The organism is Paraburkholderia sp. SSBN10T, assembly GCF_056619545.1.
This window is the reverse complement of record NZ_JBWQQI010000014.1, coordinates 1-55,587: the sequence shown is the minus strand read 5'-3', so window position 1 is coordinate 55,587 and position 55,587 is coordinate 1. Positions and strand designations below refer to the sequence as shown.

Here is a 55,587-nt window from a genome sequence, read left to right as displayed (position 1 = left end):
ACGGCACGATCTTCGCGCTCGATCCCGATATTCCTGCGGCCCGACAGCGCATTTCATTCGAGCGGGCGAGCGGCGCCTCGACGCTCAGCACATGGCGGCTCGACGGCAAGCCCCTCGGCCATGCCCCACGCGTGCCGTGGTTGCCATGGCCCGGCCATCATCTGCTGGAGCTCGTCAATGCCGACGGCAGCGTCGCCGATGCGGTGCATTTCGAGGTGCGCGGTGCTCTCGCGCGCAAGCTTCCGGCACCCGGCGCGTCACAACAGCCTACTCATTAGGCAAAAGGTTTAAATAATGTTCGAGCGATTTACTTGTCACGAAACGATCGGTATAAATCGTCGGCTTTCATAAGAAGGGCGCGCAATTTATCCTATGCTTAAGCGCAGCGCAGCCGGGCATCTGCGATTCGTCAGGCGCAACGGCCTGGCGCAGTTCGCCTGAGCGTGCCACGTCGTATCGCAAACGCCCTGCGTCCCCACCATCCGGTGCCGCGCAACCGCGCGGCGTTTTCACCCGCCGGCGTCTCGACAGAACGCCGGCACTCAAGAGAGACCGTCATGAGCCTACTCGATACCCTCGGATCCATGCTCGGCCAGTCGCCTGAAGGCGGCGGCGGCCAGCAGGCCCTCATCAGCACCGCGCTCGAATTCGTCAACAACCAGCCGGGCGGCCTGAACGGCCTGATCCAGCAGTTCAAGGACAAAGGCGCCGGCGACATCATCAGTTCGTGGGTCGGCAACGGCGAAAACCAACCGATCTCGGCGGACGTGCTGCATAGCGTGCTCGGCTCGGATACCGTCGCCAATCTCGCCGCCAAGGCCGGCGTGCAGCCCGACCAGGTCGCGGGACTGCTGTCGCAGGTCCTGCCGCACGCCGTCAATGCGGCTACGCCCAATGGTGAAGTCCCCGCCGCAGGCCAGGTGGACACGGGCAGCGTGCTCGGCGCGCTCGGTAGCCTGTCGTCGCTGTTCGGCAAGGGCAACGCGTAACTCCGCATGTTTGCCGGGCGGCGCTGGTTGAGTCGCCCCGGCATTACCCAACGCGCCGGTTCAGGCGCGCCGCGGCAAATAAAAAGGGCAACGAATCTCGATTCGTTGCCCTTTTTTCATTCGCCCGGCAGAACAAGGAGGAGCTTGCCGCACGCGCCGCAGATGCAACGCGTGCGACTCGACGCCGCTTAGTGCACGACGCGGTCGAACACCAGCTTGCCGTCGTCCACTTCGACCGGAATCACATCCTTCGGGCCGAACTTGCCCGCCAGAATCAGCTTCGCGACCGGATTCTCGATCTCCTGCTGGATCGCACGCTTCAACGGCCGCGCGCCGAACAGCGGGTCGTAACCGACCTTGCCGATCAATTCCAGCGCCTCATCCGAGACCACCAGTTGCATATCGAGCTTCGCGAGCCGCTCCTGCAGCCGTTGCAACTGGATCCTGGCAATCGACTGGATATTCGATCGATCGAGCGCATGGAACACGACGACGTCGTCGATCCGGTTCAGGAATTCGGGGCGGAAATGCAGCTTAACCTCTTCCCACACCGCATCCTTCACGGCGTCCTGCGGCTCGCCGACCATCGACTGGATCACTTGCGAACCGAGGTTCGAGGTCATCACGATCACGGTGTTCTTGAAGTCGACGGTACGTCCCTGGCCATCGGTCATGCGGCCGTCGTCGAGCACCTGCAGCAGCACGTTGAACACGTCCGGGTGCGCCTTCTCGATCTCGTCGAGCAGGATCACGCTGTACGGCTTGCGACGCACCGCTTCGGTCAGATAACCGCCTTCCTCGTAGCCGACGTAGCCCGGCGGCGCGCCGATCAGCCGCGCGACGCTATGCTTCTCCATGAACTCGCTCATATCGATGCGGATCAGATGATCTTCCGAATCGAACAGGAACGACGCCAGCGCCTTGCACAGTTCGGTCTTGCCCACGCCCGTCGGGCCGAGGAACAGGAACGAGCCGTACGGACGGTTCGGATCGGCGAGACCGGCGCGCGAGCGACGGATCGCGTCGGCCACTGCCGAAATCGCTTCGTCCTGGCCGACCACGCGGTCGTGCAGCTTTGCTTCGATCTGCAGCAGCTTTTCGCGCTCGCCCTGCATCATCCGCGACACGGGAATGCCGGTCGCACGCGACACCACTTCGGCGATTTCTTCAGCCCCCACTTGCGTGCGCAACAGACGCGGACGGGTGGGATTGTTCTGCTCTTTCGCCTCGGCCTGGGTGACTTCCTTCAGTTGCGCTTCGAGCCCCGGCAGCTTGCCGTACTGCAGTTCGGCGACCTTCTCCAGCTTGCCTTCGCGTTGCAGGCGCGTGATTTCCGCGCGGGTCTTCTCGATCTCTTCCTTCAGTTGCGCACTGCCCTGCACCGCGGCCTTTTCGGCGGTCCAGATTTCTTCGAGGTCCGAATATTCGCGGTTCAGCCGCTCGATTTCTTCCTCGATCAATTGCAGGCGCTTCTGCGAGGCTTCGTCCTTTTCCTTCTTGACGGCTTCGCGCTCGATCTTGAGCTGGATCAGACGGCGGTCGAGCCGGTCCATTTCTTCGGGCTTCGAATCGATTTCCATCTTGATCTTCGAAGCGGCCTCGTCGATCAGATCGATCGCCTTGTCCGGCAGGAAACGGTCCGTGATGTAGCGATGCGACAGTTCGGCCGCCGCGACGATCGCCGGGTCGGTGATGTCCACGCCGTGGTGCAGCTCATACTTTTCCTGCAAACCGCGCAGGATGGCGATGGTCGCTTCCACCGACGGCTCGTCGACCAGCACTTTCTGGAAACGCCGCTCGAGTGCCGCGTCCTTCTCGATGTACTTGCGGTACTCGTCGAGCGTGGTGGCGCCGACGCAATGCAGCTCGCCGCGCGACAAGGCCGGCTTGAGCATGTTGCCGGCGTCCATTGCCCCTTCGGCCTTGCCTGCGCCGACCATGGTGTGGATTTCGTCGATAAAGACGATGGTCTGGCCTTCGTCCTTGGCGATGTCGTTCAGCACGGCCTTCAGGCGCTCTTCGAATTCGCCGCGATACTTGGCGCCGGCAAGCAACGCCGCCATATCGAGCGAGAGCACGCGCTTGCCTTTGAGCGTCTCCGGCACCTCGCCGTTGACGATGCGCTGCGCGAGCCCTTCGACGATAGCGGTCTTGCCCACGCCCGGCTCGCCGATCAGCACCGGGTTGTTCTTGGTGCGGCGCTGCAGGATCTGGATCGACCGGCGGATCTCGTCGTCGCGGCCGATCACTGGATCGAGCTTGCCCGCGCGCGCCCGCTCGGTCAGATCGATCGTGTATTTTTTCAGGGCTTCGCGCTGGCTCTCCGCGTCCTGGCTATGCACCTGCGAGCCGCCGCGCACGGCGGCAATGGCCGATTCCAGCGACTTGCGCGACAGGCCATGCTGACGCGCGAGGCGCCCGGCCTCGCCCTTGTCGTCGGCGACCGCGAGCAGGAACATTTCGCTGGCGATGAACGTGTCGTTGAGTTTTTGCGCTTCCTTGTCGGCCTGGTTCAGCAGGCCGGTCAGATCGCGGCCGATCTGGACGTTGCCGTCGGTGCCCTGCACCTGCGGCAGACGCGTGATGGCGTCGTTCAGCGCGGTTTGCAGCGCCTGAACGTGCACGCCGGCGCGCGACAGCAGCGAGCGCGCCGAGCCGTCCTGTTGGGCGACCAGCGCCGCGAGCAGGTGGACCGGCTCAATGTACTGATTGTCACGGCCGACGGCCAGACTCTGCGCATCCGCCAACGCTTCCTGGAATTTAGTGGTGAGCTTGTCGACTCTCATCAAGAGACCTCCAATTTTCGAATATCACCAAAATGAGGCGTTTTTTGCGGGTTTCAAGCGCTTTTTTGCATGCAGTGGCAAGTATTTAACAATTGGGTCGAACAACCGGCCTGGCCTCGTCAATCCGCAGACGAAACCCCGCCGTCGCCGGGGATGGCCAACTCGATCGGAATGATCGGGCGCATGCCGAGCAGCGCCGCCAGGGGTCCCGCAGGCTCGGCCAACTCCCCGATCGTATGCCGATCGAGTTCGGATAGAAACGCATGCCGCGCCATTTCCAGCACCCCCTTCAAGCGGCATTGCGACTGGATCACGCAATCGCGATGGCTGCCGCGCTCGTCGGGAAAACAGCCCACCAGCGCAAAATCGCTTTCGGTGGCCCGCACCACTTCGCCCACCGTCAGCGAGCCCGAGTGCTCGAACAGGCGCAGGCCGCCGTTGCGGCCACGCACGGTTTCGACCCAGCCGAGTTCACCGAGCCGTTGCACGATCTTCATCAGATGGTTTTTCGAAATCCCGTAGGCATCCGAGATATCCTGGATCGTCGACAAGCCTTCGCCGCGCACCGCCAGATACAGCATCACGCGTAGCGAGTAATCCGTGTAGTCGGTCAGTCTCATAATTGGACTTTCATGATGAGCGACGACGACGATCCGCTGGCAGACCGTGTCGGCGCGAGGGTTGTCGGTTTAGCCGGTACGCCATAACATGCAGGGGCCGCGCATGTTATGGCGCGGAGTTTCCGTAATCTGGCTCATTCTGAATGGTATCGTTTGCGCGCAGCGTTGTTTTTCCGATCAATGCGATTGGGGCGCACGATTTCCCATAGCGCCGATCGCCTCCGAGCTTCTCCGTGGTCACCGCATGAACCCAACCTTTACGCCGACGGCGGCCGTGCCGCGACACGCCGCACCCGATGAAGCCAATATCCGAGAACTCGTGTATGCATTTTATGAGCGGGTGCGTGCCGACGCCCTGCTCGGCCCCGTCTTCGAGCAGGCATTGGCAGGACGCTGGGACGAGCATCTGCCGAAGATGTGCACGTTCTGGGCAAGCCTCGTGCTCGGCGCGAAACAGTACCGCGGCAATGTTCAACAGGCGCATCAGCCGTTGCCGGGCATCGAGCCGCGGCATTTCAGCCACTGGCTGTATCTGTTTCTGGATACCGTGGAATCGCGCTATGAACCCGCTGCGGCGATCCGTTTCATGGAACCGGCTTTGCGCATCGCGCAAAGCCTGCAATTGAGCCGGTTCGGGTGGGATTACACGATTCCTGCCGAGCAACAAGCATTGCTCGCGCGGGTTGCGCCGCGCAGGCGCGAGGATTGACGCGCGCTATTGCGGCTTTGCGGAGTTCGCCGGCTTCGTATCGAGCGGATCGATACCCCAGCGCGCGAGTGCGGCTTCGTCGGTGACGCGGGCATCGACCCAACGCTCGCCGTGCTCGGTTTTTTCCTTCTTCCAGAACGGCGCCGCGGTTTTCAGGTAGTCCATCACGAACTCGCACGAGGCAAACGCATCGCCGCGATGCGCCGCGGTGGTCGCCACCAGCACGATCTGATCGAGCGGCATCAGTTTGCCGACCCGATGGACCACCAGCACCTCGATGCCCGGCCAGCGCTCGCGCGCAGCCTCGACGATCGCGCCAAGCGACTTCTCCGTCATGCCCGGATAGTGTTCCAGCTCCATGGTTTGCACGGCGCTGCCGTCGTTCAGATCGCGCACGGTGCCGACAAAGCAGGCCACCGCGCCGACCTTCGGATTTTGCGCGCGCAACACCGCCACCTCGGTGCTGAGGTCGAAATCTTCGGTCTGGACGCGAACCGTCATCGCATGCCCCTTATCCCTTAGCCGCCGGTGACGGGAGGAAAGAACGCGACTTCGCAGCCGTCGGTAATGCGGGTGCTGGCGCCGGTCATCTCATGGTTGCAGGCCATGCGCAGCGCGCGGCCTTCGGCGAGCGTCTCCGCCCAGATGCCGCCGCGCACGCGTAGCCAGCTCCGCACGTCGCCCACGGTGGCGACGCTGTCGGGCACCTGAACCGTCTCTTCAGCCGTACCGAGCGCTTCGCGCACGCTGGCAAAATATTTCAGATCAATCTTCATCGGGCTCGCCGCCGGACAAGGCCGGCGTCAGTTCAACAGTTCGGAAAAGGGAATGAAGCGCACGGTCTCGCCGGCGCTGATCGCGTGATTGGGTGGATTGTCGATCAGGCCGTCGCCCCATACCGTCGAAGTCAGTACAGCCGAACTCTGGTTCGGGAACAGATCGAGACCGCCCGCCGGATTGATGCGAGCGCGCAGAAATTCATTGCGCCGGTCGGCTTTGGACTGTGTGAAGTCGGCGCGCAGCGACAACGCACGCGGCGTAACGGTGCGCACGCCGGACAGGCGCAGCACGAACGGCCGCACGAACAGCAGGAAGGTGACGAAGCTCGACACCGGGTTGCCCGGCAGGCCGATGAAGAAGGTTTCAGCCGGGGTCGCCGCGCCTGGGGTAGCCGCGGCTGGCGCGCCGCCGGCCACTGCCTCGCCCGCCCCGGGTGCCGCAGCACGCCGCACCGCGCCGAACGCGAGCGGCTTGCCCGGCTTCATGGCGATCTGCCACATCGCCAGACGCCCTTGCGCTTCGACGGCCGGCTTCACATGGTCTTCCTCGCCCACCGAAACGCCGCCGCAGGTGATGATCAGGTCGTGCGCCTGTGCGGCTTCACGCAGGGTCTCGCGGGTCGCGTCGAGGCGGTCGGCGACGATGCCGTAATCGGTCACCTCGCAGCCGAGCTTTTCGAGCAGCCCGCGCAGCGTGAAGCGATTCGAGTTGTAAATGGCGCCGGGCTTGAGCGGCTCGCCGGGCATGGTCAGCTCGTCGCCGGTAAAGAACACCGCCACCTTGACGCGCCGCACGACCGGAAGCTCGGCGCAACCGACCGATGCCGCCAGTCCCAGGGCCTGTGGGGTCAGGCGCGTACCCGCCGGCAAGATCACCGAGCCGCTGCGGATATCCGCGCCTTGCGCCGTGATCCACTCGCCCGCCTTCGGCATGTGCAGGATCGTCACCGCGTCGCCGCTGGCTTCGGTCTGCTCCTGCATGACGATCGCATCGGCGCCCGGCGGCACTGTCGCACCGGTGAAAATGCGCGCCGCCGTGCCGGCTGCGAGCGGCTGCGGCGGGTGACCGGCCGGAATGCGCTGCGACACCGGCAAGCGCCGCTCGCCCTGGCTGAGATCGGCAATCCGCACCGCGTATCCGTCCATCGCGCTGGTGTGCATCGGCGGCACGTCGAGCGGCGAAACCACGTCGGCGGCCAGCACGCGGTTCAGCGCAGCGAGCGTAGGCAGCGTTTCTGTGCCGGCCACGGCGCTGGCCGCGCCGAGCAGCGTGGCAAGGGCGTCGGCAGTGGAAAGCAGCGGGGCGCGAGGCGCGGCAGGCGCCGGAGAAATGGGCGTGGACATCGAGGGGAAGGCCCGCAGGACGGAAAAGAATATTGTAGCGGTCCGCGGAGAAGGCTGGGGGCGGCCTGACCTTATGTACGGGTTTTGCGCAGCACCGGGGAGGCGAGCGCCGCGCCAAAAACACAACGGCCATGGCGAGCGTCCCTGTCAGCAGGGCCTGCACCATGGCCGTCGTATCAAGCGTGTCTGAATGAGCTGCCGTATCGCGCGAGACGGCGTTTCGTCCGGGACGACAAGAAGCTGCCGCCACACCGCCGCCGTCCCGCGCGGCCGTCGTCGCGGCCCTTAAGCCTCCGTATGCGCTACAACGAAGTCCTTCACGCGCTGCACGTCCGCCGGCAGCACTTCGAACCGCTGCGGCAGCGACTCGATCCCGGCAAACGCCGCCGGCCGCTCCGGCTCGCGCAGCAGCGCTTCGCGGATCGTCTCGCCGAACTTGATCGGCTGCGCCGTCTCCAGCACGATCATCGGGATGCCCGGCTGCAGATGCTCGCGCGCGACCTTCAGGCCGTCGGCCGTATGGGTGTCGATCATCGTGCCGTAGCGCTCGAACACGTCGCGGATCGCCTCGACACGGTCCGCATGGCTGCTGCGCCCCGACACGAAGCCGAACTCCTGCACCCGCGCGAAATCGCCGCTCGCCGCCAGATCGAAGCCGCCCTTCTCTTCGACGTCGCGGAACAGTTGCAGCACCCGCGCCGGATCGCGCCCCAGCAGATCGAACACAAAGCGCTCGAAGTTCGAGGCCTTCGAAATGTCCATGCTCGGGCTGCTGGTGTGATACGTTTCGGCCGCCTTGCGCACGCGGTAGATGCCGGTGCGGAAGAACTCGTCGAGCACGTCGTTCTCGTTGGTCGCGACGACCAGCTTCTCGACGGGCAGGCCCATCATCCGCGCAATGTGACCGGCGCAGACGTTGCCGAAGTTGCCCGACGGCACCGTGAACGAGACGCGCTCGTCGTTCGATTTCGTCGCGGCGAAATAGCCCTTGAAGTAATAGACGACCTGCGCCACCACGCGCGCCCAGTTGATCGAATTGACCGTGCCGATCTTGTACTTCGCCTTGAACGCGTGATCGTTCGAAACGGCCTTGACGATGTCCTGGCAATCGTCGAACACGCCTTGCACCGCGAGGTTGAAAATGTTCGGATCCTGCAGGCTGTACATCTGCGCCGTCTGGAACGCGCTCATCTTCTGGTGCGGCGACAGCATGAACACGCGAATGCCCTGCTTGCCGCGCATCGCGTATTCGGCTGCGCTGCCGGTGTCGCCCGAGGTGGCGCCGAGAATGTTCAGCGTCTCGCCGTGCCGCGCCAGCGCGTACTCGAACAGGTTGCCGATCAACTGCATCGCCATGTCCTTGAACGCCAAAGTCGGCCCGTTCGACAACTCCAGCAGTGACAGCGGCGCGCCGTTTTCGACGCCGAGCGTCTTCAGCGGCGTGATCTGCGCGGCGCTTTCGTTGTCGCGCACGTTGCAGTAGGTCGCCGCCGTGTAGGTGCGGCGCGTGAGCATGCGCAGGTCTTCAGCGGGAATGTCGTCGCTGAATTTCGACAGGATCTCGAATGCGAGATCCGCATACGACAGCGTGCGCCAGCGCGTCAGTTCGTCGGCCGTGACCCGCGGATATTCCGCCGGCAGGTACAGGCCGCCGTCGCTGGCGAGACCGCCCAGCAGGATGTTGGAAAACGTATGGCGCTCGCCGGCTCCGGCGCCGCGCGTGGAAAGGTAGTTCATATCAGTCTCTGGCCTAGTTCAGCGCTTCCATGCGCAGCTTGGTCACGTGCGAAACAACCGTCTTCAGTGCTTCGATGTTCCTGATGGCCGCGTTCACGTGCTTTTCGACCGTTTCGTGCGTGATCAGGATGATGTCGGTCTCGCCCTTGCCGTTGGCGTCGACCTGCTCCGATTCCTTTTGCAGCAGCGCGTCGATCGAGATGCCCGTGTCCGCGAGGATGCGCGTGATATCGGCGAGCACGCCAGTCACGTCGGCCACGCGCAGGCGCAGGTAGTAGCCGCTCGTCACTTCGTCGATCGGCAGGATCGGCGTATTCGACAGGCTGTCCGGCTGGAACGCCAGGTGCGGCACGCGATGCTCCGGATCGGCGGTATGCAGGCGCGTCACGTCGACCAGATCCGCCACCACGGCCGAAGCCGTCGGCTCTGCGCCGGCGCCCTTGCCGTAGTACAGCGTGGTGCCGACCGCGTCGCCATGCACGACCACGGCGTTCATCGCACCTTCCACGTTCGCCAGCAGGCGCTTTTCCGGAATCAGCGTCGGATGCACGCGCAGTTCGATGCCCTTGTCGGTGCGGCGCGCGATACCCAGCAGCTTGATGCGGTAGCCGAGTTCTTCCGCATATTTGATGTCGATCGCCGCCAGCTTGCTGATGCCTTCGACATACGCGCGGTCGAATTGCACCGGCACGCCGAACGCGATCGCGCTCATGATGGTGGCCTTGTGCGCGGCATCGACGCCTTCGATGTCGAAGGTCGGATCGGCTTCGGCGTAGCCCAGCTCCTGGGCGGCCTTCAGCGCGGTCGCGAAGTCGAGGCCGCGATCGCGCATCTCGGACAGGATGTAATTCGTCGTGCCGTTGATGATGCCGGCAATGTACTGGATCCGGTTGGCCGTCAGGCCTTCGCGCAGTGCCTTGATGATCGGAATGCCGCCGGCCACCGCCGCTTCGAACGACACCATCACGCCGTTGGCGCGCGCCGCTTCGAAGATTTCGGTGCCGTGCACGGCGAGCAGCGCCTTGTTGGCCGTCACCACGTGCTTGCGGTTGGCGATGGCGCGTAGCACCAGCTCGCGCGCAATGCCCGTGCCGCCGATCATTTCCGCGACGATGTCGATCGACGGATCGTCGACCACGGCGTCGAAGTTATCGGTAATCTCCACCGTGCCGGCCGCGCTGCCGAGCGCCGCCGTCGCCTTGGCCGGATTGCGCACGGCAATGCGCGCAATCTCGATACCGCGCCCGGCGCGCCGTTTGATTTCTTCCTGGTTGCGGCGCAGTACCGTGAAGGTGCCGCTGCCCACCGTGCCGAAGCCCAGCAGTCCAACTTTGATCGGTTCCATGCAGCGTGTGTTTTCGAGTAAGGATTAAGGGAAACGGTTGTGAGCGTCTATCGCGCGTTCGAGTCTACTTTAGACTGCGTGACGTTTTCGATAGCCGTCGAGGAAGCGGGCAATCCGGTTGATCGAATCGGCCAGGTCGTCGACATTCGGCAAGAACACGACACGGAAGTGATCCGGCGTCTTCCAGTTGAAGCCGGTGCCTTGCACCAGCAGCACCCGTTCGGCCAGCAGCAGCTCCAGGATGAACTGCTGGTCGTCTTCGATCGGATACATTTTCGGGTCGAGGCGCGGGAACATGTACAGCGCCGCTTCCGGCTTCACACAGGTGACGCCCGGGATTGCCGTCAGCATGTCATACGCGAGCTGGCGCTGTTTGTACAGGCGGCCGCTCGGCACGATCAGGTCGTTGATGCTCTGGTAGCCGCCGAGCGCGGTCTGGATCGCATACTGGCCGGGCACGTTCGGGCACAGGCGCATCGAGGCGAGGATGCCGAGGCCCTCGAAATAATCTTTCGCGCGGCGCCGGTTGTCGCCGGTCAGCCCCGAGATGAACATCCAGCCGGCGCGATAGCCGCACGAGCGGTAGCTCTTCGAGAGACTGTTGAAGGTCACCGTCAACACGTCTTCGGAAAGCGCCGCCAGCGACGTGTGCTGCTTGCCGTCATAGACGATCTTGTCGTAGACCTCGTCGGCGAAGATCACGAGGCCGTGCTGGCGCGCAATCTCGATCAGGCCGAGCAGCAATTCGTCCGAGTACAGCGCGCCGGTCGGGTTGTTCGGGTTGATGACCACGAGCGCGCGCGTGTTCGGCGTAATCCTGGCGCGGATATCGTCCAGATCGGGCATCCAGCCGTTCGCTTCGTCGCAGAGGTAGTGCACCGGCGTGCCGCCCGAGAGGCTCACGCCGGCCGTCCACAGCGGATAGTCCGGCGCGGGCAGCAGCACTTCGTCGCCGTCGTTGAGCAGGCCCTGCAGCGCCATCACGATCAGCTCCGAGGCGCCGTTGCCGATGTAGATATCGTCCAGCTCGACGCCATGCACGCCCTTTTGCTGGGTGTAATGCATGATCGCCTTGCGCGCGGCAAACACCCCTTTCGAGTCGGAATAGCCAGACGAGCCCGGCAGATTCAGGATCATGTCCTGAATGATCTCGTCGGGCGCGTCAAAGCCGAACGGCGCGAGATTGCCGATGTTCAGCTTGATGATGCGATGGCCCTCTTCTTCGAGCCGCTTCGCATGTTCGAGGACAGGCCCGCGGATGTCGTAGCAGACGTTCAACAGCTTGTTGGATTTGAGAATCGGTTTCACGGCGGGCACTTCATCCTGGGTGAGTAAGGGGCCTATGGGGCTGCCCGCGACACGGCGGTTGCGGGCTGAGGGCATCTGGAGGCGGAGCGGCCGTTTCATGCGCGCTCCGGCGGACTTGTCTGATTTGCGCTCGCGGCGGATTGCGCCGGGTGCACAGGGTACTGAAAGGAAACCGTCCGGGGCACCCTCCGGAACCTCAGGAGGAGCCCTCCGGGACACTTCAGCGCCCCTTCAGCGCTCCTTAAGGAGCGCCTGATAAGGTGCTCGACCACGCGCTGACCCGGCACGTCGGCCAGTATCCGGCAGCAACTTCGGGTGCGGCTTATGGCGGCACGCGAAGCGAGGGGCGCGGCTCCCCGGCTAAAAAGTTATAATTTAGCGGATTTTGGCCGACTTCCGCAATGCACCAAGTGCATGCAGAAGCCCTTTCGGCCCCTTCGTATCCATTGCGCGACGCGTTGCCTGCCGGATCGTCCGGCAAGCAACGCATGATGCCTCACAAGAGCCCGCCGGGCCAGCCCGGTTGCTCCTGAGCGCTCTGGGCCTGGCGCGAAGCGACAGGCTTGGGGGCACTCACTCGGCAAGAACGACTTCGGAAAACGAATTTGAAATTACACCAGGATTCGAGCGGCGCCCTCAACACCGTGACCGGCTACGGCGCCGGCTATGTCGAAATCAATCTCCAGCGCCATGCGGGCAGCATCCTCGTGATGCCGGAGGCGACTGTCATCCCCTGGCCGGTGGCTTCGTTCGAAGCCCTGACCCCAGAGCATTTCGCGATGCTGGTCGAACCGGCGCCCGAAGTGGTCATTTTCGGCAGCGGCGAGCGGCTGCGTTTTCCGCATCCGCGGCTCACCGCGGCGCTCGCGGCGCATCGGATCGGGGTCGAGACGATGGACTTCAAGGCTGCCTGCCGCACCTACAACATTCTGATGGCCGAGGGCCGCAAGGTTGCGGCCGCCTTGCTGATCGAAGCGTAATCGGCGCGGTTCACCTGCTGCCCGTTCGCGTCACGTCGCGTCAGTATCGTAAACTGCGCGTCAGCCGCCGGCGGCCGGCCCTGCGCATCCCGCCGTGCGCAACCGGCCGTCCGCTCCTAACAACACCGATACGCCGCGCGAGCGGCGTCGTAAAAAACAGGCTAATCATCCATGAACGATACGCCGTCCCGGCTACCGCTCAACCGCACCGCCCTCCTGCTGCTGGTGCTCGCCCTTGCCCTGATCTGGTTCGTGCCGCTCGGCTGGCGCCATCTGCTGCCAAGCGACGAAGGCCGCTACGCCGAAATGGCGCGCGAGATGTTCCTGACCGGCGACTGGATCACGCCGCGTTACAACGGCTACAAGTACTTCGAGAAACCGCCGCTGCAAACCTGGGCCAACGCGCTGACCTTCGCGTGGTTCGGCATCGGCGAATGGCAGGCGCGGCTTTACACGGCCTTGACCGGCTTCGCGGGCGTCCTGCTGCTCGGTTACACCGGCGCGCGCGTGTTCAACGCCGCCACCGGCGTGTTCGCCGCGATTGTGCTGGCGACCTCGCCGTACTGGAACCTGATGGGCCACTTCAATACGCTGGACATGGGCCTGTCGTTCTGGATGGAGCTGACACTGTGCGCGCTGCTGCTGGCGCAGCGGCCCAACCTGCCCACCGGGCAGGTGCGCCTGTGGATGTGGATCTGCTGGGCGTCGATGGCGCTCGCGGTGCTTTCCAAGGGCCTGATCGGCGTGATCCTGCCGGGCGCGGTACTGGTGCTGTACACGCTGATCGCACGCGACTGGGCGGTCTGGAAGCGCCTGCACCTGATCGGCGGCCTGATCCTGTTCTTCGCGATCGTCACGCCCTGGTTCGTGCTGGTGCAGCAACGCAACCCGGAATTCCTCAACTTCTTCTTCATCGTCCAGCAGTTCAAGCGCTATCTGACGCCCGAGCAGAACCGCCCCGGGCCGTTCTACTACTTCGTGCCGGTGATTCTGGTGGGCTTCCTGCCGTGGCTGTCGGTGAGCGTGCAGAGCCTGCGCCATGCATGGCGCCTGCCGCGCCAGCCGAACGGCTTCGCGCCGGTCATCATGATGCTGGTGTGGACGGTGTTCATCTTCCTGTTCTTCAGCGCATCGCATTCGAAGCTGCTGTCCTATACGCTGCCGATCGCTCCGGCGCTGGCGCTGCTGATCGGCATGTACCTGCCGCTCGTCACGCCCGCCATGCTGCGGCGCCACCTGGTGGGCTACGCGGTGTTCCTGCTGGTCGCCGCGGTTGGTGCGCAACTGTTCATGGGCCGCTTCGGCGACGCCCGCAATCCGAACGAGCTGTACGTCGCCTACCGTAGCTGGGTGGTGGCCGCGCTCGGCGTCGCCCTGGTGCTGACGCTCGCCGCGCTCTGGCTGAACCGCCGCGGCCGCAGCGGCATCGGCAGCGCCACCGCCATGTTCGGCGCCGCCTGGCTGCTGCTCGGCAGCATCGCCGGCACCGGCCACGACGTTTTCGGCCGCCTGAGCTCCGGCGCCCCGCTCGCGCCGGCCGTCAAGGCGGTGATCGCCACGCTGCCGCCCGACACGCCGTTTTACTCGGTCGGCGTGCTCGATCACACGCTGCCGTTCTATGTCGGCCACACGATGATCATGGTCGAACATGCCGACGAACTGGCCTTCGGCATCTCCGTCGAACCGCAGAAGTGGGTGCCGACGGTGGCGCAATGGGTGCAGCGTTGGGACGCGGACCGCTACGCGCTCGCGCTGCTCCCGCCTGACCGGTACGAAAAGCTGCTGGCGCAGCATGTGCCGATGCAGGTGATCGCGCGCGACTCGCGGCGCGTGATCGTGGAAAAACCCAACGGCGCCCAGACTGGCGCCGCGCAAGCCGATGCGGCAAGCCCAGCTATGGCAAAACCGCAACAATGACCCCATCTCAGGACCTGAACCCTTGATGAATCCGATTTCGCTCTTTTGTATCCTTGCCGGTGTCGCGCTGAACGCCTGCGCGCAGTTGTTGCTGAAGGCCGGCACGAATGCCGTTGGACACTTCGAATTCACCCGTGCGAACATCCTGCCAATCGGCTTCAAGCTGGCCACGCAATTGCCGATCATCGGCGGGTTGGGCTGTTACGTGATCAGCGTCGCCGTGTGGGTGATCGGGCTGTCGCGCGTGGATGTGTCGATTGCCTATCCGATGCTGTCGCTCGGTTATGTGGTCAATGCGATCGCGGCCTGGTATCTGTTCGGCGAGGTGCTGTCGATCCAGCGGCTGGTCGGCATCGGCATCATCCTGATCGGTGTCGTGGTGCTGGCGCGCAGCTAGGCTGCCGTACCGGCTCACCCGGGTTGGCTCGGCTGATGTCGACGCAACCCGGCGTTGCGCTACGGGTTACCCGCTGTTGATTACCGTTTATCGCCGGCAAGACATTCGGCAGACGTAAGGAGCTGTAAGCACCACGCACAATGGGACTTAAACTCGCACAACGCAGTCCCTCCTGTCGAAGTATCCTTGCCGGTTTGTCGCCCCTTTTGGCGCCGCCCTACTTCTTTCGAGCGAAGCATTCATGAGCCAGTCATCAGTCCCGTTTTTGCCGTTTGTCCGTCCGGAAATCGATGAAGAGACCATCCAGGGCGTCGTCGAGGTGCTGCGCTCCGGCTGGATCACGACCGGCCCGCAGAACCAGGCGTTCGAAGCCGCGCTGTCGGAATTCTGCGGCGGCCGCCCCGTGCGCACCTTCAATTCCGGCACGGCCACCCTCGAGATCGGCCTGCGCATCGCCGGCGTCGGCGCCGGCGACGAAGTCATCACCACGCCCGCCTCGTGGGTTTCCACCAGCAATGTGATCTACGAAACGGGCGCCACGCCGGTGTTCGCCGACATCGATCCCAAGACCCGCAACATCGATCTGGATCTGCTCGAGAAGGCCATCACGCCGCGCACCAAGGCGATCATCCCGGTGTATCTGTCCGGCCTGCCGGTCGACATGGACCGGCTCTACGAGATCGCCCGCGCCCACAAGCTGCGCGTCATCGAAGACGCCGCTCAGGCATTCGGCTCGCGCTGGAAAGGCGAGCGCATCGGCAAGCTCGGCGACATCGTCTCGTTCAGCTTCCACGCCAACAAGAACCTGACCTCGATCGAAGGCGGCGCGCTGGTGCTGAACAACGAGGAAGAAGCGATCCTCGCCCAGAAGTACCGCCTGCAGGGCATTACCCGCACGGGTTTCGACGGCATGGATTGCGACGTGCTCGGCGGCAAATACAATCTGACGGACGTGGCCGCGCGCGTGGGCCTCGGCCAGTTGCCGCACCTGGAGCGCTTCCTCGCCCAGCGCAAGAAGCTCGTGCGGGCCTACTTCGCGGGCTTCGAAGGTAGCGCGGCAGTCAGGCTGGGCGTGGGTCTGCCGTTTGCCGACTTCGAAAACAGCAACTGGCACATGTTCCAGATCACGCTGCCGCTCGAAAAGCTGTCGATCGACCGCGCCGGCTTCATGGGCCAGTTGAAGGAACGCGGCATTGGTTCGGGCGTACATTACCCGGCGATCCACCTGTTCTCGCTGTACCGCGCGCACGGCTTCAAGGAAGGGATGTTCCCGCATGCGGAGCGCTTCGGCGCCACCACCGTCACGCTGCCGCTCTTCACGCTGATGAACGAAGGCGACGTGGCGCGGGTCTGCCACGCGGTCAATGAAATTTGCGAACAATACGGAAAATAAGCGGAAATGAGTCAAACGGAACATCGCTCTCCGATGTCGGATACGCCGGAAGTCTCGGTCATCATCCCGGTGTACAACGAGGAAGCCGGACTGGCCGCGCTGTTCGCGCGCCTCTATCCGGCGCTCGACGCGCTCGGCGCCGGCTATGAAGTGATCTTCATCAACGACGGCAGCCGCGACAAATCCCCCGCGCTGCTGGCCGAGCAGTTCCGCAACCGGCCGGACACCACGCGTGTGATCCTGCTGAACGGCAACTACGGCCAGCACATGGCGATTCTCGCGGGCTTCGAACAGTCGCGCGGCGAGATCGTCATCACGCTCGACGCCGACTTGCAGAACCCGCCGGAAGAAATCGGCAAGCTGGTCGCGAAGATGCGCGAAGGCTTCGACTATGTGGGCACGATCCGCTTGCAGCGTCAGGACAGCCTGTGGCGCCGCAAGGCCTCGCGCGTAATGAACCGCCTGCGCGAGCGCATCACGCGGATCAAGATGACCGATCAGGGCTGCATGCTGCGCGCCTACAGCCGCCACATCATCGACACGATCAACCGCTGCGGCGAAATCAACACGTTCATTCCGGCGCTCGCCTACACGTTCGCGCAGAACCCGGTTGAGATCGAGGTCGCACACGAAGAACGCTTTGCCGGCGAATCGAAGTATTCGCTGTATTCGCTGATTCGTCTGAACTTTGACCTCGTCACCGGCTTCTCGGTCGTGCCGCTGCAGTGGCTGTCGTTCATCGGCGTGATCCTCTCGCTCGGCTCCGCCGCGCTGTTCGTGCTGCTGCTGATTCGCCGCTTCATCATCGGTGCGGAAGTACAGGGTGTGTTCACGCTGTTCGCCATTACGTTCTTCCTGCTCGGCGTGATCATCTTCGCGCTCGGGCTGCTTGGCGAGTACATTGGCCGGATTTACCAGCAGGTGCGCGCCCGCCCGCGTTATCTGGTGCAGACGATTCTCGAACAGCGCAACGGCGCTGCCGTCGCCGAGGCGCCGCGCCAGGCCCTGGTGCAGGCCGTCCAGCCTGCGCCGCTGATCGATCAGGGACCGAACTCATGAAGCCACGCGCGGTGGTATTCGCGTATCACAACGTCGGCGTACGCTGCCTGCAGGTGCTGCTCGCGCGTGGGGTCGAGGTGGCGCTCGTCGTCACCCACGAGGACAGTCCGAGCGAAAACATCTGGTTCGGCAGCGTCGCAGCGGTGGCGGCAAGCTATGGCATTCCCACGCTGACGCCGGCGGATTCGCGCAGCGACGAGCTGCGCGCCGCGGTTAGCGCCGCGCGCCCCGACTTCATCTTCTCGTTCTACTACCGCCACATGCTGCCGGTGGACCTGCTCGCGCTGGCCGCACGCGGCGCCTACAACATGCATGGCTCGCTGCTGCCGAAGTACCGCGGCCGCGTGCCGACCAACTGGGCGGTCCTGAAGGGCGAAGCCGAAACCGGCGCGACCCTGCACGAAATGGCGGCCAAGCCCGACGCGGGCGCGATCGTCGCGCAAACGCCGGTGCCGATCCTGCCCGACGATACGGCCGCGCAAGTGTTCGACAAGGTCACGGTGGCCGCCGAGCAGACGCTCTGGCGCGTACTGCCGGCGCTGCTCGCGGGTGAAGCGCCGCATCTGCCGAACGACCTCGCGCATGGCAGCTACTTCGGCGGGCGCAAGCCGGAAGACGGCCGGATCGACTGGAGCCAGCCGGCCCAGGACGTGTACAACCTGATTCGGGCGGTCGCGCCGCCCTATCCCGGCGCGTTCACCGAGCTCGACGGCCGGCGCTTCATCGTCGCGCGGGCGCGCCTCGCCCGCCCCGGCGCGCTTCGCCCGGATTTGCCCCTGGGCCTCCACGTAAGCGATAATGCCGTTTTTGCGGTGTGCGGCGATGGCCGCGCCATCGCCATCCACGAATTGCGGCGCCAGCACGATGGCAGCGAGTCCGTCGTCTCCCCTGCCGAATTCACCCAGTTCATTCAATCTTCCCGTCATCAATGAAAAAAGTCCTGATTCTGGGTGTCAACGGCTTCATCGGCCATCACCTGTCCAAGCGCATTCTCGAAACGACCGATTGGGAAGTGTTCGGCATGGACATGCAGACCGAGCGCCTTGGCGACCTCGTCAATCACGAGCGGATGCATTTCTTCGAAGGCGACATCACGATCAACAAGGAGTGGGTCGAGTATCACGTCAAGAAATGCGACGTGATCCTGCCGCTCGTCGCGATCGCGACGCCGGCGACCTACGTCAAGCAGCCGCTGCGCGTGTTCGAACTGGACTTCGAAGCGAACCTGCCCATCGTCCGTTCGGCCGTCAAGTACGGCAAGCACCTCGTGTTCCCGTCCACCTCCGAGGTGTACGGCATGTGCACGGACGAGCAGTTCGACCCGGAAGAGTCGCAACTGTCGTACGGCCCGATCAACAAGCCGCGCTGGATCTACGCGTGCTCGAAGCAGTTGATGGACCGCGTGATCTGGGGCTACGGCATGGAGGGCCTCAACTTCACGCTGTTCCGTCCGTTCAACTGGATCGGCCCGGGCCTCGATTCGATCTACACGCCGAAGGAAGGCAGCTCGCGCGTGGTCACGCAGTTCCTCGGCCACATCGTGCGCGGCGAGAACATCAGCCTCGTGGACGGCGGCGCGCAAAAGCGGGCCTTCACCGATATCGACGACGGCATCGGCGCGCTGATGAAGATCATCGAGAACAAGGACGACGTCGCCACCGGCAAGATCTATAACATCGGCAACCCGACCAACAATTTCTCGGTGCGCGAGCTCGCGCACAAGATGCTGGCGCTGGCCGCGGAATTCCCGGAATACGCGCAAACCGCCAAGCAGGTGCAACTGGTCGAAACCTCGTCGGGCGCGTACTACGGCAACGGCTATCAGGACGTGCAGAACCGCGTGCCGAAGATCGACAACACGATGCAGGAACTCGGCTGGGCGCCGAAGTCGACCTTCGACGAAGCGCTGCGCAAGATTTTCGAAGCGTACCGCGGCCACGTCGCGGAAGCGCGCGCCCTCGTCGAACAACAATAAGGGCGCTCGCCTTGCCTCGTATCGTCCTGAAGATCGACGTCGACACGCTGCGCGGCACCCGCGAAGGCGTGCCGAATCTCGCCCGCATCTTCGACCGCTTCAAGGCGCGCGCCACCTTCCTGTTCAGCCTCGGACCCGACCATACCGGTTGGGCGATGCGCCGCGTGCTGCGGCCGGGCTTTCTGCAGAAGGTGTCGCGTACCTCGGTGGTCGAGCACTACGGCATCAGGCAGTTGATGTACGGCGTGCTGCTGCCGGGGCCGGATATCGGTGTGCGGGCCGCATCGGAGATGCGCGCGATTCACGAAGCCGGCTTCGAATGCGGCATCCACACGTGGGACCATGTGTACTGGCAGGACAATGTCCGCACCCGCGCGCGCGACTGGACCGTCGCGCAGATGGAGGCGAGCCGCAACCGCTTCATCGAGATCTTCGGCACGCCGCCCGTCACGCACGGCGCCGCGGGCTGGCAGATGAACGGCCACGCGTTCGAGCAGATCGACGCGTGGGGCATGCAATACGCGTCGGACGGGCGCGGTCATTCGCCGTACTTCCCGGTGGTCGGCGGCAAGACGCTCTCGCACGTGCAGATGCCTACCACGCTGCCTACGCTCGATGAAGTGCTCGGTGTCGACGGCGTCGATCTGGGCAACGTCGCCGCGTGGATGCTCAAGCGCACCGAGAACAATCCGCACGATCAGGTGTTCACGCTGCACGCCGAACTCGAAGGACAAAAGCTCGCGCCGGTGTTCGAACAACTGCTGGAAGGCTGGCGCGCGCAAGGCCACACGTTTGCGACGATGGGTGACTATCACGCCGCGCTGGACCGCGACACGCTGCCATCGTACCCTGTCACCTGGGGTGAAATTCCTGGCCGTTCCGGCGAACTGATCGTCCAGCCGTCGTGAGCCAGGCCCGACGATCTCGCCGCAAGGCGGTGTCGCCGGCCATAACAACCGGAGAACCACGTGCCCATCGCAGTCGACCAACCCGTCCCCGACTTTACCGCCCCCGCAACCGGTGGCGAGATCACGCTATCCAGTCTTCGGGGCAAGAAGGTGGTGCTGTATTTCTACCCGAAAGACAACACGCCGGGCTGCACGACCGAAGGTCTGCAGTTCCGCGACCTGTATCCGAAGTTCAGGAAGGCCGGCGCCGAAATCCTCGGCGTCTCGCGCGACAGCCTGCGCTCGCATGACAATTTCAAGGCGAAACTCGAGTTGCCGTTCCCGCTGATCTCCGATCCGGAAGAAAAGCTCTGCGCGCTCTTCAACGTCATCAAAATGAAGAAAATGTATGGCAAAGAAGTACGGGGAATCGAACGATCCACGTTTGTCATCGACAGCGAGGGCGTCCTGCGCCAGGAGTGGCGTGGCGTGAAAGTACCAGGTCATGTCGATGAAATTCTGGAGGCTGTACAAGCGCTGTGAGGCGCGTTATATTGGGCTGCAATGAGTGCCTGTCCACCCCATTCTTTCCGCGGCTGCGCCGCTTGTCACGCCTCTGTGGTTGAGGCAGTGAGGCGCAACGCGATGACCGAAGTCGAGCCGCTTGCCCCGTTTGCCGGGGCGGCGGCTTTTTTAATTGCGCGAAGCCGTTCATTTCTTCGGCAACGCGCTCTCGTCAAGGAGCCGATCGAAAAACAGGCGAACCGGCATTTCTAGACCGAAAGCGCGCCTCCGGGCGCAAACTGCGTGGGCTCATCCGGCCCACCGGCAGAATGCGACAGGCGGCGCACGATATGTGACCCGATTTTTTCGAGGGAAACCATGCCTTTGCCTACCGCACCCAGCAAGCTCGGCAATCTCTTACCGGCTGACGAATACAAGGCCAAAGTCACGCCGGCACGATCCGCCAAAAAACAGGCGGTCGAAGCGGAGCAAGCAGAGTCGGCCGATTTCGGCCACGCCAGCGTCGCCACACCTATGGCGCGCGCGGCCAATTCCGCCACCACCCTGCGACCGGTTCCTGTGTCTTCTCCTGCCGGCGCCGTCGACGAGGCGGCTCCCGCACGTAGCCGGAAAAGCAAACAAACCGCCGCGTTGCTGCAACCGGTACCGACACCTGCCGCCCGTCAGGAATCGGCTCGTGCCGAGCCCGCCCACCCGGCCGGCGCCGAACCGGTCGTGGCACGCGCCGGCAAGCAGCCGGCCACCACCGCCGCGGCTACGCCCGCAGCAGCCACCCGCGGCAGCGCCAAAAAGCGCAGCGGTGCGGCCGATCAGGCCGAAGTCCGCAAGCTGTTCGTGCTCGACACGAACGTGCTGATGCACGATCCGACTTGCCTGTTCCGTTTCGAGGAACACGACGTCTATCTGCCGATGATGACGTTGGAAGAACTCGACAACCACAAGAAGGGCATGTCGGAAGTCGCGCGCAACGCGCGTCAGGTGAGCCGCACGCTCGACGCATTGGTCGCCAACGGCGGCAACATGTCGGACGGCATTTCGCTGTCGCGCCTCGGCAGCCGCGAGGCCGCCGGACGCCTGTTTTTCCAGACCAAGCTGACCGATATCGAGCCGGTTGAAGGCCTGCCGCAAGGCAAGGCGGACAACCAGATTCTCGGTGTGGTGCGCGCCTTGCAGCGCGACCGCAAGGATCACCAGGTCGTGCTGGTGTCGAAAGACATCAACATGCGCATCAAGGCGCACGCGCTGGGCCTGCCCGCTGAAGACTACTTCAACGACCAGGTGCTCGAAGACAAGGACCTGCTCTATTCCGGTATCCGCGCACTGCCGCAGGACTTCTGGACCAAGCACGCCAAGGGCATGGAGAGCTGGCAGGACACCAAGACGGGCACCACGTATTACCGGGTCACCGGACCGCTGTGCGCCTCGATGCTGGTCAACGAGTTTGTCTATCTGGAGCCGCAGAACGGCGAGCCGGCTTTTCACGCGCTGGTGCGCGAACTGAACGGCAAGACCGCGTTGCTGCAGACCTTGCGCGACTACGGCCACCACAAGAACAACGTGTGGGGCATCACGGCGCGCAATCGCGAGCAGAATTTCGCGCTCAACCTGCTGATGAATCCGGAAATCGATTTCGTCACGCTGCTTGGCCAGGCCGGTACCGGCAAGACGCTCGTCGCGTTGGCGGCGGGTCTCGCACAGGTGCTCGACGACAAGCGCTACAACGAGATCATCGTCACGCGGGCGACGGTGCCGGTCGGCGAGGACATCGGCTTTCTGCCGGGTACGGAAGAGGAAAAGATGCAGCCGTGGATGGGTGCATTCGACGACAACCTCGAAGTCCTGCAGAAGACCGACGATGCGGCCGGCGAATGGGGCCGTGCCGCGACTCAGGAGCTGATCCGTTCACGCCTGAAGATCAAGAGCATGAACTTCATGCGCGGCCGGACTTTCGTCGACAAGTATCTGATCATCGACGAAGCGCAAAACCTGACGCCGAAGCAGATGAAGACGCTGGTCACGCGCGCCGGTCCGGGCACGAAGATCATCTGCCTTGGCAACATCGCGCAGATCGATACGCCGTACCTGACCGAAGGCAGCTCGGGGCTGACGTACGTGGTGGATCGCTTCAAGGGCTGGGCGCACAGCGGGCATGTGACGCTGGCGCGCGGCGAGCGTTCGCGCCTGGCGGATTACGCGTCCGATATTCTTTAAGTTGAGTTCCTGACGGCGTGAGTCGTCCAGAAGCCGCGCCCGGGTCATACCGGGCGCGGCTTTTTTTGTCCCTGGACCGGTGTGCGCGCGTTGGCCCATGCACAGGCCTTGGAAAGGGCCTGAAACCCGGCGCTTACCTGGCATTTACGTCCCGGCCAAACAACACTTAGCGCGTAAACTTCAAGTAATTTATCAACTTTTCTTGCTCACGCCATAGTGGTGCGGCTACCATCGCGACATCGTCCGCTTTAAGCGAGTGTTTACGCTCGCCTTGTCTGTATGCGCCGACTTGGGTTTTCGCTGCTGATCCTCCTGCTGCTCGCCGCGTGTTCCAGCGCGCCGGAGCGGACTTCGCGCAGCTCGAGCGGTTCTTCGTCCGCCTCTAACGGCGCCTATCGCACCACCCCGCCCGGTTTCCCGAACTTCGTCGATCACAGCGTCGGACGCGAGGAAATTTCCATTCAGGCGATGAGCCTCGTCGGCATCCCATACCGCTGGGGCGGTAATACGCCCGATAGCGGCTTCGATTGCAGCGGCCTGGTTCACTATGTGGTGGCGCGAGCGGCCTCGGTGAATCTGCCGCGCACGACTGCCGATATGAGCGGGAGTGGCGAGTCGATCGAGCCAGATGAAGTGGCGCCCGGCGATCTGATCTTCTTCAACACCACCGGACGCCCGCACTCGCACGTCGGCATCTATGTCGGCAAGCTGCGCTTCGTCAATGCGCCATCGACAGGCGGCACGGTGCGCATCGATTACCTGACCAATCCCTATTGGGCCAAACGCTTCGACGGCATTCGCCGGGTCGCCGCGCCAACCCATGCGCCGACAACGCCGTTCGAGACGCCGACCTATCAGGCGTCGAACCCACCGGAACCGGTCGCGCCGTTGGCCCCGCAAGGCTCCTACGCCGGCGCTGCCGTGATCCCTGCCCAGCGGGCGGTGGAGCCGCAACCGGCCTATGCGGCGACCGCACCTGCCGGGGTTTCGTCGCAGCAACAGCAGCAACAGCGGGTTGCAGCCACGATGCGCACCCCGCTGACGACGACCGCCGCCCAATCACCTGTCGAGCCTGCCGCCGCTCCTCCTGCCGATGCATTCGAGCCACCGCCTCCAGCGATGAGCGCCGCGCAGATGCAGGCGCGTGAAGCAGGCGCGGTCGCACCGGCCACGCTTCCTGCCGGGCGGGCACCGGCCGACGCAGATGCGATGGCCGCGAGCGGGTCCACCGGGTACGCGCCTGTGCGCTCCGCAGTCCCGCCAAGCGTCGCCCGCGCACCGGACCCGATCGACGCTGCGGCGGACGCCTTCGAACCGCCGCCGCCCGCGTCCGTCGCCGTTCGCCAGGAGCAGCAGGCAGGCGCAGCCGGATCGGCCGGCGGCGTGCAGATCATGCGGGCATCGACCAGCTCGCGCGCCATCCCCGCCCCCACGCAGTCCAGCGACGACCCGATCGCTCACTTCGCCAACGGCAACTTCTAACGGCCTGAGCGCGCAGCAAGCATGCGCGTCGGGCAGCCAGCCACTCGCCCAGCCGAACACGCAGGACCATGCGATCTGCTATCGTCTCCGATATTCCTTAGACGGCGGGTTACTCACCATGGAACTTGGACTGAAAGACAAAGTGGTGCTGGTCACGGGCGGCAGCAAAGGGATCGGTCTTGCCTGCGCACGAGCCTTCGCATTGGAAGGCGCCAAGGTTGCGATCGTCTCGCGCGATCCGGCGAATCTCGCCCGCGCCCGCGAGCAACTGGCAAGCGAGGGTCTACATGTGCATCTCACGCGTGCGGACCTGCACGAACCACATGGCGCGGCCGATATCGTCGAGGAAGTCAGCTCCGCGGTGGGCCCGATCGACGTGCTGATCAACAGCGCCGGCGCCGCCCGCCGCTACGACCCGGAAACGCTGGATGCCGCCGCCTTCCGGGCGACCATGGAAGCCAAATACTTTCCTTACATTTACCCGCAGCAGGAAGTGCTGCGCCGGATGGCGGAGCGGGCGAAATCGGACCCCGGCGCCGAGCCGGGCACGATCGTCAACATCATCGGCATGGGCGGCAAGATGGCGAGCGACATCCATATCGCCGGCGGCGCCGCCAACGCCGCGCTGATGCTCGCGACAGTCGGCCTCGCTCACTACTATGCGCGCTACGGCATCCGCATCAATGCGATCAATCCGGGCTCGACCTTGACCGAGCGCGTCGAGGAAGCGTTGAAACTGGAAGCCGGCCAGCAGGGTGTGGATACCGCGGAAGCGCTGGCGCGCGGCCAGGCGAAGGTGCCGCTTGGGCGTTACGCCAAGCCCGAGGAAATCGCCGACGTCGCGCTGTTTCTGGCGAGCCGCCGCGCCAGTTATGTCACGGGCGCGATCGTCCCAATGGACGGCGGCAGCACGCCGCTGATCTGAGCACGGCGCGGCGGCCCCGCAAGGAAGGTCGAACTACAGGAAGCGGTGGCCGAACCACCAGCCCGCAGCGGCGAGCGCTGCGGAGGCGGGAATCGTCAGAATCCACGCCCAGACGATATTGCCGGCCACGCCCCAGCGCACCGCGCTGAGTTTGCGCGTCGCGCCGACGCCGACAATCGCGCCGGTGATCGTGTGAGTGGTGGACACCGGGATACCGAGGAATGACGCGATAAACAGCGTAATCGCCCCACCCGATTCCGCGCAAAAGCCGCCGACGGGCTTGAGCTTGGTGATCTTCTGGCCCATCGTGCGCACGATGCGCCAGCCGCCGAACAGCGTGCCCAGCCCCATCGACAGATAGCAGGCGCCGATCACCCACAGCGGCGGCGCGTCGGCCAGCGACGACGCATAACCGGTGGCGATCAGCAGCATCCAGATGATGCCGATGGTTTTCTGCGCATCGTTGCCACCGTGACCGAGACTGTACATACCGGCCGAGATCAGTTGCAGGCGGCGAAAGCGTCCGTCGACCTTGCTCGGCGGGGTGCGGAAGTAGATCCACGACACCGCCAGCATGAAGAACGAGCCGAGCACGAAGCCAAGCAGCGGCGAAATGAAAATGAACGCAACGGTCTTCATCAGCCCGTCGAAGTTGAGCGAGTGCCAGCCCGACTTCGCAAGGGCTGCGCCCACCAGACCGCCGATCAGCGCATGCGACGAGCTCGACGGAATGCCGTAGTGCCACGTGACGATGTTCCAGCCGATCGCGCCGACCAGCGCACCGAAAATCACATAGTGGTCGACAATGGACGGATCGATCGTGCCCTTGCCTACCGTCTGCGCCACTTTCAGATGGAAGACGAAATAAGCAACGACGTTGAACGCCGCCGCGAAGGCGACCGCCTGCTGCGGCTTGAGCACGCCGGTCGAGACAACCGTGGCGATCGAATTCGCCGCGTCGTGAAAGCCGTTCATGAAGTCGAATACCAGCGACACGACGACCAGGATGGCGACCACCCAGATGGCAAGTTGTATCGATTGCATTATGCGTTTTCCAGCACGATGCCTTCGATAATGTTCGCCACGTCCTCACATTTGTCGGTGATCGTTTCGAGCAGTTCGTAGATCGCCTTCAGCTTGATCAGCGTCTTGACGTTGTCTTCCTCGCGGAACAGCTTCGACATGGCCGAGCGCAGCACACGGTCGGCTTCCGATTCGAGACGGTCGATGTCTTCGCAAGCCCTCAGGATCTGGCTCGCCTGCTTCATGTCGGAGAGCAGGCTGACGGCGAACTGCACTCGCTCGGAGGCCGAGGTGCAGATATGCGCCAACTGGCTCGCCTCGGACGTCACGGCCTGCACGTCGTACAGCGAAATGGCGGTGGCGACGTCCTCCATCAGGTCGAGGATGTCGTCCATCGTGGTGATGAGCTTGTGGATTTCGTCGCGGTCGAGCGGCGTGATGAAAGTCTTGTGCAGCAGGTCGATGGCTTCGTGCGTGAGCTTGTCAGCGGTCTTTTCGGCGATCTGCACCTTCTGCTTGTGGGTCTCGGCGTCCTGCAGGTTGTCGATCAGCAGCTCGAGTTCGTGGCTGGCCGAGAGAATGCACTTTGCGTGCTGGTTGAAAATTTCAAAGAATTTGCCCTCGGTGGGCATGAATCGACCGAACATTAGAATCCCGGAAATTGGTCACATTGCGACTGACATAAAACCGCAATATTGTACCGGTACCGGGATCGAGGCGCGCCGTTGAGAGCGCCATTACAACAGCGCCGCCAGATTCTGCTTTACTCGCCGTAGAAGTTTTGCGCGCCGGCAAAGTTATCGAACTTCGTGTATTGACCATGGAACGTGAGTCGAACAGGACCGATCGGACCGTTACGCTGCTTACCGATGATGATTTCCGCGGTGCCCTTGTCCGGGCTGTCCGGGTTATAGACCTCGTCACGGTAAATAAACAGGATCACATCGGCATCCTGTTCGATAGCGCCCGATTCGCGCAGGTCCGACATGATCGGCCGCTTGTTCGGACGCTGCTCCAGCCCCCGGTTCAACTGCGAGAGCGCAATCACCGGTACGTCGAGTTCTTTGGCCAGACTCTTGAGCGAACGCGAGATTTCCGAGATTTCGGTCGCGCGGTTTTCGCCTGATGACGAACCGCTCATCAACTGCAAATAGTCGATGATGATCAGCCCCAGCTTGCCGCACTGGCGCGACAGCCGGCGCGCTCGCGAGCGCAGCTCCATCGGGTTCAGACCGCCGGTTTCGTCGATGAAGATTTGCGCTTCGCTCATCTTCTGCACGGCGTGGGTGAGTTTCGGCCAGTCCTCGTCAGTCAGCCGCCCAGTACGCATACGGTGCTGGTCCAGCCGGCCGACCGAGCCGAGCATACGCATCGTGAGCTGGGTGCCCGGCATTTCCATCGAAAACACCGCGACGGGCAAACCGTATTCGACCGCCACGTACTCGCCGATATTCATCGAGAATGCCGTCTTACCCATCGACGGCCGGCCGGCCACGATGATCAGCTCGCCGCCGTGCATGCCGGAGGTCATCCGGTCGAGGTCGACGAAGCCGGTCGGCGTGCCGGTCACGTCGCTCGGATTGGCGGTGTGGTACAGCGTATCGATCCGCTCGACCACCTGGGTCAGGAGCGGCCCGATTTCCAGAAAGCCCTGGGTGCCGCGTGCGCCGTCTTCGGCGATCGAAAACACCTTCGACTCGGCCTCGTCCAGCAACTGGCGGACTTCCTTGCCTTGCGGATTGAAGGCGTCGGCGGAGATTTCGTCCGCCACGGAAACCAGCCGGCGCAGCACCGCGCGATCGCGCACGATTTCCGCATAGCGGCGGATATTGGCCGCACTCGGCGTGTTCTGCGCCAGCGCGTTCAGGTAAGCGAGGCCGCCCACCTCTTCCGCCTTGCCCGAAGTGCCGAGCGCTTCATAGACCGTGATCACGTCGGCCGGACGCGTCGCCGCGATCAGCTTGCCGATGTGTTCGAAGATGATCCGGTGGTCGTAGCGGTAGAAATCGCTCTGCGACAGGAAGTCGGCGATGCGGTCCCATGCGGCGTTGTCGAGCAGCAGGCCGCCCAACACCGATTGCTCGGCCTCGATCGAATGCGGCGGAACTTTGAGCGACTCGAGTTGGGGATCTTTGGACGGTGCGTTCATGGGATGGAATTATCGGGCAAATGCGGGCGGCAGGAAACCAAAACGCGTGGCAGCGGCAAAACAAAAAACGGCCAACAAAAAAGGCAGGGGCCGGTCACCCGGCCCCTGCCTTTCGCCAGTCAGACTACCTGGCAAATACTGCCTCGATGCTTAGACGTGTTCGCCCAGCACCGACACCGTCACATCGACGAGCACGTCGGTGTGCAGCGAGATTTGCACGGCGTGGTCGCCGACAATCTTCAGCGGGCCTTCCGGCAGGCGCACTTGTGCCTTTTCCACTGCGAAGCCTTGCTTGACCAGCGCTTCGGCGATGTCAGCGTTCGTCACCGAACCGAACAGACGGCCGTCGACGCCGGCCTTCTGAGCGATCTGAACCGTCGAGCCCGCCAGCTTTTCGCCTTGGGCTTGAGCCGCCGCCAGCTTTTCAGCAGCGACCTTTTCCAGTTCTGCGCGGCGAACTTCGAATTCGGCGATTGCGTCCTTCGTTGCGCGGCGTGCGTGCTTGTTCGGGATCAGGAAGTTACGTGCGTAACCGTCCTTCACCTTGACGATGTCGCCCAGGTTACCCAGGTTGACGACTTTTTCCAGAAGAATAACTTGCATTCTGATGCTCCTTGTCGCGTCGTCGGGTTAGGCCTTGTGCTGGTCGGTGTACGGCATCAGCGCGAGGAAACGTGCGCGCTTGATTGCCGTGTCCAGCTGGCGTTGATAGTGCGACTTCGTACCCGTGAGACGCGCCGGCGTGATCTTGCCGTTCTCGCCGATGAAGTCCTTCAGCGTTTCGATGTCTTTGTAGTCGATCTGATCGACGCCAGCTGCCGTGAAGCGGCAGAACTTCTTGCGCTTGAAGAGCGGGTTTTGTTGCTGACGACGCTTGTCGAATTTCTTACCAGTCGGGCGGGGCATGTTCAGTCCTTTCCAATGTCCTGCAATGCTGTGATGTGAAATACCAGGGTTCGTGCGTTGCGGCTTTTTTTCGCCAGGAAGCCGGTGAAGAGCGTTTCGACGCCCATCGCACAGCTTTCCAGCTTGCCGCTCGCCTCGCCGGCCGCCACCGCCGGCATCGTCAGTTCAACTTGCCGGGCAATGCCGGCTTCGACGACTTCGGTGCGATGTTGCAACGTACAGCTTGCGATCGGAACGCCGGCGGGGGTGTACCGCACCGGTTCGCGTTCTACGACGCTGGCTGTGAGTTGCAGCCTGTTCACGAGAGCGACGCGTTTGCCTGGTAGCTTAAATAGTGTGTCTTAAGCCTGCGCTTCGGACGGTTGCGTAGCAGCCGCCTTCTTGGCTTCTTCGCGCTGCACTTCCTTCATCATCGGCGACGGGCCGGTTTCGGCCTTCTTCAGCTTGACGATCAGGTGACGCAGAACGGCGTCGTTGAACTTGAATGCGTGTTCCAGCTCGTCGAGCGTGGTTTGGTCGCATTCGATGTTCATGCAGACGTAGTGAGCCTTCGCGAGTTTCTCGATCATGTAGGCCAGTTGGCGACGGCCCCAGTCTTCGATGCGGTGGACCTGGCCACCGTGCGACGTGATCGTGCTCTTGTAACGCTCGATCATGGCGGGCACTTGCTCGCTCTGATCTGGATGCACGATAAAGACGATTTCATAATGACGCATACACACTCCTTGTGGATTAAAGCCACCCGGGCGTCGGAACCGGTGTGGCAAGTGAGAAGCCGAAGAGTATAGCCCGATTGGGGACGGGTTGCAATACATCCCGTTATTTTGCCGCGCGATTCGGGAGTGTTTTCAAGGGTTTAGGACTTGGGAGCAGGCGGACCTCACGATCCGACACCGAATTGAAAGCGTCGCGCACGACGCTCCAGCGCCGTTTCGGGCGTGGCAGATGACGCCGAAGCGCCTCTCCCCAGTCAGGCAGCACGCTAATAAGTGGCGCGATTCCAGTAATCCTTGCTCGCGTACACCTCTTTCAGATAGTCAATGAAGTAGCGCACTTTGGCCGGCACGTATCGCTGCTGCGGGTAGACCGCAAGGATGTCGTAATCGGGCAGCGCGAATTCATCGAGCACCGTCTCCAGCTCGCCGCGTCCAAGCTGCTGCTGGATCTCCCAGGTCGAGCGCCAGCCGAGGCCGAGCCCCTCCGACACCCAGCGGTGCAGCAATTCGCCGTCGTTGCAATCGAGCGTGCCGCCGACCCGCACCGTCGCCAGCTTGCCGTTGCGTCGGAAGTACCAGCCGCGGTTCTGGCCTCCTTGCAGGTTGAAGGCGAGGCAGTTGTGCTGCGGCAGGTCTTCGAGCGTCTTCGGCTTGCCGTGCTGACGGAAGTACTTCGGTGTGCCGCACACCACGCGCCGGTTCGAGGCCAGCTTCACGGCGACGAAATTCGGATCGACCGCGCCGCCGATGCGAATCGACAGGTCATAGCCTTCGCGCACCAGATCCACCACCCGGTCGGTCAGATTGAACGACAACTGCAATTCCGGCTTGTCGGCGAGAAACGCGGGTGCGAGCGGCGCGACATGTTTGCGGCCGAACGCGGCTGGCGCGGAAACGATCAGGTGCCCGCTCACCGCGCGGCGGCCCGCGGCGAGTTCGTTTTCCGCCTGCTCCCATTCCACCAGCAAGCCCCGGCAACGCTCCAGAAACGCCGCGCCCTCTTCGCTCACCACCAGGCGCCGCGTCGAGCGGTACATCAGTTTTACACCGAGACGCTTTTCCAAGGCGTCGATGCGCCGCCCGAGGATGACCGGGGACACGCCCTCTTCCAGCGCCGCCGCGGCCAGGCTGCCGGCATCCGCGACGCGTACAAAGGTTTCGATCTGTTTGAAGCGGTCCATGTTTTGTCTCCGGTCCCATGCAGGTCGCCTGCTGCCCGTCTAGCAGACGCCGCCATTCCATACTTTTTGTTTCGAAATAAGCGACCTCGACTGATCTTATCAAACCTTTGGGTCAGGCCTAAAGTGCATCTCAACCCCGTTGATCCGCATTCACAGACAGACATTCAGGAGACATTCATGGCCAAGATGAGAGCCGTCGACGCAGCCGTGCTGGTGCTCGAAAAAGAAGGCATCGACACCGCCTTCGGCGTGCCGGGCGCAGCCATCAATCCGTTCTACTCGGCCATGCGCCGCGCCGGCAACATCAGCCACGTGCTGGCGCGTCACGTCGAAGGCGCCTCGCACATGGCTGAAGGCTATACGCGCGCCCAGCCGGGCAACATCGGCGTGTGTATCGGCACGTCGGGTCCCGCCGGCACCGACATGATCACCGGTTTGTATTCCGCCCAGGCTGACTCGATTCCTATTCTGGCTATCACGGGTCAAGCGCCGCGGGCGCGTCTGTACAAGGAAGATTTCCAGGCTGTTGATATCGAATCGATCGCCAAGCCGGTCACCAAGTGGGCCGTCACCGTGCGCGAGCCGGCGCTGGTGCCGCGCGTGTTCCAGCAGGCGTTCCACCTGATGCGCTCGGGCCGTCCGGGTCCGGTGCTGATCGACCTGCCGATCGACGTGCAGCTCGCCGAAATCGAATTCGATATCGACACCTATGAACCGCTGCCGGTCTACAAACCGAAGGCAACCCGCAAGCAGATCGAAGCCGCGCTGACGCTGCTCAACGAAGCGGAGAAGCCGCTGATCGTCTCCGGCGGCGGCGTGCTGAACGCCGCGGCGGAAGACCTGCTGGTCGAATTCGCCGAGACGACCGGTGTGCCGGTGATTCCGACCCTGATGTCGTGGGGCGCGATTGCCGACGATCATCCGCTGATGGCCGGCATGGTCGGCCTGCAAACGTCGCACCGCTACGGCAACGCGACCATGCTCGCTTCCGACTTCGTGCTCGGTATCGGCAACCGCTGGGCCAACCGTCACACAGGCAGCGTCGAGGTTTATACCAAGGGCCGGAAGTTCGTGCATGTGGACATCGAGCCGACGCAGATCGGCCGTGTGTTCGGGCCGGACCTCGGCATCGTGTCGGACGCGAAAGCCGCGCTCGAACTGTTCATCGAGGTGGCCAAGGAATGGAAGGCCGCCGGCAAACTGAAGGACCGTAGCGCCTGGGTGGCGGACTGCCAGCAACGCAAGCGCACGCTGCAGCGCAAGACGCACTTCGACAACGTGCCGATCAAACCGCAACGCGTCTACGAAGAAATGAACCAGGTGTTCGGACGCGACACCTGCTACGTGAGCACGATCGGCCTGTCGCAGATCGCCGCCGCGCAGTTCCTGCACGTCTACAAGGCGCGCAACTGGATCAACTGCGGCCAGGCCGGTCCGCTCGGCTGGACGATTCCGGCAGCGCTCGGCGTGCGGGCCGCGGACCCGCAACGTCCGATCGTCGCGCTCTCCGGCGACTACGACTTCCAGTTCATGATCGAAGAACTCGCGGTCGGTGCGCAATTCAAGCTGCCGTACGTGCATGTGGTGGTGAACAACTCGTACCTCGGACTGATCCGCCAGGCACAGCGCGCGTTCGACATGGATTTCTGCGTGCAGCTCGCGTTCGACAACATCAACGCGCCGGAAGTGAACGGCTATGGCGTCGATCACGTCGCGGTGGCCGAAGGGCTCGGTTGCAAGGCGATTCGCGTATTCAAGCCGGAGGACCTGAAGCCGGCCCTGCAAAAAGCACAGGAGATGCTCTCCGAATTCAGCGTGCCGGTGATCGTCGAAGTGATTCTCGAGCGTGTGACGAACATTTCGATGGGCACGGAAATCGACGCCATCAATGAGTTCGAAGAACTGGCGGCGAAGCGCGAGGATGCGCCGAGCGCCATCAGCATGCTCGACTGAGCCTCTTTTTTTGACCCGATCGATTGGGCGGTTGAGTGTGCGGTTCGCACTCACCCGCCGGATCGAAGTTGTTTCATTGACCGACCAGCGAGACCCCAGCACCATGCCGAAATTTGCAGCCAACCTCACCATGCTGTTCAACGAAGTCCCGTTCCTCGACCGCTTCGCTGCGGCAGCGGACGCCGGCTTCAACGCCGTCGAATTCCTGTTCCCGTATCCGTACAAGGTGGCCGAGCTGGCCGAGCGCCTGCAGCAGAACCGTCTGAAGCTGGTGCTGCACAACCTGCCCGCAGGCAACTGGGAAGCTGGCGAACGCGGCATTGCCTGCCTGCCGGATCGCGTCGGCGAGTTCCAGGAAGGGGTTGGCCGCGCCATCGAATACGCGAAGGCGCTCAAGGTGCCGCAACTGAACTGCCTCGTTGGCATTCCCGGTCCGGGCGTCGATGCCGGCCGCGCGTACGCGGCAATGGTCGACAACCTGCGCTTCGCTTCGGCCGCGCTGAAGCAGGAAGGCATCAAGCTGCTGGTCGAGCCGTGCAATTCGTACGACATTCCGGGCTTCGCGCTGAACCGCTCGTCCGAAGGGCTCGATGTGATCCGCGCGGTCGGCTCGGACAACCTGTTTCTGCAGTACGACATCTATCACATGCAACGGATGGAGGGCGAGCTCGCCGCCACCATCACGAAAAACCTGGCGTCGATCGCGCATATCCAGCTCGCCGACAATCCGGGCCGCAACGAGCCGGGCACGGGCGAAATCAACTACCCGTTCCTGTTCAGCCTGCTCGATTCGCTCGGCTACGACGGCTATGTCGGCTGCGAATACAAGCCGCGCACGACCACCACGGAAGGTCTGGACTGGGTGCAGCGCGTGGCCGGCCAGGCACGCGGCGCGGCGCACGCCGCCGCGTGAGCGGCGGCAACGGCAGCCTCGCCCCAGCACAGACGCTCTACCCCAACCCACTGGAGACATAGATTCATGGCAAAGATTGGTTTTATCGGCCTCGGCATCATGGGCGCGCACATGGCGCGCAATCTCATCAAGGGCGGCCACGCGCTGTTCGTGAACGGCGCGTACCCGGTGCCGGAAGACCTGGGCAAGACGACGACGGTGGTCGCGAATTCGACGGCTGTCGCACAAGCCGCTGACATCGTCATCATCATGGTGCCGGATACGCCGGACGTCGCCAACGTGCTGTTCGCCGACGACGGTGTCGCCAACGGCTTGACGGCCGGCAAGCTGGTGATCGACATGAGTTCGATCTCCCCGCTCGACACGCAGGCGTTCGCGAAGAAGATCAACGCGCTGGGTGTGGACTACCTCGACGCGCCGGTCTCGGGCGGCGAAGTCGGCGCGCGTGAAGCGTCGCTGACGATCATGGTCGGCGGTCCGGAAACGGCCTTCGCATTGGCGAGGCCCCTGTTTGAGCTGATGGGCAAGAATATTTCGCTGATCGGCGAAAACGGCGCGGGCCAGACCTGCAAGGTCGCGAACCAGATCATCGTCGCGCTGAACATCGAAGCCGTGGCCGAAGCACTGCTGTTCGCGGCGCGTTCGGGCGCCGATCCGGAGCGTGTTCGTAAAGCGCTGATGGGCGGCTTTGCTTCGTCGCGGATTCTCGAAGTGCATGGAGAGCGTATGACCAAGCGCACCTTCGATCCGGGTTTCCGCATCGAGCTGCATCAGAAAGACCTGAACCTCGCGCTCGACGGCGCCCGCAAGCTGGGCATCGCGCTGCCGCACACCGCAAGCGCCCAGCAACTGTTCAGCGTGTGCGCTGCCAACGGCGGCAAGGCGTGGGATCACTCGGCAATGGTGCGCGCGCTGGAAATCATGGCCAACTTCGAAGTGGCCCAGGCACCCGGCAAGGAAGCAAAAGCCGCATAACGCTTAAAGCAATCTCTGGCGGCAACATCGGTTGACGTGGATTTCACGGCAACCGGCAGGTGGGGCGTCCGGTGCGCTGCGCGGCATGCATAGCGCACCGGGCAAATCGTGCCGCTCTGGGCTGAGAGCGGCAAGTGGGGTCCGCAGCGGCACCCGGCGACGCCGGGGAAGCCTTGGTCGGTCAGACGTCGTCGTCGGGTGTCCGGCTGTCGGATATTGCACATTGATTGATGCCACACAAAAAACAACGCGGCGATGGGGGCAGTCAGCTCCCATCGCCGCGTGTTTCATTGCATGGACAGTTCGATACGCGACGCACGCCGCGCACCTCGTGCCGATCGTCAATATGTGTCGAAGATCTTTTGCAGCGCCACCGGTCCGGTGCGGCCGGCCGCGAGCGCCAGCATCAGCAGCACACGCGCCTTGTACGGATTGAGCGAGCCCGCCGTCACGAAGCCAAGTGCATCATCGGGCGCGGCGCCGTTACGCATCACATGCCCCGAACCGACGCGCGACGAGCGCACCACCGCCACGCCCTGGCTCACCGCATCGGCAAGCGCCTGTTGCACGGAGGCGTGAATCGAGCCATTGCCGGTGCCGGCCACGACAATCCCGCGCACGCCCGCTGCCACCAGCGCATCCACGCCGAGCCGCGAGGCCCCGGCATAGCTCGTCACGATCTCGACATTCGGCCACTCCGCGCCGATCACAAATTCGCTCTCGACGGTATGCGGGCGCACCACCTTGCGCTGGAATTCCACCCGTGCGTCCTGCACCCAGCCGAGCGCGCCGACTTCCAGCGACTGGAACGCATCGACCGCATAGGTGCTGGTCTTGACCACATCGCGCGCGCTGTGAATGCGGTTGTTGAACGCCACCAGCACGCCCTGTCCGTGCGCTGCTGCGCTCGCCGCGACGGTCACGGCATTGAGCAGATTCAGCGGGCCGTCCGCAGAAAGCGCCGAAGCGGGCCGCATCGCCGCTGTCAGCACGACCGGCTTGCTGCCCTTTACCGTCAGATGCAGCAGATATGCGGTTTCTTCGAGCGTGTCGGTGCCGTGCGTAATCACCACGCCGTCGATGTCGTCGCTCGCCAGCAGCGTGTTGACGCGAAGCGCGAGGGTCGTCCACAGCGCGAGCGCCATGTCCTTGCTGTCGACGCTGGCAATCTGCTCAGGCTGGATCTGCGCGACGCTCGACAACGCAGGGACGGCCTCGAGCAGGCGCTCGACGCCGACCACCCCGGCCTGATAGCCGGAGGTATTGGTGACATCGGCGGCAGAGCCGGCAATCGTGCCGCCCGTCGCCAGTACCGCGATGCACGGCAACGCGCGCGCCGCCGTGGCGGCAGCGGCTTCGGAACCGGCGCCCGCGGCGCCGGATGAGGAAGAAGTCAAAGTATTCATGGCGGCGATTGTAAGCGATGCGCCGCTCAGCGCCATGCGTTGAAACACGAATTGCCGGGCAAACCGGGCTCACCCGGCGCACTGCCCGACGCCGGATCCGGCGTCGGGTCAGGTCTCTCTCAGGCTACGCTCAGGCCACACGCTCAAGCCACAATCGGAGCGCTGCGCTCTCACGCCACTTCGCGCAACTGCGCGGCGATCTCTGCTTCCTTCAACTGCGGCGCGAACATTTCCAGCAGACGATACGCATAAGCCCGCAGGAACGCGCCCTTGCGCAGGCCGACGCGAGTCGTGCTCGCTTCGAACAGATGCTGTGTATCGAGCGCGACCAGTTCGGTATCGCGCTTCGGGTCGTAAGCCATCGCCGCAACCACGCCGATCCCCATGCCGAGTTCGACGTAGGTCTTGATGACGTCCGCATCGATCGCAGTCAGCACGACGTCGGGCAACGCGCCTGCCTTGGCAAACGCCTGGTCGATATGCGAGCGGCCCGTGAAATCCTGGTCGTAAGTAACGATCGGAAACTCGGCGATTTCATCCAGCGTCAGGTTCTCGCGGCCCACCAGCGGATGGTCCTTCGGCACGACCACGATGTGATGCCATGAATAGCACGGGAACGTGACGATGTCGGGAAAACGGTCGAGCGCTTCGGTCGAAATGCCGATATCCGCCTCGCCGTTGATGATCATTTGCGCGATCTGCTGCGGACTGCCCTGGCGCAGCGCCAGATGCACCTTCGGAAACACTTCGGTGAACTGGCGGATCACCTTGGGCAGCGCGTAGCGCGCCTGCGTGTGGGTGGTAGCGACGACGAGGTGGCCACTGTCCTGATCCGCATACTGGCGCGCCACGCGGCGCAGGTTTTCGGCGTCGAGCAGCATCCGTTCGATTAGCTGATGCACCGCCTTGCCCGGCTCGGTCAGCCCGGTGAGGCGCTTGCCGCGACGAATGAAAATATCGACCCCGAGTTCGTCCTCGAGGTCCTTGATCTGTTTCGACACGCCCGACTGCGACGTGTACAGCACGTTCGCGACCTCCGTCAGGTTCATGTTCTGGCGCACGGCCTCGCGCACAAAGCGCAGTTGCTGAAAGTTCATCTGTGTGTCTCCGGTTCAGCCAGAGTGAAGTTATAGAGTAGTAGTCGGACCGGGCGCGCTCAATGCGCCGGGAACACGCGCAAGGCGCGCGGCACGACCGTCACGCCGTCGCCGATGTTCAGTTGCAGCGCACGCCACACTTCGCGGTCGAGCTCCGCTTCGAGCACGCTGCCCTCGCGCCCCGCCAGCTCGACACGCACCGAGCCGCCGAGCGTCACGACCCGCCGCACATCCACGACGATGCCGTCCCGGTGACCGGCATGCTGCGGATAAAGCTGCAGGTCATGCGGGCGCACATAGGCGAACGCCGGACCTTCGAAGCCCGCGGCGGCGGCCACCGGCAACGCGGCGCCTTCCACCACGAAGCCGCTGTGCCCGACCGTGCCGCGCAGGCGGTTGGCGGCGCCGAGAAACTCATAGACAAACGAGGTCTGCGGGTGATCGTACACGTCCTGCGGGCTGCCCACCTGCTCGACGTGGCCATGATTGAGCACGACGATGCGGTCCGCGACTTCCAGCGCCTCTTCCTGGTCGTGCGTGACGAAGATCGTCGAAATATGCAGATCGTCATGCAAGCGCCGCAGCCAGCTACGTAGTTCCTTGCGGACCTTGGCGTCCAGCGCGCCGAACGGCTCGTCCAGCAGCAGCACCTTCGGCTCGACCGCCAGCGCACGCGCGAGCGCAATGCGCTGGCGCTGGCCGCCCGAGAGTTCCGACGGATAGCGCTGCGCGAGCCAGTCCAGTTGCACGAGCTTGAGCAGTTCATGCACCTTGTCGCGGATCACCGCCTCCGACGGCCGCTCCTTGCGCGGCTTCACGCGCAGGCCGAAGGCGACGTTCTCGAACACGCTCATATGACGAAACAGCGCGTAATGCTGGAACACGAAGCCGACCTGGCGCTCGCGCGCACCTACTGCCGCGACGTCCTGCCCTTGCAGCACGACCTGGCCGGAGTCCGCATATTCGAGGCCGGCGATGACGCGCAACAGCGTGGTCTTGCCACAACCCGACGGCCCGAGCAGCGCAACCAGTTCGCCCGGCGGAAAGTCGAGCGAGACGTTATCGAGCGCGGTGAAATCGCCAAAGCGCTTTTGCAGATTACGAACGGTGATGCCCATGTGTTATCTCCTGTCGACCAGAGTTCGCGCTTTAGCGCGTTACTCTGGTCCCATGCAACTTGTTGCCTACTGGACCGGGTGCTGCGTCGGCGCAAGCCCCGCAGACGACTTTGCAACAGCGGGACCGGCGTGCGCCGGAACCTCGCGCGCGGCCGCCAGTTCGGCTGACAGATGACGCTCGGCGAGCAGCTTCAGACCGAGCGTGACGAGCGCCAGCAGCGCGAGTAACGACGCCACGGCAAACGCCGCCGAAAAGTTGTATTCGTTGTAGAGAATCTCGACGTGCAGCGGAATCGTGTCCGTCTGGCCGCGAATATGGCCTGACACCACCGACACGGCGCCGAACTCGCCCATCGCCCGGGCGTTGCAGAGGATCACGCCGTACAGCAGACCCCACTTGACGTTCGGCAAGGTGACGCGGCGAAACGTCTGCCAGCCGGAAGCGCCGAGCACGTGGGCGGCTTCCTCCTCGTCGTTGCCCTGCGCCTGCATCAGCGGAATCAGTTCGCGCGCCACGAACGGGAAGGTCACGAAAATCGTCGCCAGCACGATGCCCGGCACCGCGAAGATGATCTGCACGTCGTGATCCTGCAGCCACGGGCCGAACCAGCCCTGCGCACCGAACAGCAGCACGTACACGAGCCCGGAGATCACCGGCGACACCGAAAACGGCAGGTCGATCAGCGTCGTCAGGAGCGCCTTGCCCCGGAACTCGAACTTCGCGATACACCACGACGCGGCCAGCCCGAACGCGAGGTTCAGCGGCACCGCAATCGCCGCGGTCAGGAGCGTCAGCTTGATCGCGGAGACGGCATCGGGGTCGGCCAGCGCGTCGAGGTAAAAGCCGATGCCCTTGCCAAGCGCCTGATAGAACACCGCCACGAGCGGGACCACCAGAAACAGCGCGAGGAACAGCAGCGCAATGCCCGTCAACGCCCAGCGCACGAAACGCGGCTCGGTGACAGGATCGGCCCGCCGCGCGGCGTTCGAGGCCGCCTGCGAGGCGGGCGGCAGAGCAGCCGAATCGTGGCTCATTGCACACCTCCGGCCACGCCGGCAGCCACCGCGCCAGGCAACGCGGCCGTTGCCGCACCGCGGCGGGTACGGCGCTGCAGATACCACTGCAGCGTATTGATCGCCAGCAACATCACGAACGACACCACCAGCATCACCACCGCGAGAGCCGTCGCGCCCGCATAGTCGTACTGTTCGAGCTTGGTGATGATGAGAAGCGAGGTGATCTCCGATTTCATCGGCACATTGCCCGCGATAAAGATCACCGAGCCGTATTCGCCCAACGCTCGTGCGAAGGCCAGAGCGAAACCGGTCAGGAGCGCCGGCACCACCGCCGGCAGCACCACGCGCCGAAACGTCAGCCAGCGCGACGCGCCAAGGCACGCGGCGGCTTCTTCCTGCTCGCGCTCGAACTCTTCGAGCACCGGCTGCACGGTGCGCACCACAAACGGCAGGCCGATGAAGGTCAGCGCGACCAGCACGCCCGCCGGCGTGAACGCGATCTTGATCCCGAGCGGTTCGAGAAACTGGCCGATCCAGCCGTTGCCCGCATAGACCGCGGCGAGTGAAATCCCCGCGACCGAAGTGGGCAATGCGAACGGCAGATCGACGACCGCGTCGACCAGACGCTTGAACGGGAACGTATAGCGCACAAGCACCCACGCGACGAGAAAGCCGAACACCGCATTGATCAGCGCGCCGCCGAGCGCCGAGAAAAACGTCAGCCGGTACGACGCCAGCACGCGCGGCGCGGCCACCGCGCGCACGAACTGGCTCCAGTCGAGCGAGGCCGTCTTGAGAAAGGTCGCCGCAAGCGGAATCAGCACCACGAGGCTCAGATACGCCACCGTAATGCCGAGTGTCAGGCCGAAGCCAGGCAGTGCGCTTGGCTTGCGGAAGGTCAACGTCGTCATGCTGGATGCTCGGTCAGGGTGAAATCCATGGCGGCAGCGTCTGGCGCAGGTCCGCCACGGTCCGCCACGTTTGGCGCCGTCCTTTTTACTGCGGCGAGTAAATCGAATCGAATACGCCGCCATCCGCAAAGTGCGTCTTCTGCGCATTGGCCCAGCCGCCGAACGAGTCGTCCACCGTGTACAGCTTCAGCTTCGGAAACTTCGCGGTCAGCGCGGCCGGCACCTTGTCCGAACGCGGCCGGTAGAAATTCTCGGCGGCAATTTCCTGCCCCTGCTCGCTATACAGGAAGTTCAGATATGCCTCGGCCAGCTTGCGCGTGCCGTGCTTGTCCACCACCTTGTCGACCACCGCCACCGGCGGTTCGGCCAGAATGCTGACCGACGGCACGACGATCTCGAACTTGTCGGGGCCGAATTCCTTCACCGACAGGAACGCTTCGTTTTCCCAGGCAATCAGCACATCGCCGATACCGCGTTGCACGAAGCTCGTGGTGGCCCCACGCGCGCCCGAATCGAGCACACCGGCATTCTTATAGAGCTTCGAGACAAATTCTTTGGCCTTCTGGTCGTTGCCGCCCGGCTGATGCTCGGCGTAAGCCCACGCTGCCAGATAGTTCCAGCGCGCGCCGCCCGAAGTCTTCGGGTTCGGCGTGACGATCGACACGCCCGGCTTCACCAGGTCGTCCCAGTCCTTGATGTGCTTCGGATTGCCCTTGCGCACGAGAAACACGATGGTCGAGGTGTACGGCGCGGCGTTATCCGGCAGACGCTTTTGCCAGCTCTTGTCGATCAGCCCCTTGTTGGCGAGCGCATCGATGTCGTAGGCGAGCGCCAGCGTCACGACGTCGGCCTGCAGCCCGTCGAGCACCGAGCGCGCCTGGGCGCCCGAACCGCCGTGCGACTGCTTGAAGGTGACGGTCTCGCCGGTCTGCGCCTTCCACTGCTTGCCGAACGCCTCGTTCACCTGCTGGTAGAGCTCGCGGGTCGGATCGTAGGACACGTTCAGCAGCGTCGCATCCGCAGCCTGCGCCTTGCTTGCGAGGCCGAGTGCCGCGGCCGCGCCGAGCGCCAATACCGCGACGAGTCTTCTGGTCCTGCCGGCGAACCCCGTGCCCTGATCGATCATCCATCTTCTCCGCGTTGTGGTTGGTTCAGACGCCTTGCGTCCGATGTTGTGTGCTGCGCGTCATCTGGTCTGCACCGTTGCGGGCGTCAGAGTGGAGGCCAGTCTATCGAAGGGCTTTCATCATTAAAAATAATGTTTCTTCATTTTTTAATACGTAAAAGTGGTAATGACAGCCGGACGCGGTGTTGCGGCACGAAAACGACTGTTTAGACGCCGGTTAGCGGCGCTGGAACGACACCCAGGGTCGAGAACTTAAAGTAAAGCTTGAATTGCGCCCGATACTGTATAAAAATACAGTCACCTGTCTATCCATACAGTGGCGCCATGACCAAACTCACCGCACGACAGCAAGAAGTTTTCGATCTGATCCGCCGGGCTATCGAACGCACCGGCTTCCCGCCCACCCGCGCGGAGATCGCCGCCGAACTGGGCTTCAGTTCGGCCAATTCGGCGGAAGAGCATCTGCGCGCCCTCGCGCGCAAAGGCGTAATCGAACTCGCGGCAGGCGCGTCGCGCGGCATCCGGCTGCTGCTGGCCGGCCAGGACGACGCGCCGCATCAGTTCACCTTGCCGCATCCCAGCCTGATGCAGTTGTCGCTGCCGCTGATCGGCCGGGTGGCCGCGGGTAGCCCGATCCTTGCGCAGGAGCACATTTCGCAGCACTACGCCTGCGACCCGGCACTCTTCTCGAGCAAGCCGGACTACCTGTTGAAAGTGCGCGGGCTGTCCATGCGGGACGCCGGCATTTTCGACGGCGACCTGCTCGCCGTGCAGAAGAAAAGCGAAGCGAAAGACGGCCAGATCATCGTTGCGCGGCTCGGCGACGACGTGACGGTCAAGCGTCTCAAGCGCCGGCCGAATGGAATCGAGCTGATCGCCGAGAACCCCGATTACGAAAACATCTTCGTTCAGGCCGGCAGTGCGGAATTCGCACTTGAAGGCATCGCGGTGGGGCTGATCCGCCCCACCGAGTTCTGAACCCTGCACTGAACAAGACTGGAGAGACTCATGGAACGCCTTGCCCGCCTGCTGCCCTTCCGCCAGTTCGGTCGTCTGCGCCATTTGCGCAAGCTGGTGCCCTGCGCACCGATCGAGGCGTCCGGTACGACTCCTTCGTTGTTCGACGCACCCGAGCCGCAGAGCTCAACCTTGCCGTCGGCGCTGCCGGCTTTCGCACGGGTGTCGCTGAATTCCGGACTCAATACGGCGGAGCCGGCCCGGCGTGCGCCGGTACGGGTCTACCACGGCCCGTCGCGCCTCATCATGGTGGGTACGGTGGATGCGGTATGCCGCATGATTGATCGTTGTATCGCCGAAGAACGGGCAGGCGTGCAGAACGCGCTGTTCGAATAAGCAGGCGGGGATGGTGCAGGTGCGCGCAGGGATCGTTTCCGTGCGAATGTGGTCCATCTAAAACCACCCCTCATGGAGAGTTTCGCCCGATGGCTGTTTCCACACCTGCTAAACGCGGCTATGCGCGGCCGCTGATCGTCGTACTGCTTGTGATTGCGCTCGTGGCTGTCCTTGGCTACAGCTATGCGTCGCCCTATCTGGCGCTCAATCGCCTGAAGCACGCCGCCGATGCCCGCGATGCGCAAACTGTCAGCGAGTATGTGGACTATCCCGCGCTACGCGAAAGTCTGAAAGAGCAAGTTTCCGGCTTGCTGACGAGAAAGCTCGAGGCCCGTGTGGGCAGCAACCCGCTCGCGGCGCTCGGGTCGATGATCGGCACGGCATTGATCGGTCCACTGGTCGATGCCTACGCTACGCCCGATGGCGTTGCGGCACTGCTGAACGGCATGCCGCCGCGTGGCGACCCTACCCAGCGTCCGCCTGTGCCGCAAGATAGCGCAGCGAACGCCCCGGCCGGCACCGCGAATTCAACGCCCGGCGCCGTGACGCCCGCCCCAGCGCCCGCAGCGTCACAAACTGCTGAAACGAGCGCGCCGCCGCAAACCACGGCGGGCTATCGCGGCATCAACGAATTCGTGGTCACGTATCAGCATGGTGCAGACGATACGCGCTATTCAGCGATTCTGCGGCGCGCAGGGCTGTTTTCGTGGAAGCTGGCCGCCGTGGACCTGAACGGTTAGGTGGCGCGGCGCGGTGTGACGTGATCCGCTTGTGCGTGACCTCGTGTGCGCACTCGTGCGCGATTCAGCCCACCGCCCGACCCACTGCGTGCCTCGTCAAGCCACTGTCGCTGTAGCGGCTGCCGCCTGTTGCTGCTCCTGGACCGACGAGCACGCCACCAGAATGCTGCACGAAACGCGATCGAGCAGCGGTGTGTTGCCCGCTCCCATCCACCAGCGCGACAACCCGGTGCGGCAGCGGTGGCCGACCACCACGAGATCCACGTGCAACTCATTGGCGAGGTTGGCGATTTCGTCTATAGGATGGCCGAACGCAAAGTGCCCTTGAGCGCTAACGCCGCGTTCGGTCAGCCAGTCGACCCCTTCCTGGAGAATGTCGCGGGCGGTTTTCTCGAAGCTGCCGCAGGCCACGTCCGTCAAGAGGCCTGCGCTCTGCGCAATGCTCGAGCGCATGTCGACCACCGAGAGCAAATGCGTTTCAGCTTTCAGGTCCAGCGCCAGGTCGGCCCCGCAACGCAACGCCTTGCGGCCTTCGCGCGAGCCGTCGTAGCACAGCAGGATTTTTTTGTAGCTCGCCATGATGTTCTCCCTACCGCGTCGATCGCGGTTCTGTCCTGAATCATGGTGCGCCGCAATTCAGCTTGCAAGGGATGGAAAACGCTAACCGCGACAAAGTACACGCTCAGTGCGTCCGGCCCGTTGTGCAGCGCATGCCGCAGCGCAAGAACCCGCACTCTGCCAGTGCACGAGCGCCGACATTGCAGCGCCGATGCCCTAGAATGGGCAGCCGCACCGGCCTTTCACGTCTTTCGGAATCCCCAACGACCCCATGTCTGAAGCCGCCATCGAATTCCTGCAAGTCCACAAGCGCTATGCCGATAAGACAGTTGTCGACGGCCTGTCGTTCCACGTGCGGCGCGGCGAATGCTTCGGCCTGCTCGGCCCGAACGGCGCCGGCAAGACGACGACATTACGCATGTTGCTTGGCATCGCGGCGCCCGATGCCGGCACGATCCGCCTGTGCGGCGAGCCGATTCCGCTGCGCTCGCGGTTTGCGCGGGCGCGCGTGGGCGTGGTGCCGCAGTTCGACAATCTCGACCCGGACTTCACCGTGCGGGAAAACCTGCTGGTATTCGGCCGCTACTTCGGCCTGAGCTCGGCGCAAACCCGTGCGCTGGTGCCGTCGCTGCTCGAATTCGCCCGGCTCGAAAGCAAGGCGGATGCGCGGGTCGGCGAGCTGTCCGGGGGCATGAAGCGGCGCCTGACGCTGGCCCGCGCGCTTGTCAACGATCCGGACGTGCTGATCATGGACGAACCCACGACCGGGCTCGACCCGCAGGCGCGCCATCTGATCTGGGAGCGGTTGCGCTCGCTGCTCGCCCGCGGCAAGACGATTCTCCTGACCACCCACTTCATGGAAGAGGCCGAGCGGCTCTGTCATCGCTTATGCGTGATCGAGGAAGGGCGCAAGATTGCGGAAGGCGCGCCGAATGACCTGATCGCCTCGGAGATCGGCTGCGACGTGATCGAGATCTACGGACCGGACCCCATCGCGCTACGCGACGAACTGGCGCCACTCGCCGAACGCACGGAAATCAGCGGCGAAACGCTGTTCTGCTACGTCACCCAGGCGGAACCGGTGCATGCACGGCTGAAGCAGCGCTCGGACCTGCGCTATCTGCACCGGCCGGCCAATCTCGAAGACGTGTTTCTGCGGCTCACCGGCCGCGAAATGCAGGACTGAAGCAGGATAGAACCAACATGGACGCACGCAGCTACGATCCCCCCAGCCAGGCCGCCCCCGCCGCCGAGCCCTTTGCCGCCCTGCCCGCCAACGCCGTCAACTGGATCGCGGTATGGCGCCGCAACTATCTGGTGTGGCGCAAGCTCGCGCTGGCGTCGATGTTCGGCAATCTCGCCGATCCGATGATCTATCTGTTCGGTCTGGGTTTCGGGCTCGGCCTGATGGTCGGGCACGTCGACGGTGTGTCGTATATCGCGTTTCTGGCGGCCGGCACGGTCGCGTCGAGCGTCATGATGTCGGCCAGCTTCGAATCGATGTACTCGGGTTTCTCGCGCATGCACGTGCAGCGCACGTGGGAGGCGATCATGCATACGCCGCTCACGCTAGGCGATATCGTGCTGGGCGAAGTGATGTGGGCGGGCAGCAAGTCGCTGCTGTCCGGGGCGGCGATCATGCTGGTGGCCGGGGCGCTCGGTTATGCGAACTTTCCGTCGATGCTGCTGGCGCTGCCCGTCATCGCCCTGACCGGCCTCGCGTTTGCCGCCGTGGCGATGATCGTGACGGCGCTCGCCCCGTCGTACGATTTCTTCATGTTTTATCAGACGCTCGCGCTCACGCCGATGCTGCTGCTCTCCGGCGTGTTCTTTCCGATTGCGCAGTTGCCGCCTGTCGCGCAGCTCGTCACGCAGTTGTTACCGCTTGCCCACGCCGTGGATCTGATCCGCCCGGCCATGCTCGGCCGCCCGCTCGATCACGCAGCGCTGCATGTCGGCGTGCTGGCCGCGTACGTGGTCGTGCCGTTCTGTATCGCGGCCGTGCTATTCCGGCGCAGGATGATGCGTTAACGCGCGGCGATGTGCCCCGGCACGCCACCCGCGCCCACGCTTCGGTCACGCACCGTGCTCACGTTAGCTCACAGTGCGACTGCAAGACTCAGTCTTCGTCGTCCGTCCAGGGGATTTCGACGTCGGAGATAAACGCGACCGTTGCGAACGGGCCGCCTTCCTGACGTCCGATCTTGCCGTCCGCGCGTTGCCATTCGACGCGAAACAGCGTGCCCGGATCGTCGGCAATCAGGCGAACCGTGCGCACCTCGTCGGGATCGGACTCTTCCACCGGGCCGTCGAGCGACACCAGCAGTTCCTGTGGCCACAGGCCGTCGGCGGGATCATAAATGCGATCGCCGTCGGGAATCAGCGTGAAGGCCTCCACGCCGATCGTTGCCGATGCTTCGATGATCATTTTGCCCAAGGCGCGCAGCAGCGCGGTGGCACGCGCCGAGTTTGCCTGGCGGATCGCGAGGTCCCCGCGCGTCAGCGCCTGTTCAAGTTTCGGATTTGTTTTTTGTTGCGCCATTCTATTTCCTGATTGCAATCGCTCGAGTGTCTGCGGCGGTTTCTTACCCTGCATGCTGCGGGGGTGCCCGCCGCCTGTGCTTTTTTCGCGCTGAATCGTACCACCGGTGGACGCCTCAACTCACCCGAGCCCGACTGCGGTTCGATCCAGACGCCCTCCGTTCCCCAGTGTAGGACGTGATTCGCCATCTGGCATTGGAGATTTGTCGGGCGCGACGCCAAAGGCCGCCCGCCCGGTTCAGAATCCGAGAGTGACGGCAAGGCCGCCGGCCACCACGCCGAACAGCACCACCGACACCGCGACCAGCGTCAGCAAACGCGGCCGGAACGAGCGTGCCAGCATCGCCAGCGACGGCACGCTGATCGGCGGCAAGGTCATCAGCAGCGCGCCCGCAGGACCCACGCCCATGCCGAGCGAGAGCATCGCCTGAATGATCGGCACCTCGCCCGCGGTGGGGATCACGAACAGCATGCCGGCGACCGCCAGGGCAACGATCCAGACGAACTGATTGCCGATTTCCGGGCCGACATGCGGAAACAGCCAGGCGCGCGCCGCGCCGAGCAAAAGGATCAGCACGATGTATTCGGGAATCAGACGCGCCGCCATGCGCACAAACAGTCCCAGCCAACGCATGAACGGATTGCCGCGCGCCGCCTCCTGTTGCGCGGCGAGTTGCGCCAGTTGTCCGCCGGCAGCCGCGGCCTCCTGCGGCGTGACCAGCCGGTTCACCAGATAGCCGAGACCGAACACCATCAGCACGCCCAGCGCGAGGCGCAGCGCTGCCCAGTGCCAGCCGAGCACGAAACCCATGAAGACGAGCGTCGCCGGATTGAGCACCGAATTGCCGAGCCAGAAGGCGATCGCGCCACCCGGCGAGGCCTGGCGCTGCCGCAAACCGACCACGACGGGCGCCGCGCAGCAGGTGCACATCATGCCGGGGATGGCCAGCAGCCCGCCGGCCGCGACGCTGCCGAAGCTGGTCTTGCCCAGCACCCGGGCGATCCATTGCACCGGCAACAACACCTGAACCGCTGAGCCGAGCACGAGGCCGAGCACCATCGCCTGCCAGATCGCCTTGCCGTAGGCGAGCGCATAGCTGAGGGCGGCCGCCAGCGACGGCGCCGGCGGGCTCGCGTCGGCGCCCATCAGGATCGATTTGCCGATCGAATGGGTTGCGGCAGCGGTAAAGGCGCGGTGGTAGTAGGGAAACCACTTCACATAGAAGAGTCCGGCGACGGCGACCAGCAGAAAGATCAGCCAGCCGGCAGCGGGTTGGGTTTGGGTTTGGGATGTGGTCTTCATCGTGTTGGTATGGACAGGTTTGGAGCGAAGACTACTGGGGTTTGACGACGGCCGGGTGCGCGAGCGTGCCGCCCGGCAAGCCGGCAGCCGCCGTTGCTGCATCGCCGGCGGCGTGAACAGACGCGGCGTCGCCGCGTTGCAACACGCCTGTCGACATAACTGCTGTTGAAACCGTTGGTGAAACCGCTGACGTAACTGCCGGCGCCTCGCCGGCGGCCCCGGCCAGACTCGCCAGCAACGCTGCCGCCTGATCGACGCTATCAGCCGCGTTCGGCCTGAACTGGAAGTGCAGCGCCTCGCCGAGGCGGCTGAAGTGCTGACGGCTGCTGCGTTGATAGGCCGGGTCGTAGTGACGCTCGATCAACTCGCCGAACAGCTCAGCACGGGCGGCAGCGTCGCCCGCCCCACCCTCGTGGCCCGCGGCGCTCCCCGCGTCGATCAGCTGCTGCCAATGCCGCACCTGCTCGCGGCTATGCAGGCCGATCAGGCGCTCGAGTTGCTGCCTGAACGAAGCCGGGTTGTCGAACAAATGTGTGTAGTCCTGCAGCAGGAAAGCGATGCGATCGTCATGGCTCGCCTCGACTTCCACACACGCGCCGTGATGAAAGCGTTCGAGCAGCGTCTGCGGCAGCGTGATCGCGCCAATCCGCCGGCTCTCCGCTTCGACGAACACCGGCCGCCGCACATCGAAGCCGGACAGCACGCCGACCAGCGCGGTATCGAACGCCTTCTGCGCCGGCTGCGCCCGATCCGGCAAGGCGCCGAGCAGCGAACCACGATGACAGGCCAGTTCCTCCAGATCGAGCACCTGCGCGCCGGCCTTGCGCAACGCCTGCAGGAGCCGGGTCTTGCCGCTGCCGGTATGGCCGATCAGCGCCACATAGTCGAATTGTCCCGGCAGGCTCGCCAGCCGCTCGAGCACGGAACCGCGATACGCCTTGTAGCCGCCCTCGAGCTGGCGCGCCTGCCAGCCGATCAGGTTGAACCAGGTGGTCATCGAGCCCGAACGCTTGCCGCCGCGCCAGCAATAGATCAGCGGACGCCAGTTGCGCGGGCGCCCGGCAAAGGTGGTCTCGAGGTGCTGCGCGATGTTGCGCGCCACCATGGCGGCGCCCACCCGGGTGGCCTCGAACGGCGATACCTGCTTGTACATCGTGCCGACGATCACCCGCTCCTCATTGCTCAGCACCGGGGCGTTGAGCGCGCCTGGAATATGGTCTTCGGCAAACTCGAGCGGGGTACGCACGTCGACGATCTCGTCGAAGCGCCCCAGTTCATCGAGCGGCACAAGCAGGTTTTTCAATTGGACAACGCGTAAAGAAGGGCCGATTTCGCAGCCGGGTGAAATAGCCGGGATGAAGGCAGACGGTAAGCCGAATTATCGCATGGGGTGGCTGCGCGCCTGCGGGGCCTGAGCGCGCTGTATGCGGTGAGAGCGAAGCTCAGGATTCGCTGAGCCGGAATGGACCGCGGGCCCGCTGCACAGGCAAGCGGGCCCGCTTCTCTGACGACAGCAGCGCTTACGGCGCAGGATTCGGCTGCAACTGGTGCAACTCGTCGATTTCCGCCAGCACGTCGGGCGACAGCTTCACGTCCACGCTCGCAATGTTCTCCTTCAATTGATCGAGCGTTGTCGCGCCGATCAGGTTGCTCGTCACGAACGGGCGGCTGTTGACGAACGCCAGCGCGAACTGCGCGGGCGACAGGCCATGGCGCTTCGCCAGCTCGACATAGCGGCTGGTCGCCTGCATCGCCTGCGGCTTGCTGTAGCGCTGGAAGCGTTCGAACAGCGTGATGCGGGCGCCCGCCGGACGCGCGCCGCCTTCATACTTGCCCGACAGCCAGCCGAACGCGAGCGGCGAATAGGCGAGCAGGCCAATGCCGTCGCGATGGCTGTATTCCGACAAGCCCGCTTCGAAGGTCCGGTTCAGCAGACTGTACGGATTCTGGATGCTGACGATGCGCGGCAAGCCGAGTTTTTCCGCCGCGCGCAAAAACTGCGCGACACCCCACGGCGTTTCGTTCGATACGCCGATATGCCGCACCTTGCCTTGCTTGACGAACTCGGCGAGCACCGCGAGGGTTTCCTCGATCGGCACCGTGTAGGCATCCTCGACCCACGGATACGCGCTACGGCCGAACGTCATCGTGCTGCGGTCGGGCCAGTGCAACTGATACAGGTCGACGTATTCGGTTTGCAGGCGCTCGAGGCTGCCGTTGAGCGCTTCGGTCAGATTCTTGCGGTCGAACTGATTGCCCTCGCCGCGAATATGGCGCGGGTTATGCGGTTGACGCGCCGGGCCGGCAATCTTGGTGGCGAGCACGATTTTCTCGCGCACGCTACGATGCTGGGCGAGCCACGTGCCGATGCAGCGCTCGGTCGCACCCTGCGTCTCGGGACGCGGCGGCACCGGATACATTTCGGCGGCATCGATCAGGGTGACGCCGTGATCGAGCGCGTAGTCGATCTGCTCGTGTGCTTCGCGCTCGGTGTTCTGCTCGCCCCAGGTCATCGTGCCAAGACCGATCAGGCTGACCTCGACGTCGGTATTGCCCAGTTTGCGGTATTCCATCGAACGGTTCCTGTTGTCTGAGTGTACGAAAGATGCCGAACTTACCACGGCCGCCGAATGCTTGCAGCGCAGCTAAAATGAAACCGGCGGCCAGATTCGGCAACGCCCCCATCGCAACATTGCGAGCCTGAAGATGAATCCAGAACACCTCGAATTGCTGGTCACCCGTGTCATGCCCTACGGTAAATATAAAGGCCGGCTGATTGCCGATTTACCGGGGCATTATCTCAACTGGTTTGCGAACCAGGGCTTTCCGCCCGGCGAGATCGGCCGCCTGCTGGCCCTGATGCACGAGATCGACCACAACGGTCTGTCGTCATTGATCGAACCGTTGCGCGCTGGCCGCGAAAAACCGGCAAGCTGAGCCGCATCGTGTTGCCTTATGATGAAACGATAGGCGTGATTCGGGTCGGACCAAGCTTTCAGTTCTGCAAAATCAGTCGACAATTACACGACTAAAAATACACAACTGAAAGCTGTCGAGCGTGCCATTTCACATGTAAAAAACGTTAACCTTTTGGCGCTTGACCTGTTTTCGCGCATCAGTTGTAATCGCCTCGACTCACCTAGTTTTACTCTTCAGTTCCTGCATGACTCTATGCAAAATCTCAGCCTGATTCATTTGCTCGAATACATCGGCCACGATATGTCGCCCGTGTCGGCTGTCCTTGCATTCTTCGTGTTCGGCTACCTGATCGTGGGGCTGCCGGTGCACTTTCGCCAGGGCGCCGCGTCGCGCGACATCTGGGGGACAGCCGCCGGTGTCACGATGGCCGCGCTCTACGCCGCCTTCATCGTCGGCGTGTACCCGATCTTGCAGCACACGCTGCACCTGCTCCCGCCGATCAGCCTTTCGCACTGAATTTCGCGCTAACGCGGCACGCCTGCGCCCCACTCCACCGCCAGCGCTGCGAACGCATCGCACGCCACACTCCGGTACGCCCCGCTGCGCCACAGCAGCGCCGCCGTGCGGCGCGGCAAAGGCGGCTTCAGCGCAAGCGGATGCAAGCCCTCGTGCTCGCGGGCAATCGCATCGGGCAACACCGTGACGAGCTGCCCGCGCCGCACGATCTCCACGACCGCGCTAATCGAATTCACCTCGATCGCCACCCGCGGCACGATGCCCTGCTGCCGGCAGTACAGATCGATATAGCGGCGTGTCGCAAAATCGCCGTTCAACAGCACGAACGACTCCGCCGCCACCGCAGACGCCGGCAGCGCCACCGTCTGCGCGGCGCAGCGATGCGCGGGGCCGACCACCAGACTGAGCGTTTCGACGAATAGCGCTTCGCTGTCGAGTTCCGGCGCACGGATCTCGTCGAACGCAATGCCGATATCGAGCCGGTCGTCGGCCAGCGCCGCTTCGATGCGATCCTGCGTGGTCTCCTCGAGGCTTACGGCGATGCCCGGATGACGCTCGTTGAAACGGGCAAGCAACGGACCGATCAGGTAGGCCGTGAAAGTCGGGGTGACCGCGAGCCTCAGCGTGCCGCGGCTCAGATCGCGCACGTCATGAATGGCGCGCCGGCCGGCATCGAGATCCTGCAGCGCGCGCCGCGCATGGCGCAGATAGGCTTCGCCCGCATCGGTAAGCCGCACCGTGCGGCCCGAGCGGTCGAACAGTTGCGCCCCCAGGCCGTCTTCGAGCTGGCGGATCTGCTGCGACAGCGTGGGCTGCGAGACGTGCAAGGCCTCGGCCGCGCGCGTGAAGTTCTGATGTTCTGCAACCGCCTGCAGATAGCGAATATGACGTAGCAGCATGCCGGCTCAACTATAGATAGGACTTATTGGATCCATCATAATCCGGTCTTGGACCCTATAGTCAAATGAGATCATGCTTGTGGCATTGGTCTGTACCGGGAGAAACGCTCATGCAGGACATCATCGAAGGCTTTCTGAAATTTCAGCGTGAGGTGTTCCCCGCCCGTTCCGCGCTCTTCAAGCGGCTCGCCACCAGCCAGAATCCCGGCGTGCTGTTCGTCACCTGCTCGGATAGCCGCGTGGTACCGGAATTGCTGACGCAACGCGAGCCGGGCGACATGTTCGTGATCCGCAACGCCGGCAATATCGTGCCGTCGTACGGGCCGGAACCGGGCGGCGTCTCGGCGACCGTCGAATATGCGGTCGCCGTGCTGGGCGTCACGGACATCGTTATCTGCGGACATTCGGATTGTGGCGCGATGACCGCCATCTCGAGCTGCATGTGCCTCGATCACCTGCCGGCCGTGGCCGCCTGGCTGCGGCACGCCGATGCGGCCAAGGCCGTCAACGCCGCGCGCAACCATGCCACGCCCCAGGCGCGCCTCAATGCGCTGGTGCGCGATAACGTCGAGGCCCAGCTGGCCAACATCAAGACCCATCCGTCGGTTGCGGTGGCGCTCTCGCAAGGGCGGCTGAACCTTCATGGCTGGGTCTACGATATCGAGAAAGGCGCGATCGACACCATCGACGGCAGCACCAATCCGCCGCGGTTCGTTTCGCTGGTCGATCATCCGGATGCCTGCGCGATGCGCACGCATGGCGCTGAGGCCACCCAGGCCACTGAAGAAGATCGGACCGGCGAGGCCCGCTAGGCCCGACCTGCAGACCCGCTCATCCAGGCAATCCGCTTCACCCGCCTCACCCGCTCCACCCACTTAGCCCGTTTAGTCGAGGAAAGGAACCACGATGCTGCAATCCCAAGTGAGTCAGGCCGCCCGCCTGCAACTGACCGACACCATCATCGACGCAAAGCTGCGCAAGAACCTCTCGTGGCAAGCGCTTGCCGAGGGCACGGGCTTGAGCCTTGCCTACGTGACCGCTGCCCTGCTCGGGCAGCATGCGCTGCCGGCCGATGCCGCCGAACTGGTGGGCAAGCGGCTCGAACTCGACGCGGACGCCATCCGCCTGTTACAGGCCATTCCACTGCGCGGCAGCCTCGCCGACAGCGTGCCGAGCGATCCGACCATCTACCGCTTCTATGAGATGGTGCAGGTCTACGGCACGACGCTCAAGGCGCTGGTGCATGAGCAGTTCGGCGACGGCATCATCAGTGCGATCAACTTCAAGCTCGATATCAAGAAGGTGGACGACCCCGAGGGCGGCTCGCGCGCAGTGATCACGCTCGATGGCAAGTTCCTGCCGTACAAGCCGTTCTGAAGCTGAATTGGCGCTTGCTCCGGTCTTATGCAGCCCGACCGCGGTCGGCCGGGGTTAGCGCTTTAGCTGTCAGCCAGAGTTGGCGTGTCGACCAGAGTTGGCGCTTTAGCGGTTACTCTGGTCCCATAGCGCGTTACTCTGATCCCATGCAGGATGGTTGCTGTCTGTCGGCAGCCGCGCTCGCGGCCACCACACGCCCCACCCATTGTGTTGGCACATCCCTGCCGTCCCACTTCCCTCGCCCGCTCGGTAAAAACCCGAAGTTGAGTCAGGCTCATACCTGAGATCAAAAAACATCAGTTCTTCGCCGGCGGCAACGAACAGCACAATCACGCTACACCGTCGTATGCGGATCGGGTCTGCTCGAAGGCTTGGGCAGTCGCGCTGTACGCCCCGCCTGGGGTCACGCTCGCATACTACGGCGATCAACTAAAAAGACATTCAGACAATGGGACAGGAGACAGTCAACCATGAAACTCAGACAATTTCGCGCCGCCTTTCTGACCGCTGCGTTACTCGCAACCGGCTCGGCCCATGCGGCAGACAACTGGTGCGGCGCGGGCAAGACCGTGCACTTTGCCGGCATCACATGGGAGAGCGGCGCGTTCGCCACCGAAGTGCTGCGGCAGATTCTCGAAAAAGGCTACGGCTGTAAAACCGACGTGGTCCCCGGCAGCACCGCCGCTACGGAAACCGCCCTCGCACACAACGATGTACAGGTATGGGCCGAACAATGGACAGGCCGCAGCGAGATCACCGCGAAAGCCGTCGCGTCGGGCAGCGTCAAGCTGGTCGGCGACACTCTGCCGGGCGGCACCAAGGAAGGCTGGTTCGTGCCTGACTATGTCGTGAAGGGCGACGCCGCGCGCGGCATCAAGCCGTCGGCGCCGGGACTCGTTGCCGTGACCGATCTGCCGAAGTACAAGGATGTGTTCGTGGATGACGAAGAACCCAACAAGGGCCGCTTTCTCAATTGCCCGAGCGGCTGGGATTGCGAGCGCGTCAACTCGCGCCTGCTGAAAGTGCTCAAGCTCGACGATTCGTATACCAACTTCCGCCCGGGCACCGGCGCCGCACTCGATGCGGCGATCGCCTCCGCGTACACGCGCGGCAAGCCGATCCTCTTCTACTACTGGGGGCCGGCCGCCTTGATGGCCAAATACAAGCTCACCGAACTGAAGATGCCACCGTACAACGCCGATTGCTGGAAGACGCTGCGTGACGAAAGCAGCACTTCGCAGTGTGCGTCGTCATACATGGTCTCGCATGTGACGGTGGGCGTGTCGACGCCGTTCTACAACGCCGACCCGCAACTGATGGCGATGTTCGACAAGGTCCAGTTCCCGATGGACTTCCTGAACGAGACCATCCTCGACATGAGTGTCAAGAAGGTCGACGGCAGCACGATGGCCACGCAATTCCTGCGCACGCATCCGGAGATGTGGAAACAGTGGGTGCCCGCCGACGTCGCGTCGAAAATCCAGGCGAGCCTGGCTAGTTAAACCCCGAGCGCATCATGAAC

At 63.7% G+C, this 55,587-nt stretch carries 55 protein-coding genes and 2 pseudogenes (1 of these 57 only partly in view); 29 read left to right on the top strand and 28 right to left on the bottom strand.

The genetic code is table 11. From position 1 onward, the window contains the following. Together pbpC and AC1ECK_RS21360 are read left to right on the top strand one after the other, a co-directional pair. Positions 1–278, top strand: partial view of a penicillin-binding protein 1C gene (gene pbpC, locus AC1ECK_RS21365; RefSeq protein WP_480322695.1) — the end only. Its footprint begins 1,942 nt before the window's first position; 278 of the gene's 2,220 nt are visible here — the last part of the coding sequence; its start codon lies off the left edge, out of view; it ends in the stop codon at positions 276–278. Between the two features lie 279 nt (positions 279–557). Further along, on the top strand, positions 558–989 hold the full coding sequence (locus AC1ECK_RS21360) for a YidB family protein (protein WP_480322438.1): 432 nt from the start codon (positions 558–560) through the stop codon (positions 987–989). Between the two features lie 188 nt (positions 990–1,177). Here AC1ECK_RS21360 and clpB read toward each other — a convergent pair whose 3' ends face one another. Continuing rightward, on the bottom strand, positions 1,178–3,775 hold the full coding sequence (gene clpB / locus AC1ECK_RS21355; RefSeq protein WP_480322436.1) for an ATP-dependent chaperone ClpB: 2,598 nt from the start codon (positions 3,773–3,775) through the stop codon (positions 1,178–1,180). Positions 3,776–3,894: 119 nt separating this feature from the next. Further along, positions 3,895–4,395 carry an Rrf2 family transcriptional regulator gene (locus tag AC1ECK_RS21350; RefSeq protein ID WP_480322434.1) on the bottom strand — a complete coding sequence of 167 codons (501 nt, stop codon included), beginning with the start codon at positions 4,393–4,395 and terminating at the stop codon, positions 3,895–3,897. Between the two features lie 244 nt (positions 4,396–4,639). On the opposite strand from AC1ECK_RS21350, the pseudogene AC1ECK_RS21345 reads away from it, so the two are divergent. Further along, a pseudogene (locus AC1ECK_RS21345) lies at positions 4,640–5,095 on the top strand (group III truncated hemoglobin); the annotation flags it as partial. Between the two features lie 15 nt (positions 5,096–5,110). Here the strand turns inward: AC1ECK_RS21345 and AC1ECK_RS21340 are convergent. The 6 genes from AC1ECK_RS21340 to AC1ECK_RS21315 all read right to left on the bottom strand — a co-directional run bounded on the left by AC1ECK_RS21340 (position 5,111) and on the right by AC1ECK_RS21315 (position 11,626). Next, on the bottom strand, positions 5,111–5,605 hold the full coding sequence (locus tag AC1ECK_RS21340; RefSeq protein WP_480322432.1) for a molybdenum cofactor biosynthesis protein MoaE: 495 nt from the start codon (positions 5,603–5,605) through the stop codon (positions 5,111–5,113). A gap of 17 nt (positions 5,606–5,622) precedes the next feature. After that, positions 5,623–5,880 carry a molybdopterin converting factor subunit 1 gene (gene moaD, locus AC1ECK_RS21335; RefSeq protein ID WP_480322430.1) on the bottom strand — a complete coding sequence of 86 codons (258 nt, stop codon included), beginning with the start codon at positions 5,878–5,880 and terminating at the stop codon, positions 5,623–5,625. A 27-nt stretch (positions 5,881–5,907) separates the two neighbouring features. Further along, a complete protein-coding gene (locus tag AC1ECK_RS21330) occupies positions 5,908–7,227 on the bottom strand; it encodes a molybdopterin molybdotransferase MoeA (RefSeq protein WP_480322428.1) in 1,320 nt (439 codons plus the stop codon). Positions 7,228–7,512: 285 nt separating this feature from the next. Continuing rightward, positions 7,513–8,964, bottom strand: coding sequence for a threonine synthase (gene thrC, locus AC1ECK_RS21325; protein WP_480322426.1), 1,452 nt, complete (start codon positions 8,962–8,964; stop codon positions 7,513–7,515). Between the two features lie 13 nt (positions 8,965–8,977). Next, entirely contained in the window at positions 8,978–10,309 is a 1,332-nt protein-coding gene (locus tag AC1ECK_RS21320; RefSeq protein ID WP_480322424.1) for a homoserine dehydrogenase, read from the bottom strand. 69 nt (positions 10,310–10,378) lie between these two features. Then, complete coding sequence (locus AC1ECK_RS21315; protein WP_480322693.1) at positions 10,379–11,626, bottom strand: pyridoxal phosphate-dependent aminotransferase; 1,248 nt, start codon at positions 11,624–11,626, stop codon at positions 10,379–10,381. A gap of 596 nt (positions 11,627–12,222) precedes the next feature. Between AC1ECK_RS21315 and AC1ECK_RS21310 the strand changes: the two genes are divergently transcribed. The 13 genes from AC1ECK_RS21310 to AC1ECK_RS21250 all read left to right on the top strand — a co-directional run bounded on the left by AC1ECK_RS21310 (position 12,223) and on the right by AC1ECK_RS21250 (position 25,368). Beyond that, positions 12,223–12,597: an Mth938-like domain-containing protein gene (locus tag AC1ECK_RS21310; protein WP_480322422.1), complete on the top strand. Its 375-nt coding sequence runs from the start codon at positions 12,223–12,225 to the stop codon at positions 12,595–12,597. A 171-nt stretch (positions 12,598–12,768) separates the two neighbouring features. Then, on the top strand, positions 12,769–14,514 hold the full coding sequence (locus AC1ECK_RS21305) for a glycosyltransferase family 39 protein (protein WP_480322420.1): 1,746 nt from the start codon (positions 12,769–12,771) through the stop codon (positions 14,512–14,514). Between the two features lie 25 nt (positions 14,515–14,539). Then, the gene (locus AC1ECK_RS21300) at positions 14,540–14,911 is read left to right on the top strand and encodes a DMT family transporter (protein WP_480322418.1); all 372 of its coding nucleotides are present in this window, start codon (positions 14,540–14,542) and stop codon (positions 14,909–14,911) included. Between the two features lie 241 nt (positions 14,912–15,152). Then, a complete protein-coding gene (locus AC1ECK_RS21295; RefSeq protein ID WP_480322416.1) occupies positions 15,153–16,304 on the top strand; it encodes a DegT/DnrJ/EryC1/StrS family aminotransferase in 1,152 nt (383 codons plus the stop codon). A 6-nt stretch (positions 16,305–16,310) separates the two neighbouring features. After that, the gene (locus AC1ECK_RS21290; RefSeq protein WP_480322414.1) at positions 16,311–17,363 is read left to right on the top strand and encodes a glycosyltransferase; all 1,053 of its coding nucleotides are present in this window, start codon (positions 16,311–16,313) and stop codon (positions 17,361–17,363) included. Next, positions 17,360–18,295 (top strand): formyltransferase, encoded by a 936-nt coding sequence (locus AC1ECK_RS21285; protein WP_480322412.1) that lies wholly within the window; start codon positions 17,360–17,362, stop codon positions 18,293–18,295. The genes AC1ECK_RS21290 and AC1ECK_RS21285 overlap by 4 nt, the downstream gene beginning before the upstream one ends. After that, positions 18,292–19,338 carry a bifunctional UDP-4-keto-pentose/UDP-xylose synthase gene (locus AC1ECK_RS21280; RefSeq protein ID WP_480322410.1) on the top strand — a complete coding sequence of 349 codons (1,047 nt, stop codon included), beginning with the start codon at positions 18,292–18,294 and terminating at the stop codon, positions 19,336–19,338. Before AC1ECK_RS21285 ends, AC1ECK_RS21280 begins: the two co-directional genes overlap by 4 nt. 11 nt (positions 19,339–19,349) lie before the next feature. Beyond that, positions 19,350–20,246 carry a polysaccharide deacetylase family protein gene (locus AC1ECK_RS21275; RefSeq protein ID WP_480322408.1) on the top strand — a complete coding sequence of 299 codons (897 nt, stop codon included), beginning with the start codon at positions 19,350–19,352 and terminating at the stop codon, positions 20,244–20,246. A 60-nt stretch (positions 20,247–20,306) separates the two neighbouring features. Next, a complete protein-coding gene (locus tag AC1ECK_RS21270; RefSeq protein WP_480322406.1) occupies positions 20,307–20,768 on the top strand; it encodes a peroxiredoxin in 462 nt (153 codons plus the stop codon). A gap of 102 nt (positions 20,769–20,870) precedes the next feature. Next, complete coding sequence (locus AC1ECK_RS21265) at positions 20,871–21,002, top strand: hypothetical protein (RefSeq protein WP_480322404.1); 132 nt, start codon at positions 20,871–20,873, stop codon at positions 21,000–21,002. A 105-nt stretch (positions 21,003–21,107) separates the two neighbouring features. After that, the gene (locus tag AC1ECK_RS21260) at positions 21,108–22,961 is read left to right on the top strand and encodes a PhoH family protein (protein ID WP_480322402.1); all 1,854 of its coding nucleotides are present in this window, start codon (positions 21,108–21,110) and stop codon (positions 22,959–22,961) included. A gap of 279 nt (positions 22,962–23,240) precedes the next feature. Beyond that, a complete protein-coding gene (locus AC1ECK_RS21255) occupies positions 23,241–24,443 on the top strand; it encodes a C40 family peptidase (protein ID WP_480322400.1) in 1,203 nt (400 codons plus the stop codon). Between the two features lie 118 nt (positions 24,444–24,561). Further along, positions 24,562–25,368 carry an SDR family NAD(P)-dependent oxidoreductase gene (locus AC1ECK_RS21250; RefSeq protein ID WP_480322398.1) on the top strand — a complete coding sequence of 269 codons (807 nt, stop codon included), beginning with the start codon at positions 24,562–24,564 and terminating at the stop codon, positions 25,366–25,368. 33 nt (positions 25,369–25,401) lie between these two features. Here AC1ECK_RS21250 and AC1ECK_RS21245 read toward each other — a convergent pair whose 3' ends face one another. From AC1ECK_RS21245 to AC1ECK_RS21210, 8 genes are all read right to left on the bottom strand, one after another. Beyond that, positions 25,402–26,412, bottom strand: coding sequence for an inorganic phosphate transporter (locus AC1ECK_RS21245; RefSeq protein WP_480322396.1), 1,011 nt, complete (start codon positions 26,410–26,412; stop codon positions 25,402–25,404). Beyond that, positions 26,412–27,038, bottom strand: a complete 627-nt coding sequence (locus tag AC1ECK_RS21240; RefSeq protein WP_480322394.1) for a DUF47 domain-containing protein — start codon at positions 27,036–27,038, stop codon at positions 26,412–26,414. Before AC1ECK_RS21240 ends, AC1ECK_RS21245 begins: the two co-directional genes overlap by 1 nt. Before the next feature lie 116 nt (positions 27,039–27,154). Beyond that, entirely contained in the window at positions 27,155–28,540 is a 1,386-nt protein-coding gene (locus AC1ECK_RS21235) for a replicative DNA helicase (RefSeq protein ID WP_117333773.1), read from the bottom strand. Positions 28,541–28,690: 150 nt separating this feature from the next. Further along, on the bottom strand, positions 28,691–29,143 hold the full coding sequence (gene rplI, locus AC1ECK_RS21230) for a 50S ribosomal protein L9 (RefSeq protein ID WP_480322392.1): 453 nt from the start codon (positions 29,141–29,143) through the stop codon (positions 28,691–28,693). 27 nt (positions 29,144–29,170) lie between these two features. Then, a complete protein-coding gene (rpsR, locus tag AC1ECK_RS21225; protein WP_134190988.1) occupies positions 29,171–29,446 on the bottom strand; it encodes a 30S ribosomal protein S18 in 276 nt (91 codons plus the stop codon). A 2-nt stretch (positions 29,447–29,448) separates the two neighbouring features. Then, positions 29,449–29,748 (bottom strand): primosomal replication protein N, encoded by a 300-nt coding sequence (priB, locus tag AC1ECK_RS21220; RefSeq protein ID WP_074264855.1) that lies wholly within the window; start codon positions 29,746–29,748, stop codon positions 29,449–29,451. A 39-nt stretch (positions 29,749–29,787) separates the two neighbouring features. Continuing rightward, on the bottom strand, positions 29,788–30,162 hold the full coding sequence (gene rpsF, locus AC1ECK_RS21215; protein ID WP_480322389.1) for a 30S ribosomal protein S6: 375 nt from the start codon (positions 30,160–30,162) through the stop codon (positions 29,788–29,790). A 266-nt stretch (positions 30,163–30,428) separates the two neighbouring features. Continuing rightward, positions 30,429–31,343 (bottom strand): substrate binding domain-containing protein, encoded by a 915-nt coding sequence (locus AC1ECK_RS21210; RefSeq protein ID WP_480322387.1) that lies wholly within the window; start codon positions 31,341–31,343, stop codon positions 30,429–30,431. 177 nt (positions 31,344–31,520) lie between these two features. Between AC1ECK_RS21210 and gcl the strand changes: the two genes are divergently transcribed. The 3 genes from gcl (at position 31,521) to AC1ECK_RS21195 (ending at position 35,184) form a co-directional block, all read left to right on the top strand. Then, the gene (gene gcl, locus AC1ECK_RS21205; RefSeq protein WP_480322385.1) at positions 31,521–33,296 is read left to right on the top strand and encodes a glyoxylate carboligase; all 1,776 of its coding nucleotides are present in this window, start codon (positions 31,521–31,523) and stop codon (positions 33,294–33,296) included. Positions 33,297–33,399: 103 nt separating this feature from the next. Continuing rightward, positions 33,400–34,209, top strand: a complete 810-nt coding sequence (otnI, locus tag AC1ECK_RS21200) for a 2-oxo-tetronate isomerase (RefSeq protein WP_480322383.1) — start codon at positions 33,400–33,402, stop codon at positions 34,207–34,209. 66 nt (positions 34,210–34,275) lie between these two features. Next, the gene (locus AC1ECK_RS21195; RefSeq protein ID WP_480322381.1) at positions 34,276–35,184 is read left to right on the top strand and encodes a 2-hydroxy-3-oxopropionate reductase; all 909 of its coding nucleotides are present in this window, start codon (positions 34,276–34,278) and stop codon (positions 35,182–35,184) included. A 341-nt stretch (positions 35,185–35,525) separates the two neighbouring features. On the opposite strand, the gene AC1ECK_RS21190 is transcribed toward AC1ECK_RS21195, so the two are convergent. The 6 genes from AC1ECK_RS21190 to AC1ECK_RS21165 form a co-directional block, all read right to left on the bottom strand. After that, entirely contained in the window at positions 35,526–36,590 is a 1,065-nt protein-coding gene (locus tag AC1ECK_RS21190) for an asparaginase (RefSeq protein ID WP_480322379.1), read from the bottom strand. Positions 36,591–36,760: 170 nt separating this feature from the next. After that, positions 36,761–37,687, bottom strand: a complete 927-nt coding sequence (locus AC1ECK_RS21185) for a CysB family HTH-type transcriptional regulator (RefSeq protein ID WP_137958272.1) — start codon at positions 37,685–37,687, stop codon at positions 36,761–36,763. A 59-nt stretch (positions 37,688–37,746) separates the two neighbouring features. Continuing rightward, entirely contained in the window at positions 37,747–38,805 is a 1,059-nt protein-coding gene (locus AC1ECK_RS21180; RefSeq protein WP_480322376.1) for a sulfate/molybdate ABC transporter ATP-binding protein, read from the bottom strand. Between the two features lie 66 nt (positions 38,806–38,871). Next, positions 38,872–39,840 (bottom strand): sulfate ABC transporter permease subunit CysW, encoded by a 969-nt coding sequence (gene cysW / locus AC1ECK_RS21175; RefSeq protein ID WP_480322374.1) that lies wholly within the window; start codon positions 39,838–39,840, stop codon positions 38,872–38,874. Then, positions 39,837–40,733: a sulfate ABC transporter permease subunit CysT gene (gene cysT / locus AC1ECK_RS21170; protein ID WP_480322372.1), complete on the bottom strand. Its 897-nt coding sequence runs from the start codon at positions 40,731–40,733 to the stop codon at positions 39,837–39,839. Before cysT ends, cysW begins: the two co-directional genes overlap by 4 nt. Positions 40,734–40,818: 85 nt before the next feature. Next, positions 40,819–41,859, bottom strand: a complete 1,041-nt coding sequence (locus AC1ECK_RS21165; RefSeq protein WP_480322370.1) for a sulfate ABC transporter substrate-binding protein — start codon at positions 41,857–41,859, stop codon at positions 40,819–40,821. 324 nt (positions 41,860–42,183) lie between these two features. On the opposite strand from AC1ECK_RS21165, the gene lexA reads away from it, so the two are divergent. From lexA to AC1ECK_RS21150, 3 genes are all read left to right on the top strand, one after another. After that, entirely contained in the window at positions 42,184–42,837 is a 654-nt protein-coding gene (gene lexA, locus AC1ECK_RS21160) for a transcriptional repressor LexA (RefSeq protein ID WP_480322368.1), read from the top strand. A 30-nt stretch (positions 42,838–42,867) separates the two neighbouring features. Beyond that, complete coding sequence (locus AC1ECK_RS21155) at positions 42,868–43,212, top strand: hypothetical protein (protein ID WP_480322366.1); 345 nt, start codon at positions 42,868–42,870, stop codon at positions 43,210–43,212. A gap of 89 nt (positions 43,213–43,301) precedes the next feature. Then, on the top strand, positions 43,302–43,952 hold the full coding sequence (locus AC1ECK_RS21150) for a DUF2939 domain-containing protein (RefSeq protein WP_480322364.1): 651 nt from the start codon (positions 43,302–43,304) through the stop codon (positions 43,950–43,952). A 96-nt stretch (positions 43,953–44,048) separates the two neighbouring features. Here AC1ECK_RS21150 and AC1ECK_RS21145 read toward each other — a convergent pair whose 3' ends face one another. Next, positions 44,049–44,531, bottom strand: coding sequence for a universal stress protein (locus AC1ECK_RS21145; RefSeq protein ID WP_480322362.1), 483 nt, complete (start codon positions 44,529–44,531; stop codon positions 44,049–44,051). A gap of 250 nt (positions 44,532–44,781) precedes the next feature. Between AC1ECK_RS21145 and nodI the strand changes: the two genes are divergently transcribed. Beyond that, the gene (gene nodI / locus AC1ECK_RS21140; protein ID WP_480322360.1) at positions 44,782–45,696 is read left to right on the top strand and encodes a nodulation factor ABC transporter ATP-binding protein NodI; all 915 of its coding nucleotides are present in this window, start codon (positions 44,782–44,784) and stop codon (positions 45,694–45,696) included. A gap of 17 nt (positions 45,697–45,713) precedes the next feature. Further along, positions 45,714–46,541 (top strand): ABC transporter permease, encoded by an 828-nt coding sequence (locus AC1ECK_RS21135; RefSeq protein WP_480322358.1) that lies wholly within the window; start codon positions 45,714–45,716, stop codon positions 46,539–46,541. Between the two features lie 88 nt (positions 46,542–46,629). Here AC1ECK_RS21135 and AC1ECK_RS21130 read toward each other — a convergent pair whose 3' ends face one another. The 4 genes and pseudogenes from AC1ECK_RS21130 to AC1ECK_RS21115 all read right to left on the bottom strand — a co-directional run bounded on the left by AC1ECK_RS21130 (position 46,630) and on the right by AC1ECK_RS21115 (position 50,927). After that, on the bottom strand, positions 46,630–47,052 hold the full coding sequence (locus AC1ECK_RS21130) for a hypothetical protein (RefSeq protein ID WP_137958283.1): 423 nt from the start codon (positions 47,050–47,052) through the stop codon (positions 46,630–46,632). A gap of 237 nt (positions 47,053–47,289) precedes the next feature. After that, positions 47,290–48,354 carry a permease gene (locus AC1ECK_RS21125; protein ID WP_480322356.1) on the bottom strand — a complete coding sequence of 355 codons (1,065 nt, stop codon included), beginning with the start codon at positions 48,352–48,354 and terminating at the stop codon, positions 47,290–47,292. 178 nt (positions 48,355–48,532) lie between these two features. Further along, a pseudogene (gene mnmH, locus AC1ECK_RS21120) lies at positions 48,533–49,657 on the bottom strand (tRNA 2-selenouridine(34) synthase MnmH); the annotation flags it as partial. Between the two features lie 217 nt (positions 49,658–49,874). Continuing rightward, positions 49,875–50,927, bottom strand: a complete 1,053-nt coding sequence (locus AC1ECK_RS21115) for an NADP(H)-dependent aldo-keto reductase (protein WP_480322354.1) — start codon at positions 50,925–50,927, stop codon at positions 49,875–49,877. A gap of 133 nt (positions 50,928–51,060) precedes the next feature. Here AC1ECK_RS21115 and AC1ECK_RS21110 point away from each other — a divergent pair, with 133 nt between their 5' ends. Further along, positions 51,061–51,291 (top strand): DUF3820 family protein, encoded by a 231-nt coding sequence (locus AC1ECK_RS21110; RefSeq protein WP_480322352.1) that lies wholly within the window; start codon positions 51,061–51,063, stop codon positions 51,289–51,291. Between the two features lie 234 nt (positions 51,292–51,525). Further along, positions 51,526–51,789: a hypothetical protein gene (locus AC1ECK_RS21105; protein ID WP_480322350.1), complete on the top strand. Its 264-nt coding sequence runs from the start codon at positions 51,526–51,528 to the stop codon at positions 51,787–51,789. An 8-nt stretch (positions 51,790–51,797) separates the two neighbouring features. Here AC1ECK_RS21105 and cynR read toward each other — a convergent pair whose 3' ends face one another. Then, positions 51,798–52,688, bottom strand: a complete 891-nt coding sequence (gene cynR, locus AC1ECK_RS21100; RefSeq protein ID WP_480322349.1) for a transcriptional regulator CynR — start codon at positions 52,686–52,688, stop codon at positions 51,798–51,800. Positions 52,689–52,798: 110 nt separating this feature from the next. Between cynR and AC1ECK_RS21095 the strand changes: the two genes are divergently transcribed. The 3 genes from AC1ECK_RS21095 to AC1ECK_RS21085 all read left to right on the top strand — a co-directional run bounded on the left by AC1ECK_RS21095 (position 52,799) and on the right by AC1ECK_RS21085 (position 55,567). Next, complete coding sequence (locus AC1ECK_RS21095) at positions 52,799–53,500, top strand: carbonic anhydrase (protein WP_480322347.1); 702 nt, start codon at positions 52,799–52,801, stop codon at positions 53,498–53,500. A gap of 94 nt (positions 53,501–53,594) precedes the next feature. Continuing rightward, complete coding sequence (gene cynS, locus AC1ECK_RS21090; protein ID WP_480322345.1) at positions 53,595–54,065, top strand: cyanase; 471 nt, start codon at positions 53,595–53,597, stop codon at positions 54,063–54,065. Between the two features lie 470 nt (positions 54,066–54,535). Continuing rightward, on the top strand, positions 54,536–55,567 hold the full coding sequence (locus tag AC1ECK_RS21085) for an ABC transporter substrate-binding protein (RefSeq protein ID WP_480322343.1): 1,032 nt from the start codon (positions 54,536–54,538) through the stop codon (positions 55,565–55,567). The last annotated feature ends 20 nt before the right edge of the window (positions 55,568–55,587 follow it).

Excerpts from the sequence above, each read along its gene's own strand:
- AC1ECK_RS21360 (WP_480322438.1), top strand. The coding sequence starts at position 558 with ATGAGCCTACTCGATACCCTCGGATCCATGCTCGGCCAGTCGCCTGAA.
- clpB (WP_480322436.1), bottom strand. The coding sequence starts at position 3,775 with ATGAGAGTCGACAAGCTCACCACTAAATTCCAGGAAGCGTTGGCGGAT.
- AC1ECK_RS21350 (WP_480322434.1), bottom strand. The coding sequence starts at position 4,395 with ATGAGACTGACCGACTACACGGATTACTCGCTACGCGTGATGCTGTAT.
- AC1ECK_RS21340 (WP_480322432.1), bottom strand. The coding sequence starts at position 5,605 with ATGACGGTTCGCGTCCAGACCGAAGATTTCGACCTCAGCACCGAGGTG.
- moaD (WP_480322430.1), bottom strand. The coding sequence starts at position 5,880 with ATGAAGATTGATCTGAAATATTTTGCCAGCGTGCGCGAAGCGCTCGGT.
- AC1ECK_RS21330 (WP_480322428.1), bottom strand. The coding sequence starts at position 7,227 with ATGTCCACGCCCATTTCTCCGGCGCCTGCCGCGCCTCGCGCCCCGCTG.
- thrC (WP_480322426.1), bottom strand. The coding sequence starts at position 8,964 with ATGAACTACCTTTCCACGCGCGGCGCCGGAGCCGGCGAGCGCCATACG.
- AC1ECK_RS21320 (WP_480322424.1), bottom strand. The coding sequence starts at position 10,309 with ATGGAACCGATCAAAGTTGGACTGCTGGGCTTCGGCACGGTGGGCAGC.
- AC1ECK_RS21305 (WP_480322420.1), top strand. The coding sequence starts at position 12,769 with ATGAACGATACGCCGTCCCGGCTACCGCTCAACCGCACCGCCCTCCTG.
- AC1ECK_RS21300 (WP_480322418.1), top strand. The coding sequence starts at position 14,540 with ATGAATCCGATTTCGCTCTTTTGTATCCTTGCCGGTGTCGCGCTGAAC.
- AC1ECK_RS21295 (WP_480322416.1), top strand. The coding sequence starts at position 15,153 with ATGAGCCAGTCATCAGTCCCGTTTTTGCCGTTTGTCCGTCCGGAAATC.
- AC1ECK_RS21290 (WP_480322414.1), top strand. The coding sequence starts at position 16,311 with ATGAGTCAAACGGAACATCGCTCTCCGATGTCGGATACGCCGGAAGTC.
- AC1ECK_RS21285 (WP_480322412.1), top strand. The coding sequence starts at position 17,360 with ATGAAGCCACGCGCGGTGGTATTCGCGTATCACAACGTCGGCGTACGC.
- AC1ECK_RS21280 (WP_480322410.1), top strand. The coding sequence starts at position 18,292 with ATGAAAAAAGTCCTGATTCTGGGTGTCAACGGCTTCATCGGCCATCAC.
- AC1ECK_RS21265 (WP_480322404.1), top strand. The coding sequence starts at position 20,871 with ATGACCGAAGTCGAGCCGCTTGCCCCGTTTGCCGGGGCGGCGGCTTTT.
- AC1ECK_RS21260 (WP_480322402.1), top strand. The coding sequence starts at position 21,108 with ATGCCTTTGCCTACCGCACCCAGCAAGCTCGGCAATCTCTTACCGGCT.
- AC1ECK_RS21255 (WP_480322400.1), top strand. The coding sequence starts at position 23,241 with ATGCGCCGACTTGGGTTTTCGCTGCTGATCCTCCTGCTGCTCGCCGCG.
- AC1ECK_RS21250 (WP_480322398.1), top strand. The coding sequence starts at position 24,562 with ATGGAACTTGGACTGAAAGACAAAGTGGTGCTGGTCACGGGCGGCAGC.
- AC1ECK_RS21245 (WP_480322396.1), bottom strand. The coding sequence starts at position 26,412 with ATGCAATCGATACAACTTGCCATCTGGGTGGTCGCCATCCTGGTCGTC.
- AC1ECK_RS21240 (WP_480322394.1), bottom strand. The coding sequence starts at position 27,038 with ATGTTCGGTCGATTCATGCCCACCGAGGGCAAATTCTTTGAAATTTTC.
- AC1ECK_RS21235 (WP_117333773.1), bottom strand. The coding sequence starts at position 28,540 with ATGAACGCACCGTCCAAAGATCCCCAACTCGAGTCGCTCAAAGTTCCG.
- rplI (WP_480322392.1), bottom strand. The coding sequence starts at position 29,143 with ATGCAAGTTATTCTTCTGGAAAAAGTCGTCAACCTGGGTAACCTGGGC.
- rpsR (WP_134190988.1), bottom strand. The coding sequence starts at position 29,446 with ATGCCCCGCCCGACTGGTAAGAAATTCGACAAGCGTCGTCAGCAACAA.
- rpsF (WP_480322389.1), bottom strand. The coding sequence starts at position 30,162 with ATGCGTCATTATGAAATCGTCTTTATCGTGCATCCAGATCAGAGCGAG.
- AC1ECK_RS21210 (WP_480322387.1), bottom strand. The coding sequence starts at position 31,343 with ATGGACCGCTTCAAACAGATCGAAACCTTTGTACGCGTCGCGGATGCC.
- gcl (WP_480322385.1), top strand. The coding sequence starts at position 31,521 with ATGGCCAAGATGAGAGCCGTCGACGCAGCCGTGCTGGTGCTCGAAAAA.
- otnI (WP_480322383.1), top strand. The coding sequence starts at position 33,400 with ATGCCGAAATTTGCAGCCAACCTCACCATGCTGTTCAACGAAGTCCCG.
- AC1ECK_RS21195 (WP_480322381.1), top strand. The coding sequence starts at position 34,276 with ATGGCAAAGATTGGTTTTATCGGCCTCGGCATCATGGGCGCGCACATG.
- AC1ECK_RS21190 (WP_480322379.1), bottom strand. The coding sequence starts at position 36,590 with ATGAATACTTTGACTTCTTCCTCATCCGGCGCCGCGGGCGCCGGTTCC.
- AC1ECK_RS21185 (WP_137958272.1), bottom strand. The coding sequence starts at position 37,687 with ATGAACTTTCAGCAACTGCGCTTTGTGCGCGAGGCCGTGCGCCAGAAC.
- AC1ECK_RS21180 (WP_480322376.1), bottom strand. The coding sequence starts at position 38,805 with ATGGGCATCACCGTTCGTAATCTGCAAAAGCGCTTTGGCGATTTCACC.
- cysW (WP_480322374.1), bottom strand. The coding sequence starts at position 39,840 with ATGAGCCACGATTCGGCTGCTCTGCCGCCCGCCTCGCAGGCGGCCTCG.
- cysT (WP_480322372.1), bottom strand. The coding sequence starts at position 40,733 with ATGACGACGTTGACCTTCCGCAAGCCAAGCGCACTGCCTGGCTTCGGC.
- AC1ECK_RS21165 (WP_480322370.1), bottom strand. The coding sequence starts at position 41,859 with ATGATCGATCAGGGCACGGGGTTCGCCGGCAGGACCAGAAGACTCGTC.
- lexA (WP_480322368.1), top strand. The coding sequence starts at position 42,184 with ATGACCAAACTCACCGCACGACAGCAAGAAGTTTTCGATCTGATCCGC.
- AC1ECK_RS21155 (WP_480322366.1), top strand. The coding sequence starts at position 42,868 with ATGGAACGCCTTGCCCGCCTGCTGCCCTTCCGCCAGTTCGGTCGTCTG.
- AC1ECK_RS21150 (WP_480322364.1), top strand. The coding sequence starts at position 43,302 with ATGGCTGTTTCCACACCTGCTAAACGCGGCTATGCGCGGCCGCTGATC.
- AC1ECK_RS21145 (WP_480322362.1), bottom strand. The coding sequence starts at position 44,531 with ATGGCGAGCTACAAAAAAATCCTGCTGTGCTACGACGGCTCGCGCGAA.
- nodI (WP_480322360.1), top strand. The coding sequence starts at position 44,782 with ATGTCTGAAGCCGCCATCGAATTCCTGCAAGTCCACAAGCGCTATGCC.
- AC1ECK_RS21135 (WP_480322358.1), top strand. The coding sequence starts at position 45,714 with ATGGACGCACGCAGCTACGATCCCCCCAGCCAGGCCGCCCCCGCCGCC.
- AC1ECK_RS21130 (WP_137958283.1), bottom strand. The coding sequence starts at position 47,052 with ATGGCGCAACAAAAAACAAATCCGAAACTTGAACAGGCGCTGACGCGC.
- AC1ECK_RS21125 (WP_480322356.1), bottom strand. The coding sequence starts at position 48,354 with ATGAAGACCACATCCCAAACCCAAACCCAACCCGCTGCCGGCTGGCTG.
- AC1ECK_RS21115 (WP_480322354.1), bottom strand. The coding sequence starts at position 50,927 with ATGGAATACCGCAAACTGGGCAATACCGACGTCGAGGTCAGCCTGATC.
- AC1ECK_RS21110 (WP_480322352.1), top strand. The coding sequence starts at position 51,061 with ATGAATCCAGAACACCTCGAATTGCTGGTCACCCGTGTCATGCCCTAC.
- AC1ECK_RS21105 (WP_480322350.1), top strand. The coding sequence starts at position 51,526 with ATGCAAAATCTCAGCCTGATTCATTTGCTCGAATACATCGGCCACGAT.
- cynR (WP_480322349.1), bottom strand. The coding sequence starts at position 52,688 with ATGCTGCTACGTCATATTCGCTATCTGCAGGCGGTTGCAGAACATCAG.
- AC1ECK_RS21095 (WP_480322347.1), top strand. The coding sequence starts at position 52,799 with ATGCAGGACATCATCGAAGGCTTTCTGAAATTTCAGCGTGAGGTGTTC.
- cynS (WP_480322345.1), top strand. The coding sequence starts at position 53,595 with ATGCTGCAATCCCAAGTGAGTCAGGCCGCCCGCCTGCAACTGACCGAC.
- AC1ECK_RS21085 (WP_480322343.1), top strand. The coding sequence starts at position 54,536 with ATGAAACTCAGACAATTTCGCGCCGCCTTTCTGACCGCTGCGTTACTC.